55 protein-coding genes, 1 tRNA gene and 1 pseudogene (2 of these 57 cut by a window edge) are annotated in these 53,499 nt (G+C 67.2%); 30 read left to right on the forward strand and 27 right to left on the reverse strand.

The genetic code is table 11. The features are described from left to right. Positions 1 to 1,505 carry the 3' portion of a hybrid sensor histidine kinase/response regulator gene (locus LMJ29_RS02450; protein ID WP_229603716.1) on the forward strand. Its footprint begins 820 nt before the window's first position, so the window shows 1,505 of its 2,325 coding nt (coding positions 821-2,325); its start codon lies beyond the left edge, outside the window; its stop codon occupies positions 1,503 to 1,505. 97 nt (positions 1,506 to 1,602) lie between these two features. Here the strand turns inward: LMJ29_RS02450 and msrB are convergent, their stop codons facing one another. Further along, a complete protein-coding gene (msrB, locus tag LMJ29_RS02455; protein WP_229603718.1) occupies positions 1,603 to 2,010 on the reverse strand; it encodes a peptide-methionine (R)-S-oxide reductase MsrB in 408 nt (135 codons plus the stop codon). A 174-nt stretch (positions 2,011 to 2,184) separates the two neighbouring features. Between msrB and LMJ29_RS02460 the strand changes: the two genes are divergently transcribed. From LMJ29_RS02460 to LMJ29_RS02475, 4 genes are all read left to right on the forward strand, one after another. Then, complete coding sequence (locus LMJ29_RS02460) at positions 2,185 to 3,396, forward strand: pyridoxal phosphate-dependent aminotransferase (protein ID WP_229603720.1); 1,212 nt, start codon at positions 2,185 to 2,187, stop codon at positions 3,394 to 3,396. Between the two features lie 49 nt (positions 3,397 to 3,445). Further along, positions 3,446 to 3,898 carry a hypothetical protein gene (locus tag LMJ29_RS02465; protein WP_229603722.1) on the forward strand — a complete coding sequence of 151 codons (453 nt, stop codon included), beginning with the start codon at positions 3,446 to 3,448 and terminating at the stop codon, positions 3,896 to 3,898. A gap of 88 nt (positions 3,899 to 3,986) precedes the next feature. Next, a complete protein-coding gene (gene htpX, locus LMJ29_RS02470; protein ID WP_229603723.1) occupies positions 3,987 to 4,862 on the forward strand; it encodes a protease HtpX in 876 nt (291 codons plus the stop codon). Positions 4,863 to 4,961: 99 nt separating this feature from the next. Next, complete coding sequence (locus LMJ29_RS02475; protein ID WP_229603725.1) at positions 4,962 to 5,609, forward strand: DUF2959 domain-containing protein; 648 nt, start codon at positions 4,962 to 4,964, stop codon at positions 5,607 to 5,609. Positions 5,610 to 5,640: 31 nt separating this feature from the next. Here LMJ29_RS02475 and LMJ29_RS02480 read toward each other — a convergent pair whose 3' ends face one another. Continuing rightward, a complete protein-coding gene (locus tag LMJ29_RS02480; protein ID WP_229603726.1) occupies positions 5,641 to 6,297 on the reverse strand; it encodes a thiopurine S-methyltransferase in 657 nt (218 codons plus the stop codon). A 105-nt stretch (positions 6,298 to 6,402) separates the two neighbouring features. Here LMJ29_RS02480 and LMJ29_RS02485 point away from each other — a divergent pair, with 105 nt between their 5' ends. Then, positions 6,403 to 7,170 carry a DODA-type extradiol aromatic ring-opening family dioxygenase gene (locus LMJ29_RS02485; RefSeq protein ID WP_229603727.1) on the forward strand — a complete coding sequence of 256 codons (768 nt, stop codon included), beginning with the start codon at positions 6,403 to 6,405 and terminating at the stop codon, positions 7,168 to 7,170. 103 nt (positions 7,171 to 7,273) lie between these two features. Here the strand turns inward: LMJ29_RS02485 and LMJ29_RS02490 are convergent. Together LMJ29_RS02490 and LMJ29_RS02495 are read right to left on the reverse strand one after the other, a co-directional pair. Continuing rightward, positions 7,274 to 9,006 (reverse strand): annotated as a pseudogene (locus LMJ29_RS02490) (DEAD/DEAH box helicase). A 260-nt stretch (positions 9,007 to 9,266) separates the two neighbouring features. Then, positions 9,267 to 10,013, reverse strand: coding sequence for a spermidine synthase (locus tag LMJ29_RS02495; RefSeq protein ID WP_229603729.1), 747 nt, complete (start codon positions 10,011 to 10,013; stop codon positions 9,267 to 9,269). Between the two features lie 132 nt (positions 10,014 to 10,145). Between LMJ29_RS02495 and LMJ29_RS02500 the strand changes: the two genes are divergently transcribed. Both LMJ29_RS02500 and LMJ29_RS02505 read left to right on the forward strand, forming a co-directional pair. Continuing rightward, entirely contained in the window at positions 10,146 to 11,492 is a 1,347-nt protein-coding gene (locus tag LMJ29_RS02500; RefSeq protein WP_229603731.1) for a class II 3-deoxy-7-phosphoheptulonate synthase, read from the forward strand. A gap of 209 nt (positions 11,493 to 11,701) precedes the next feature. Further along, on the forward strand, positions 11,702 to 11,995 hold the full coding sequence (locus tag LMJ29_RS02505; RefSeq protein WP_229603733.1) for a DUF2790 domain-containing protein: 294 nt from the start codon (positions 11,702 to 11,704) through the stop codon (positions 11,993 to 11,995). Between the two features lie 149 nt (positions 11,996 to 12,144). On the opposite strand, the gene LMJ29_RS02510 is transcribed toward LMJ29_RS02505, so the two are convergent. Further along, the gene (locus LMJ29_RS02510) at positions 12,145 to 12,327 is read right to left on the reverse strand and encodes a DUF1127 domain-containing protein (RefSeq protein ID WP_229603875.1); all 183 of its coding nucleotides are present in this window, start codon (positions 12,325 to 12,327) and stop codon (positions 12,145 to 12,147) included. A gap of 136 nt (positions 12,328 to 12,463) precedes the next feature. Here LMJ29_RS02510 and LMJ29_RS02515 point away from each other — a divergent pair, with 136 nt between their 5' ends. Continuing rightward, positions 12,464 to 13,315: a LysR substrate-binding domain-containing protein gene (locus tag LMJ29_RS02515; protein ID WP_229603735.1), complete on the forward strand. Its 852-nt coding sequence runs from the start codon at positions 12,464 to 12,466 to the stop codon at positions 13,313 to 13,315. Here the strand turns inward: LMJ29_RS02515 and LMJ29_RS02520 are convergent. After that, entirely contained in the window at positions 13,305 to 14,060 is a 756-nt protein-coding gene (locus LMJ29_RS02520) for a sulfite exporter TauE/SafE family protein (protein WP_229603737.1), read from the reverse strand. The genes LMJ29_RS02515 and LMJ29_RS02520 overlap by 11 nt on opposite strands. A gap of 101 nt (positions 14,061 to 14,161) precedes the next feature. Between LMJ29_RS02520 and LMJ29_RS02525 the strand changes: the two genes are divergently transcribed. Continuing rightward, positions 14,162 to 15,115 carry a LysR family transcriptional regulator gene (locus tag LMJ29_RS02525; protein WP_229603739.1) on the forward strand — a complete coding sequence of 318 codons (954 nt, stop codon included), beginning with the start codon at positions 14,162 to 14,164 and terminating at the stop codon, positions 15,113 to 15,115. 58 nt (positions 15,116 to 15,173) lie between these two features. Here LMJ29_RS02525 and efp read toward each other — a convergent pair whose 3' ends face one another. Both efp and earP read right to left on the reverse strand, forming a co-directional pair. After that, the gene (gene efp, locus LMJ29_RS02530) at positions 15,174 to 15,749 is read right to left on the reverse strand and encodes an elongation factor P (protein WP_229603741.1); all 576 of its coding nucleotides are present in this window, start codon (positions 15,747 to 15,749) and stop codon (positions 15,174 to 15,176) included. Between the two features lie 46 nt (positions 15,750 to 15,795). Further along, positions 15,796 to 16,929 carry an elongation factor P maturation arginine rhamnosyltransferase EarP gene (earP, locus tag LMJ29_RS02535; RefSeq protein ID WP_229603743.1) on the reverse strand — a complete coding sequence of 378 codons (1,134 nt, stop codon included), beginning with the start codon at positions 16,927 to 16,929 and terminating at the stop codon, positions 15,796 to 15,798. Positions 16,930 to 17,089: 160 nt separating this feature from the next. Here earP and LMJ29_RS02540 point away from each other — a divergent pair. Further along, positions 17,090 to 17,179, forward strand: a tRNA-Ser gene (locus LMJ29_RS02540). 356 nt (positions 17,180 to 17,535) lie between these two features. After that, a complete protein-coding gene (locus LMJ29_RS02545) occupies positions 17,536 to 17,718 on the forward strand; it encodes an OprD family outer membrane porin (RefSeq protein ID WP_229603745.1) in 183 nt (60 codons plus the stop codon). Here the strand turns inward: LMJ29_RS02545 and LMJ29_RS02550 are convergent. The 8 genes from LMJ29_RS02550 to ssuD all read right to left on the reverse strand — a co-directional run bounded on the left by LMJ29_RS02550 (position 17,715) and on the right by ssuD (position 25,300). After that, a complete protein-coding gene (locus LMJ29_RS02550) occupies positions 17,715 to 18,212 on the reverse strand; it encodes an SRPBCC domain-containing protein (RefSeq protein ID WP_229603747.1) in 498 nt (165 codons plus the stop codon). The genes LMJ29_RS02545 and LMJ29_RS02550 overlap by 4 nt on opposite strands. Before the next feature lie 27 nt (positions 18,213 to 18,239). Continuing rightward, the gene (locus tag LMJ29_RS02555) at positions 18,240 to 18,899 is read right to left on the reverse strand and encodes an HAD hydrolase-like protein (RefSeq protein WP_229603749.1); all 660 of its coding nucleotides are present in this window, start codon (positions 18,897 to 18,899) and stop codon (positions 18,240 to 18,242) included. 147 nt (positions 18,900 to 19,046) lie between these two features. Further along, positions 19,047 to 20,123, reverse strand: coding sequence for a MerR family transcriptional regulator (locus LMJ29_RS02560; protein WP_229603750.1), 1,077 nt, complete (start codon positions 20,121 to 20,123; stop codon positions 19,047 to 19,049). Positions 20,124 to 20,240: 117 nt separating this feature from the next. Next, positions 20,241 to 20,438 (reverse strand): lipocalin family protein, encoded by a 198-nt coding sequence (locus LMJ29_RS21010; RefSeq protein ID WP_319942208.1) that lies wholly within the window; start codon positions 20,436 to 20,438, stop codon positions 20,241 to 20,243. Further along, the gene (locus tag LMJ29_RS21015; RefSeq protein ID WP_229603754.1) at positions 20,435 to 21,580 is read right to left on the reverse strand and encodes a phage head morphogenesis protein; all 1,146 of its coding nucleotides are present in this window, start codon (positions 21,578 to 21,580) and stop codon (positions 20,435 to 20,437) included. The genes LMJ29_RS21010 and LMJ29_RS21015 overlap by 4 nt, the downstream gene beginning before the upstream one ends. Positions 21,581 to 22,019: 439 nt before the next feature. Next, complete coding sequence (locus tag LMJ29_RS02575) at positions 22,020 to 23,210, reverse strand: trans-sulfuration enzyme family protein (protein WP_229603755.1); 1,191 nt, start codon at positions 23,208 to 23,210, stop codon at positions 22,020 to 22,022. A 105-nt stretch (positions 23,211 to 23,315) separates the two neighbouring features. Next, the gene (locus tag LMJ29_RS02580; protein WP_229603757.1) at positions 23,316 to 24,167 is read right to left on the reverse strand and encodes an amidohydrolase family protein; all 852 of its coding nucleotides are present in this window, start codon (positions 24,165 to 24,167) and stop codon (positions 23,316 to 23,318) included. Next, positions 24,164 to 25,300: an FMNH2-dependent alkanesulfonate monooxygenase gene (ssuD, locus tag LMJ29_RS02585; protein WP_229603758.1), complete on the reverse strand. Its 1,137-nt coding sequence runs from the start codon at positions 25,298 to 25,300 to the stop codon at positions 24,164 to 24,166. Before ssuD ends, LMJ29_RS02580 begins: the two co-directional genes overlap by 4 nt. Before the next feature lie 513 nt (positions 25,301 to 25,813). Between ssuD and LMJ29_RS02590 the strand changes: the two genes are divergently transcribed. The 4 genes from LMJ29_RS02590 to LMJ29_RS02605 all read left to right on the forward strand — a co-directional run bounded on the left by LMJ29_RS02590 (position 25,814) and on the right by LMJ29_RS02605 (position 30,127). Beyond that, positions 25,814 to 26,329, forward strand: coding sequence for a rhodanese-like domain-containing protein (locus tag LMJ29_RS02590; RefSeq protein WP_229603760.1), 516 nt, complete (start codon positions 25,814 to 25,816; stop codon positions 26,327 to 26,329). Positions 26,330 to 26,392: 63 nt separating this feature from the next. Continuing rightward, positions 26,393 to 27,331, forward strand: a complete 939-nt coding sequence (gene epsC, locus LMJ29_RS02595; protein ID WP_229603762.1) for a serine O-acetyltransferase EpsC — start codon at positions 26,393 to 26,395, stop codon at positions 27,329 to 27,331. A 53-nt stretch (positions 27,332 to 27,384) separates the two neighbouring features. Further along, positions 27,385 to 28,317, forward strand: a complete 933-nt coding sequence (locus LMJ29_RS02600; RefSeq protein WP_229603764.1) for a family 2A encapsulin nanocompartment shell protein — start codon at positions 27,385 to 27,387, stop codon at positions 28,315 to 28,317. Then, complete coding sequence (locus LMJ29_RS02605) at positions 28,292 to 30,127, forward strand: family 2A encapsulin nanocompartment cargo protein cysteine desulfurase (protein ID WP_229603766.1); 1,836 nt, start codon at positions 28,292 to 28,294, stop codon at positions 30,125 to 30,127. The genes LMJ29_RS02600 and LMJ29_RS02605 overlap by 26 nt, the downstream gene beginning before the upstream one ends. Before the next feature lie 60 nt (positions 30,128 to 30,187). Here LMJ29_RS02605 and LMJ29_RS02610 read toward each other — a convergent pair whose 3' ends face one another. Further along, positions 30,188 to 30,691: a Rha family transcriptional regulator gene (locus tag LMJ29_RS02610; RefSeq protein ID WP_229603768.1), complete on the reverse strand. Its 504-nt coding sequence runs from the start codon at positions 30,689 to 30,691 to the stop codon at positions 30,188 to 30,190. Positions 30,692 to 31,246: 555 nt separating this feature from the next. Between LMJ29_RS02610 and LMJ29_RS02615 the strand changes: the two genes are divergently transcribed. Together LMJ29_RS02615 and LMJ29_RS02620 are read left to right on the forward strand one after the other, a co-directional pair. Continuing rightward, complete coding sequence (locus LMJ29_RS02615) at positions 31,247 to 32,131, forward strand: type II toxin-antitoxin system RnlA family toxin (protein ID WP_229603770.1); 885 nt, start codon at positions 31,247 to 31,249, stop codon at positions 32,129 to 32,131. Beyond that, complete coding sequence (locus LMJ29_RS02620) at positions 32,128 to 32,499, forward strand: type II toxin-antitoxin system RnlB family antitoxin (protein ID WP_229603772.1); 372 nt, start codon at positions 32,128 to 32,130, stop codon at positions 32,497 to 32,499. The genes LMJ29_RS02615 and LMJ29_RS02620 overlap by 4 nt, the downstream gene beginning before the upstream one ends. A 195-nt stretch (positions 32,500 to 32,694) precedes the next feature. On the opposite strand, the gene LMJ29_RS02625 is transcribed toward LMJ29_RS02620, so the two are convergent. Next, a complete protein-coding gene (locus LMJ29_RS02625) occupies positions 32,695 to 33,699 on the reverse strand; it encodes a hypothetical protein (RefSeq protein ID WP_229603774.1) in 1,005 nt (334 codons plus the stop codon). A gap of 483 nt (positions 33,700 to 34,182) precedes the next feature. On the opposite strand from LMJ29_RS02625, the gene LMJ29_RS02630 reads away from it, so the two are divergent. The 5 genes from LMJ29_RS02630 (at position 34,183) to LMJ29_RS02650 (ending at position 38,578) form a co-directional block, all read left to right on the forward strand. Continuing rightward, positions 34,183 to 34,464 (forward strand): type II toxin-antitoxin system RelE/ParE family toxin, encoded by a 282-nt coding sequence (locus tag LMJ29_RS02630; RefSeq protein ID WP_090620123.1) that lies wholly within the window; start codon positions 34,183 to 34,185, stop codon positions 34,462 to 34,464. A 10-nt stretch (positions 34,465 to 34,474) separates the two neighbouring features. Beyond that, entirely contained in the window at positions 34,475 to 34,783 is a 309-nt protein-coding gene (locus tag LMJ29_RS02635) for a HigA family addiction module antitoxin (RefSeq protein WP_229603776.1), read from the forward strand. Between the two features lie 249 nt (positions 34,784 to 35,032). Continuing rightward, entirely contained in the window at positions 35,033 to 36,790 is a 1,758-nt protein-coding gene (locus LMJ29_RS02640) for a bifunctional alpha/beta hydrolase/class I SAM-dependent methyltransferase (RefSeq protein ID WP_229603778.1), read from the forward strand. Further along, complete coding sequence (locus tag LMJ29_RS02645) at positions 36,790 to 38,157, forward strand: phosphatase PAP2/dual specificity phosphatase family protein (RefSeq protein ID WP_229603780.1); 1,368 nt, start codon at positions 36,790 to 36,792, stop codon at positions 38,155 to 38,157. The genes LMJ29_RS02640 and LMJ29_RS02645 overlap by 1 nt, the downstream gene beginning before the upstream one ends. Further along, complete coding sequence (locus tag LMJ29_RS02650) at positions 38,147 to 38,578, forward strand: hypothetical protein (RefSeq protein ID WP_229603782.1); 432 nt, start codon at positions 38,147 to 38,149, stop codon at positions 38,576 to 38,578. Before LMJ29_RS02645 ends, LMJ29_RS02650 begins: the two co-directional genes overlap by 11 nt. Before the next feature lie 80 nt (positions 38,579 to 38,658). Here the strand turns inward: LMJ29_RS02650 and LMJ29_RS02655 are convergent, their stop codons facing one another. The 3 genes from LMJ29_RS02655 to LMJ29_RS02665 all read right to left on the reverse strand — a co-directional run bounded on the left by LMJ29_RS02655 (position 38,659) and on the right by LMJ29_RS02665 (position 40,388). Continuing rightward, on the reverse strand, positions 38,659 to 39,417 hold the full coding sequence (locus LMJ29_RS02655) for a class I SAM-dependent methyltransferase (RefSeq protein WP_229603784.1): 759 nt from the start codon (positions 39,415 to 39,417) through the stop codon (positions 38,659 to 38,661). Next, positions 39,414 to 39,899 (reverse strand): MarR family winged helix-turn-helix transcriptional regulator, encoded by a 486-nt coding sequence (locus LMJ29_RS02660; RefSeq protein ID WP_229603786.1) that lies wholly within the window; start codon positions 39,897 to 39,899, stop codon positions 39,414 to 39,416. Before LMJ29_RS02660 ends, LMJ29_RS02655 begins: the two co-directional genes overlap by 4 nt. 111 nt (positions 39,900 to 40,010) lie before the next feature. Next, positions 40,011 to 40,388, reverse strand: coding sequence for a hypothetical protein (locus tag LMJ29_RS02665; protein ID WP_229603787.1), 378 nt, complete (start codon positions 40,386 to 40,388; stop codon positions 40,011 to 40,013). Between the two features lie 555 nt (positions 40,389 to 40,943). Here LMJ29_RS02665 and msuE point away from each other — a divergent pair. The 6 genes from msuE to tauC all read left to right on the forward strand — a co-directional run bounded on the left by msuE (position 40,944) and on the right by tauC (position 46,748). Further along, positions 40,944 to 41,507: an FMN reductase gene (gene msuE, locus LMJ29_RS02670; protein WP_229603788.1), complete on the forward strand. Its 564-nt coding sequence runs from the start codon at positions 40,944 to 40,946 to the stop codon at positions 41,505 to 41,507. A gap of 75 nt (positions 41,508 to 41,582) precedes the next feature. Then, positions 41,583 to 42,770: an acyl-CoA dehydrogenase family protein gene (locus LMJ29_RS02675; RefSeq protein ID WP_229603790.1), complete on the forward strand. Its 1,188-nt coding sequence runs from the start codon at positions 41,583 to 41,585 to the stop codon at positions 42,768 to 42,770. A gap of 8 nt (positions 42,771 to 42,778) precedes the next feature. Further along, a complete protein-coding gene (locus LMJ29_RS02680; protein WP_229603791.1) occupies positions 42,779 to 43,882 on the forward strand; it encodes a sigma-54 interaction domain-containing protein in 1,104 nt (367 codons plus the stop codon). Positions 43,883 to 44,080: 198 nt separating this feature from the next. Continuing rightward, positions 44,081 to 45,061, forward strand: a complete 981-nt coding sequence (gene tauA, locus LMJ29_RS02685) for a taurine ABC transporter substrate-binding protein (protein ID WP_264758734.1) — start codon at positions 44,081 to 44,083, stop codon at positions 45,059 to 45,061. A gap of 74 nt (positions 45,062 to 45,135) precedes the next feature. Continuing rightward, the gene (tauB, locus tag LMJ29_RS02690) at positions 45,136 to 45,918 is read left to right on the forward strand and encodes a taurine ABC transporter ATP-binding subunit (protein ID WP_229603793.1); all 783 of its coding nucleotides are present in this window, start codon (positions 45,136 to 45,138) and stop codon (positions 45,916 to 45,918) included. Continuing rightward, positions 45,915 to 46,748 (forward strand): taurine ABC transporter permease TauC, encoded by an 834-nt coding sequence (gene tauC / locus LMJ29_RS02695; protein ID WP_229603794.1) that lies wholly within the window; start codon positions 45,915 to 45,917, stop codon positions 46,746 to 46,748. The genes tauB and tauC overlap by 4 nt, the downstream gene beginning before the upstream one ends. Positions 46,749 to 46,799: 51 nt before the next feature. On the opposite strand, the gene LMJ29_RS02700 is transcribed toward tauC, so the two are convergent. Further along, the gene (locus tag LMJ29_RS02700; RefSeq protein WP_229603796.1) at positions 46,800 to 47,399 is read right to left on the reverse strand and encodes an FMN-dependent NADH-azoreductase; all 600 of its coding nucleotides are present in this window, start codon (positions 47,397 to 47,399) and stop codon (positions 46,800 to 46,802) included. A gap of 53 nt (positions 47,400 to 47,452) precedes the next feature. Continuing rightward, on the reverse strand, positions 47,453 to 48,172 hold the full coding sequence (locus LMJ29_RS02705; protein WP_229603797.1) for a pirin family protein: 720 nt from the start codon (positions 48,170 to 48,172) through the stop codon (positions 47,453 to 47,455). Positions 48,173 to 48,294: 122 nt separating this feature from the next. Between LMJ29_RS02705 and LMJ29_RS02710 the strand changes: the two genes are divergently transcribed. Continuing rightward, positions 48,295 to 49,185 (forward strand): LysR family transcriptional regulator, encoded by an 891-nt coding sequence (locus LMJ29_RS02710; protein ID WP_229603799.1) that lies wholly within the window; start codon positions 48,295 to 48,297, stop codon positions 49,183 to 49,185. A 58-nt stretch (positions 49,186 to 49,243) separates the two neighbouring features. On the opposite strand, the gene LMJ29_RS02715 is transcribed toward LMJ29_RS02710, so the two are convergent. The 4 genes from LMJ29_RS02715 to LMJ29_RS02730 form a co-directional block, all read right to left on the reverse strand. After that, positions 49,244 to 50,569, reverse strand: a complete 1,326-nt coding sequence (locus LMJ29_RS02715) for an ABC transporter substrate-binding protein (RefSeq protein WP_229603801.1) — start codon at positions 50,567 to 50,569, stop codon at positions 49,244 to 49,246. A 78-nt stretch (positions 50,570 to 50,647) separates the two neighbouring features. Then, complete coding sequence (locus tag LMJ29_RS02720) at positions 50,648 to 51,715, reverse strand: branched-chain amino acid ABC transporter permease (protein WP_229603803.1); 1,068 nt, start codon at positions 51,713 to 51,715, stop codon at positions 50,648 to 50,650. Positions 51,716 to 51,871: 156 nt separating this feature from the next. Beyond that, a complete protein-coding gene (locus LMJ29_RS02725; protein WP_229603805.1) occupies positions 51,872 to 52,753 on the reverse strand; it encodes a branched-chain amino acid ABC transporter permease in 882 nt (293 codons plus the stop codon). A gap of 238 nt (positions 52,754 to 52,991) precedes the next feature. Then, a protein-coding gene (locus tag LMJ29_RS02730) for an ABC transporter ATP-binding protein (protein WP_229603807.1) crosses the window boundary here: on the reverse strand, positions 52,992 to 53,499 show its 3' portion. It continues 275 nt past the right edge of the window; 508 of the gene's 783 nt are visible here — the last part of the coding sequence; its start codon lies off the right edge, out of view; it ends in the stop codon at positions 52,992 to 52,994.

Below are 53,499 nucleotides of genomic sequence, written 5' to 3' on the forward strand. Positions count from 1 at the left end.
ATGCCAATCGCGAACTGCAGCAGGCCCAGCGGACCACCCTGGCGATGGCCCAGGCCCGCAGCCAGTTCCTCGCCAGCATGAGTCACGAGATCCGCACTCCGCTCAACGGCCTGCTCGGCATGCTCGCCCTGGCGCTGGACAATCCGCTGCCGCAGCAGGTGCGCCAGCAGCTGACCATCGCCCACGACTCGGGACGGACCCTGGTCGAGCTGCTCAACGGCGTCCTCGACCTGTCCAAGTTCGAGGCCGGCCAGCTCGAGCTGGAGCATACCCCCTTCGACCTCGCCAGCCTGGTCGAGGACACCGCCAGCCTGCTGTCGCAGAACGCCGCGCCCGGCGTCGAGCTGAGCTGCCTGATCGCCCCCGACCTGCCCGGCGAGGTGATCGGCGACCCCCTGCGGGTGCGCCAGATCGTCAGCAACCTGCTGTCCAATGCGCTCAAGTTCACCCGTCATGGCCGCGTCGACGTGCGCCTGATCGCCAACCCCGACGGCATCCTGCTGGAAGTGCGCGACACCGGCATCGGCATCGCCCGCGAAGCGCTGTCGCGGATCTTCCAGCCCTTCGCCCAAGCAGAAGCCGGGATCAGCCGCCAGTACGGCGGCACCGGCTTGGGCCTGACCCTGACCCGCCGCCTCTGCGAAGCCATGCACGGCACGCTCGAGGTGGAATCCCAGCCGGGCCTGGGCAGCCGTTTCAGCGTGCGTCTGCCACTGGCGACCCATGCCGCGGCCACCGCGCTACCGCCGCTGCAGGGCACGGTGGTGGCCCTGTGCTCGCGGCGCAGCGGCCTCAGCGAGCTGCTGGAAACCTGGCTACCGGCCTGGGGACTGGACTATCGCCGCCAGGATCCGGACGCCAGCCTGGCCGGCCTGAGCACCGACATCCTGATCTCCGACTGCCCGGACTGCCTGAGCCTGCTACGCGCGTCATACAGCGCGCCCATCCTGCTGGTCAGCGCCTACGGCGAGCTGCTGCCGGAAGACCAAGCGCTCAGGTTGCAACCGCTCGAACAGATGGCCCGGCCGCTGGCGCGCGCCGCCCTCTACCAGGCCCTGCAGCGCCATCTGAAACCGGCGACAATCCCCCAAGTCGAGCAGTCGCTGGCACCGGCGCCGAGCGAGCCGCGCATCCTGCTGGTCGAGGACAACCCGGTGAACCAGCTGGTGGTGAAGGGACTGCTCGGCCGTCTGGGGCTGACTGTGACCATCGCCCGGCATGGCGAGGAGGCGCTGAAAATCCTCCAGCAGCGCGATTTCGACTTGGTGCTGATGGACTGCAACCTGCCGCTGATGGATGGCTACGAAGCGACCCGGCAGATCCGCCGCGAACAGCGCTGGGCCGGGCTGCCGGTGATCGCCCTGACCGCCAACGTGCTGCCCGAGGAGCGCGAACGCTGCCAGCGCGCCGGGATGAACGACTACCTGAGCAAGCCCCTGCGCCGCGGGGAGCTGGAAGCCATGCTCGAGCGCTGGCTGCCGCCGCGAGGCGCCCGTCCGGCCTGAAGGAATGCCCGGCAGGGGCCGCGGCGCCGCAAGTGTTCACAAATCACTTTAACTGCAAGCCATCAACTCATATGAATCAATGGCTTGCAGAACGTTCTCAAGACTCTGCCTGATCTCGGGGCTTCAGGCGCAAGGCCACCGAATTGATGCAATAACGCAGCCCGGTCGGCGCCGGACCGTCGGGGAATACATGGCCCAGGTGGGCGTCGCAGCGCGCGCAGAGCACTTCGATGCGATGCATGCCGTGACTGACATCCTCCACCCGGCGCAGGGCGTCGGCGGAGACCGGCTGGAAGTAGCTGGGCCAACCGCTGCCGGAGTCGTACTTGGCATCCGAGTCGAACAGCGGCGCATCGCAGCAGGCGCAGTGGTAGGTACCGGGGGTGACGCAGTGGTAGTACTCGCCGGTGAAAGGCCGCTCGGTAGCCTTCAATCGACACACTTGGAACTGGCTTTCCGATAGCTCTTCGCGCCACTCCTCCAGCGGTTTCTCGACCTTGTCCATGTTATTCACCTCGCCCGGGAAAAAAGCCGGCCCCTTCCCTTTCGCAGGGCCCGGGGCAGTCGTATGATGCGTGGCTTTCAGTCTGTCACCCGCTCTCGAGCCTGCCAAGCCGCCCACCGGACGATTTGCGCCAGCGCCGGGACGGCGCTGGTTCGGTTAGATCGGGGTCCCCTCATGCAGGTCAGCAAATCCAACAAGCTCGCCAACGTCTGCTACGACATCCGCGGGCCGGTACTCAAGCACGCCAAGCGCCTCGAAGAGGAAGGCCATCGCATCCTCAAGCTGAACATCGGCAACCCCGCGCCGTTCGGCTTCGAGGCGCCGGAGGAGATCCTCCAGGACGTGATCCGCAACCTGCCCATCTCCCAGGGCTACAGCGACTCCAAGGGCCTGTTCAGCGCCCGCAAGGCGGTGATGCAGTACTGCCAGCAGAAGAACATCGAAGGCGTCACCATCGAGGACATCTACCTCGGCAACGGCGTCTCCGAGCTGATCGTCATGGCCCTGCAGGCGCTGCTCAACAACGGCGACGAGGTGCTGATCCCGGCACCGGACTACCCGCTGTGGACCGCCGCCACCAGCCTGGCCGGCGGCAAGGCGGTGCACTACCTGTGCGACGAGCAGTCGAACTGGTATCCGGACATCGACGACATCAAGTCCAAGATCTCCAGCAACACCAAGGCAATCCTGCTGATCAACCCGAACAACCCGACCGGCGCGGTGTATCCGAAGGAAGTGCTGGAGCAGATCGTCGAGGTCGCCCGCCAGCACAACCTGGTGATCTTCTCCGACGAGATCTACGACAAGATCCTCTACGACGGCGCCGAGCACATCTCCACCGCCTCGCTGGCCCCGGACGTGCTGTGCCTGACCTTCAACGGCCTGTCCAAGTCCTATCGCGTGGCCGGCTTCCGCTCCGGCTGGGTGATCATCTCCGGACCCAAGCACAAGGCGCAGAGCTACATCGAGGGTCTCGACATCCTCGCCAACATGCGCCTGTGCGCCAACGTACCGGCCCAGCACGCGATCCAGACCGCGCTGGGCGGCTACCAGAGCATCAACGACTTGGTCCTGCCGGGCGGCCGCCTGCTCGAGCAACGCAACCGCGCCTGGGAGCTGCTCAACGACATCCCCGGGGTCAGCTGCGTCAAACCGATGGGCGCACTCTACGCCTTCCCGAAGATCGACCCGAAGGTCTGCCCGATCCACAACGACGAGAAGTTCGTCCTCGACCTGCTGCTCTCCGAGAAGCTGCTGATCGTCCAGGGCACCGCCTTCAACTGGCCGTGGCCGGACCACTTCCGCGTGGTCACCTTGCCGCGCGTCGACGACCTCGAGCAGGCCATCGGCCGCATCGGCAACTTCCTCAAGGGCTATCGCCAGTAACACCTGCCGGCCAGCCGCCCCGACGCGGGCGGCTGGCGCGAGTCCCGCCATGGATCTGCAGATCGAACACTTCTACCAGGACGCCAGCCGCGCCCTGCTATTGCTTTACCGCGTGTTTCCGCGCAAGACCCCGCTGTACATCGACGAACTGATCGGCTTCCAGGAGCTCGACCAGTACGGCCTGCCCAGCCCCCGCCACCAGAGCTGCCTGGGCACCCTGCTGTGGCTCGGCGACGAAGGCTACCTGCGCCACGACGGTCCGCTGCACTACGAGGCGATCGACCAGGCGGTGCTCACCGAGAAGGCCTTCCTGCGCCTGACCACCCGCATCGCCGACCCGATACTCGAGGCGGCCGGCCTACCCCCCGATCAGCTGCGCGTTCGCAGCACCCTGGCCCGGCAGTTGCAGCATGCCATCGACAGCAGCGACGACGAGCAGCTCGCGCGCCTCGCCCGTCTGCTGTTCGCCCCGACCCAGAGCGTCCGCAGCGACACAGTTTGAAATAGCGCCACAATTGAATTGCCCCCGGCGCTCCCTTATATAGCCGCTCAGACTCATCGCGACTTTGCCGCAAGGAGACGGTTTCATCATGATGCGTATTGTGCTGTTCCTGGCCACCAACCTGGCCGTGTTGATCATCGCCAGTATCACCCTCAAGCTGCTCGGGGTGGACCGTTTCACCGGCCAGAACTACGGCAGCCTGCTGGTCTACTGCGCCATCTTCGGCTTCGCCGGCTCGCTGGTCTCGCTGTTCATCTCCAAGTGGATGGCGAAGATGAGTACCGGCACGGAAATCATCAGCCAGCCGCGCACCCGCCACGAGCAGTGGCTGCTGCAGACCGTCGAGCAGCTGTCGCGCGAGGCCGGCATCAAGATGCCCGAGGTCGGTATCTTCCCGGCCTACGAGGCCAACGCCTTCGCCACCGGCTGGAACCGCAACGATGCGCTGGTCGCCGTCAGCCAGGGCCTGCTCGAGCGCTTCTCGCCGGACGAGGTGCGCGCCGTGCTGGCCCACGAGATCGGCCACGTGGCCAACGGCGACATGGTGACCCTCAGCCTGATCCAGGGCGTGGTGAACACCTTCGTGATGTTCTTCGCGCGCATCTTCGGCACCTTCGTCGACAAGGTGGTGCTGAAGAACGAGGAAGGCAACGGCATCGGCTACTTCGTCGCGACCATCTTCGCCGAACTGGTGCTCGGCATCCTCGCCAGCATCATCGTCATGTGGTTCTCGCGCCGCCGCGAATACCGCGCCGACGAGGCCGGCGCCAACCTGGCCGGCACCGGCGCGATGATCAGCGCCCTGCAGCGCCTGCGCGCCGAACAGGGCGTACCGGTGCAGATGCCCGACAGCCTGACCGCCTTCGGCATCAACGGCGGCCTCAAGCATGGCCTGGCCGGCCTGCTGATGAGCCACCCGCCGCTGGAAGACCGCATCGAGGTCCTGATGCAGCGCGGCCGCTGATCGCCGGCCACAACGCATTCACACTGAGCTTGGGCGACGCGAGTCGCCCTTTTTTTGTCTGTAATATTCCTCTCCCGCCACGGATTTGCGAGACCCTCGATGCGCGCGCCCCTCTCCCTCGTCTTCGCCGCCCTGCTCCTGCTCACCGGCTGCCAGAGCGCCTACTACACCGCCATGGAAAAGGTCGGCGTGCACAAGCGCGACATCCTCGTCGACCGCGTGGAGGAGGCGCGCGACGCCCAGCAGGATGCCAAAGAACAGTTCCGCGACGCTCTCGAGCGCTACCGCAGCGTCGTGCAGGTCGACGGCGGCGAACTGGAGACGCGCTACGAGGCGCTGAACAGCGAGTACCTGGCCAGCGAGGAAAGTGCCAAGGCGGTGCGCCAGCGCATCAAGGCGGTGGAGGACGTGGCCGAGGCGCTGTTCGACGAGTGGGAGGCCGAGCTCGACCAATACAGCAACGCCAGTCTGCGCAGCGCCAGCGCCCGCGAACTGGCGCGCACCCGCCAGGACTACCGCAATCTGATCCAGCGCATGCAGGCGGCGGAGCGGCGTATCGCGCCGGTGCTCAGCGTGCTGCGCGACCAGGTGCTGTTCCTCAAGCACAACCTCAACGCCCGCGCCATCGGCGCGCTCAAGGGCGAGTACCGCACCCTGCAGGGCAACGTCGATCAACTGCTGCGCGACATGCAGCGCGCCATCGACGAGTCCGACGCCTTCGTGCGCCGCATGCAGAGCGGCAGCTGAAATCGACGGGGCCGCCTTCGCGGCCCCCGCCTCAGCGGCGCGTCAGCCGGTAGACGCGCTCGCGCAGCCAGCTCACCCCCAGGGCATGGAACCCGGCGTTGTCCGCCAGCACATCCTCGTCGGTCAGCAACTCGACCCGCCAATCCGCTCCATACAGCTCGCGCACCTCGGCGTCGCTCACCGCGAACGGCGGCCCCGGGCGCTGCTCCTGCAGATAGTCGAGGGTCACCAGCAGCCCCGCGCAATCGCCCGGCAGCAGAGCGGCCAGATGCGCGACGTAGCGGCGGCGCATCTCCGCCGGCAGGGCGATCAGCGCGGCGCGGTCGTAGTAGCCCCGGCATCGGGCCGTCTGCGCCGGGGTGACGGCGAAGAAATCGCCCAGCAACAGGGCGATGCCCTCGGCCTGGTGGCGACGCAGGGCGCCGTCGGCACCGACCGCCGCCGCCAGGCCCTGCTCGGCGAAGAATTCGTGCACCGCCTTCTCCGCCAGTTCCACGCCGAGCACCCGATGGCCGTGGGCCGCCAGCCAGGGCATGTCCAGACTCTTGCCGCACAACGGCACCAGCACCTCGCTGCCCGCCGCCAGGCCCAGCCCCGCCCAGTGGGCCGGCAGCGCCGGATGCACCTCGCTGCGATGAAAGCCGATCTCGTTGCGCGCCCAGCGCGCCTGCCAGAACTCCTCGTGCACGGTGACTCTCCTTCGGCTTGATTCGATATGTATGGTCGAAAACTTATACTGGATTTCGATCATTCGCCTGTCGAAGATAGCAACATCGCCATCCGGAGACACCCCATGCTGCCCAGCTTGTTCATTTCCCACGGCTCGCCGATGGTCGCCCTGGAGCCGGGCGACACCGGCCGCACCCTCGCCCGCCTGGCCCGCGAGCTGCCGCGCCCCAAAGCCATCGTGGTGGTCTCCGCGCACTGGGAAACCACCGACCTGCGCCTGACCTCGGCACCCCGCCAGCAGGCCTGGCACGACTTCTACGGCTTCCCGCCGGCGCTCTACGCGTTGAACTACGAACCGCCGGGCGACCCGCAGCTGGCCCTGGAGATCGTCGAGCTGCTGGAGGACGCCGGCCTGCCGGCGCACCTCGACCCCCAGCGCCCGCTCGATCATGGCGCCTGGGTGCCGCTGATGCTGATGTACCCCGCCGCCGACATCCCGGTGCTGCAGCTGTCGCTGCCCAGCCGACAGGGCCCGGCGCTGCAGACCCACATCGGCCGTCTGCTCGCCGACCTGCGCTCGCGCGGCATCCTGCTGATCGGCTCCGGCAGCATCACCCACAACCTGCGCGACCTGGACTGGCACGCCGGCCCGGAAGTGGTCGAGCCCTGGGCCAGCGAGTTCCGCGACTGGCTGGCCGGGCGCCTGGCCGCCGACGACGAGGCGGCCCTGCACGACTACCGCGCGCAGGCGCCCTGGGCGGTACGCAGCCATCCCAGCGACGAGCACCTGCTGCCGCTGTTCTTCGCCCGCGGCGCCGGCGGTGCGTTCGCCATCGAGCACGCAGGCTTCAGCAAGGCGACCCTCGCCATGGATATCTACCGCTTCGGCTGAGTCCCACCACCGGCGACGCGCCGGCCGCGGCCAGATTCTCCCGCGCCCCAAACGAAAACGCCCCGAACCAGTCGGGGCGTTTTCATTCAGCGCGGGGCGCGCCTCATTCTTCGTGGTAGCGACGCAGGCGCAGGGCCTTGCCGGCGACACGGGTTTCCTTGAGGCGACCGAGCAGGCGCTCGAGGCCCTCTTCCGGCAGTTCGACCAGGCTGAAGGTCTCGCGCACCTGGATGCGGCCGATGGCCTCGCGGGCCAGCTTGCCCTCGTTGATGATGGCGCCGAGCAGGTTCTTGGCGGCGACGCCATCGCGCTTGCCCAGCGCGGTACGGCAACGCACGCGGCCTTCGGCCAGCGGCTCCATCGGACGACGGGCACGCGGCTCGCCGCTGCGCTCGCCACGATCGCCACGCTCACCGCGTTCGGCGCGCTCGCCGGTCGGACGTTCGCGCAGCGGTGCCGGGGTCAGCGGCTGTTCGCGGCGCACACCTTCCAGATCCAGGGCCTGGCCCTGGGTCTGCTTGGCCAGCAGCGCGGCGGCCAGCGCCTCGGGGGTGCAGTCCAGGCGGCGGCACAGCTCGGCGCACACGGCGCCACGGGCGGCGTCGGCACCTTCCAGCAGCGGCTTGAGCGCATTGGCCAGACGCTGCAGGCGCGCCTCCAGCACGGTCTCGGCGTCCGGCAGCTTAATCTCGCCCACCTTCTGCCCGGTAACCCGCTCGATCACCTGCAGCATGCGACGCTCGCGCGGGGTGACCAGCAGCAGGGCGCGACCGGTACGACCGGCACGGCCGGTACGGCCGATACGGTGCACATAGGATTCCGGATCGTAGGGCATGTCGACGTTGAGCACGTGGGTGATGCGCGGCACGTCGAGACCACGGGCGGCGACGTCGGTGGCCACCACGATGTCCAGCGAGCCTTCCTTGAGCGACTCGATCACCCGCTCGCGCTGGGCCTGCGGCATGTCGCCGTTCAGCGCGCTGACGCGGTAGCCGTTGCGCTCGAGCAGCTCGGCGATGTCCAGGGTGGCCTGCTTGGTGCGCACGAAGGCGATCAGCGCGTCGAACTGCTCCACCTCGAGCAAGCGCAGCACCGAAACCGGCTTCTGGTCGGCGTGGACCATCAGGTGAGCCTGCTCGATGCGCTCGACGGTCTGGGTCTTGGCGGCGATCTTGACGTGCTTGGGCGACTTCAGGTGGCGCTCGGCGATGGCGCGGATCGAGGCCGGCAGGGTCGCGGAGAACAGCACGGTCTGGCGGCTTTCCGGCAGCGCCTCGAAGATCACCTCGATGTCTTCCATGAAGCCGAGCTTGAGCATCTCGTCGGCCTCGTCGAGCACCAGGCGCTCGACGCTGGTCAGCAGGTTCTCGTCGCGGCGCAGGTGGTCGCACAGGCGGCCGGGGGTGGCGACGACGATCTGCGCGCCCTGGCGCAGGGCCTTGAGCTGCGGGCCCATGGGCGCGCCGCCGTAGACGGCGACGACCTTCACGCCCGGCATCTGGGTGGAATAGGTTTCGCAGGCGGTGGCCACCTGCAGCGCCAGCTCGCGGGTCGGGGTGAGGATCAGCACCTGCGGCTCGCGGCGCGCCGGGTCGATGCGCGACAGCAGCGGCAGGGCGAAGGCGGCGGTCTTGCCGGTGCCGGTCTGCGCCTGGCCGATCATGTCGTGGCCGGCGAGGATCACCGGAATCGACTGCTCCTGGATGGGAGAGGGTTCCTCGTAGCCGACCGCGGCGATGGCCGACAGCACGGCGGGATGCAGATCAAGCGCGGCGAAGCCGCCAACGGTAGTCTCGGTCATGGGTATTTGCCTCGTGTACATCCGCAAAGACCCATAGCCAGTGCTGCGCCAGCCAAAAGCAAAACCCTGAGGGTTACCCTGGCAGCCTGGTCGGCGGGGATTTGCGAAATCGCGTGGAAAGGATAGTTCGTCAAGAGATGCCCGTGACGACGGGCGCACAGCAGCAGAAGCAGCGCTTCCAGGAAAAAGCGGGTCTGGAAAGGGGTGTTTCGAAGCTGGCGCGCAGTGTAACGCAAAATGTGTGCCGAGTCGCGTCTTTTTCCGCGTCGACCGCCTCGCCAGCGCCTGCGGCCGCTCAGCTGGCCGGGCGCAACACCTGCAGATAGGCGTCGAAGCCATAGCCGACGCGGCCCGCCAGTTCGCCGGCGCGCGCGCCGAGGCGAGCCGGGTCGAGCGTCTGCTCGGGGTCGGCCGGCACGTAGAGGATCACGTTGCCCTCGGGAACCGGACATTCCCAGTAGCAATGTCGGAATACCCCCCGCAACAGCGCGGCACCCAGCGGCTTGCCGTCGCTGGCGGTCCACTGGTTGATCACCAGCCAGCCACCCGGGCGCAGGCGCGCGCGACAGGCCTCGAGAAAACCCCAGGCGATGTGCGCCGAGGCCGGGCCGGCGTCGGTGTAGAGGTCGAGGAAGATCACGTCGGCCGGCGCGCAATCGCTCAGCAGCGCCCGGGCATCGCCGATGCGGATGGACAGCCGCGGGTCCTCGCCCAGGCCCATGAACTCGCGGGCCAGGCGCGGCACCGCCGGGCGCAGTTCGACCGCGTCCACCGCAGCGACCGGCAGATGCCGCAGGCAGGCCATGGTCAGGTTGCCGCCGCCCAGGCCGAGGAACAGCAGGCGCTCGGCGCGTTCGGGCAGCAATGCGCCGAGCAGCATGGCGCGGGTGTAGTCGTACTCCAGCCAGGCCGGATCGGGAACGTAGCTGCAGCTCTGCTCGACCTCGTCGCCGAACTCGAGGAAACGGTAGTCGCCGGACTGCACCACGCGGATCACCCCGTAGTCGTCGTGCACCTCGGCCAGTTGCTGGTAGTTGCCCATGTCGCTGTTCCCGGAAAAAACCCGCGCATGCTACCAGAGCGCCGGCGAATCGATGCAGCCGGGCTTTGCGGGCCAGCGGTCCCGGATCGGTTACCATAGCGCATCACTATCAGTCGCGAGCCGAGCCGTCCGATGAGCAACGCCTGGAACCCCGCCAGCTGGAGAAGCAAGCCGATCCAGCAGCAACCCGTCTATCCCGATGCCGAGCATCTGGCGCGCGTCGAGCAGACCCTGGCCGGCTATCCGCCGCTGGTGTTCGCCGGGGAGGCCCGCGAGCTGCGCCGGCAGTTCGCCGAGGTCACCCAGGGTCAGGCGTTCCTCCTCCAGGGCGGCGACTGCGCCGAAAGCTTCGTCGAATTCTCCGCCGCGAAGATCCGCGACACCTTCAAGGTGCTGCTGCAGATGGCCATCGCCATGACCTTCGCCGCCGGCTGCCCGGTGGTCAAGGTCGGTCGCATGGCCGGCCAGTTCGCCAAGCCGCGCTCGGCCGGCGAGGAGACCATCGGCGGCGTCACCCTGCCCGCCTACCGCGGCGACATCGTCAACGGCATCGGCTTCGACGCGCAGAGCCGCGTGCCGGATCCGGAGCGCCTGCTGCAGGCCTACCACCAGTCCACCGCCACCCTCAACCTGCTGCGCGCCTTCGCCCAGGGCGGCTTCGCCGACCTGCACCAGGTGCACCAGTGGAACCTCGACTTCATCGCCAACGGCGAGCTGACCGACAAGTACGGCCAGCTCGCCGACCGCATCGACGAGACCCTTGCGTTCATGCGCGCCTGCGGCCTGGAAAGTGCCCCGCAGCTGCGCGAGACCAGCTTCTTCACCGCCCACGAGGCGCTGCTGCTCAACTACGAGCAGGCCTTCGTGCGCCAGGACAGCCTGACCGGCGGCTGGTACGACTGCTCGGCGCACATGCTGTGGATCGGCGACCGCACCCGCCAGCTGGATGGCGCCCACGTCGAGTTCCTACGCGGCGTCGGCAACCCGATCGGCGTCAAGGTCGGCCCAAGCATGAACACCGAGGAGCTGCTGCGCCTGATCGACATCCTCAACCCGGACAACGACCCGGGCCGCCTCAACCTGATCGTGCGTATGGGCGCCGACAAGGTTGGCGAGCACCTGCCGCGACTGATCCGCGCGGTCGAGGGGGAGGGCCGCCTGGTGCTGTGGAGTTCCGACCCGATGCACGCCAACACCATCAAGGCCTCCAGCGGCTACAAGACCCGCGACTTCGTCCAGGTACTCGACGAGGTCAAGCGCTTCTTCCAGGTCCACCAGGCCGAGGGCAGCTACGCCGGCGGCATCCACATCGAGATGACCGGCCAGAACGTCACCGAGTGCATCGGCGGCACCCGCCCGGTCACCGAGGCCGGCCTGTCCGATCGCTACCACACCCACTGCGACCCGCGCCTGAACGCCGACCAGTCGCTGGAGCTGGCCTTCCTGATCGCCGATACCCTCAAGCAGGTGCGCCGCTAAGCGCCACCGTCGACGCCAGCCCGGCGTGCGTCGACGGATCGGCCGGCGGGGCGACCGTCCGTCCCGCCGCCGCCTATCCGGGCTTGGCGCTGGCACTCCGGCGCCTAAACTTTAAAGACAAGCACAAGCTCCAGTGCTTTGCTGCCGGCCTGTAGCCGGCCCTGACATCGAAGGGGGAGTGGTTGGATCATTCTGCGGAGGTGATCAACATGAAACTCTCTTACCTACTGCTGTCGCTGTGCCTGATCCCAGTGGCAAGCCAGGCCGCCGAGGAGATGGAGCCCCTGGTAATCACCCGGCCCAGCGCGGCGGCTGAGATGCCGGAAGCGGTGCCCTATCGCTATGGCATGCAGCTGGATATCGACAAGGTGATTTCCATCCACGAGCCGGATGAAATGACCTGCGAGGCGGTGACCGCGACCATGGTCTACGAGGACTCGAGCGAAACCCGTCGCGCCCTTTCCTACCTCAAGGTTCCCGCCAGCTGCAGCCGCTGGGGCTGACCGGCAACCCGCATTGCCCCCCAGGGATCGGTAGCGCAATGCGGGCCCCCGGCGCCGTTGAGTAGCGCGGCACCCGGGCACTTTCGCAGCCTCCGCGCAGGCTCCGAAAGCCAGCACTCCTGCATCTCGAACACGCCCGATGCCGTCCCTCAACGGTCATCCCAGAACGGCCGGTTGCTCTCCATCCAGATGTCGGCGCGGCCGTAGCCGATATCCTTGAGCGCCGCGTCGCTCAGGGCGGCCAACTGGCGGCGCTGGCGGGCCAGCTGACGCCAGCGGCCGATGCGCCGCCATGCCCGCCGCCACCAGGCCACGCGCTCCTCCTGTGCCATCCATGCCCCACTATCGACTTGCTTCGCATGCCCTTTCATCGCCTGATCCTCCCGCTGTGTGTGGATTCAGTCTCGATCCGGGCATAAGATCAATCCAACGAATAGTTGTTATGCAACGCATCTTGAGGATTGATGGATGAGCTATCCGAGCATCGACAGCGAGCTGCTGCGCACCTTCGTCGCCATCGCCGACAGCGGCGGCTTCACGCGCGCCGCCGAGGCGGTCAACCGCACCCAGTCGGCGGTGAGCATGCAGATGAAGCGCCTGGAGGAGGACGTGCTGCGCCGCGCGCTGTTCGAGCGCGACGGCCGTCAGGTGCGGTTGACCGCCGAGGGCCAGGTACTGCTCGGCTACGCGCGGCGCATCCTCAAGCTGCAGGGCGAACTGCTCTCCACCCTGCGCGAGCCGCACATGGTCGGCGCGGTGCGCATCGGCACGCCGGACGACTACGTGATGCGCTTCCTGCCGGGCATCCTCTCGCGCTTCGCGCAGAGCCACCCGCTGGTCCAGGTCGAGGTGCACTGCGAGCCGTCGACCCAGCTGCTGCAGCGCCAGGACCTCGACTTCAGCATCGTCACCCGCCAGCCGGGCAGCGAGATCGGCCAGCTGCTGCGCCAGGAGCGTTTCGTCTGGGCCGAGGCGCGCGGCTACAGCCCGCACGAGCAGACGCCGATGCCGCTGGCGATGTTCAACAGCGACTGCTTCTGCCGCGCCTGGGCGTGCAACGCCCTGGACGCCATCGGCCGCCCCTACCGGATCGCCTACACCAGCCCCAGCCTGTCGGCGATCATGGCGGTGGTCAGCGCAGGCCTCGCCGTCACCGCCCAGTTGCAAAGCATCATCACCCCGGACCTGCGCATCCTCGGCGAGGCCGAGGAGCTGCCGGCGCTGCCCGCCACCAGCATCGTGCTGCTGCGCCGGCCGGGCTCGGAGTCGCCCGTCACCGACACGCTCGCCGAACACATCGTCGAGGGCTTCAGGCTTTGACGCCGAGCAGCGCGGCGCACAGCAGCAGGAACAGGCTGAACAGCCCGCGCAGCAGCGGCTGCGGCAGGGCATGGGCCAGTTTCACCCCCCAGCCGATACTGAGCAGGCCGCCGATGGCCAGCGGGATGCCGGTCGCCCAGTCGACCTGGCCGTGAATGCCGTAGGTCGCCAGCGCCACCGCCGTGCTCGGCGCTGCCAGCGCCAGTGCCAGGCCCTGCGCCACCACCTGACTGACGCCGAACGCCAGGGTCAGCACCGGCGTGGCCACCACCGCGCCACCGACGCCGAACAGGCCGCCGACCAGCCCGGAGCCGCTGCCGAGCATGCCCAGCCAGGGCCAGGGACGGTTCAGGACAGGGCTGCCCGCCCCGGCGCGCAAGTACACCTGAGTCAGGTTCCAGGCCGCCAGCGCCAGCAGGAATGCGACGAAACCGCGGCGCATCGCCTCGGCATCCAGGCCCACCGCAATCCCGGCGCCCACCCAGGCGAGGCAGAACGAGGAAAAGCCGAGCAGCAGCGCATGCCGCCAATCGATGCGATTGCGCTGGTGGTAGCGACGCAGCGCGAGCAGCACGTTGGGCACTACCATCACCAGCGCGGTCCCTTGGGCCAGTTGCTGGTCGAGGCCGAATAGCAGGCCGAGAGCGGGAATCGCCAGCAGGCCGCCGCCGATGCCGAACAGACCACCGAGGGCGCCGAGCAGCAGGCCGAGGCCGATGTCGAGGAAAAACTGCAGCAGGGTCATGGCGCCTCCGGAAAAGATGGAGCCATGCTACGCAGGGGCTGCTGGGCGCGAAACGCAAAGCCATGCACAATGGCTGTGCTCATTTCGCAAAGCGAACACCCATGAACGCCGATCCCCTCACCAGCCAGCTCGACCTGTTCCTCGACGTGCTGGCCTGCGGCAGCTTCTCCGCCGCCGCCCGCCGTCACCAGCTCACCCCCTCGGCGGTGGCGCGGCGCATCGACGCGCTGGAACAATCGCTGGGCAGCACCCTGGTCCAGCGCAGCACCCACGCGGTAAAGGCCACCCCGGCGGGCCTGGCGTTCGCCGAGCGCGCCCGGCGCATCCTCGACGAACTGCGCCTGGCCCGCGCCGAAGCGGTGTCCTTGAGCAGCGCGCCGGAGGGGCTGATCCGCATCGACGCCCCGGCTCCTTTCGGCCGCCGCCACCTGGCGCCGGCCATCGCCGAGTTCCTGGTCGCCTATCCCGGTCTGGACGTGCAGCTGCGCCTGATCGACAGCTTCGTCGACCTGCAGGGCGAACACCTCGGCCAGGTCGACCTGGTGCTGCGCATCGGCCCGCTGGCCGACACGCGCCTGGTCGCCACACCGCTGGCGCCGATGCGGCGCGTCCTCTGCGCCAGCCCGGAGTATCTGAAGCGCCGCGGCACGCCCACCGATCCGCGCGAGCTCCCCGAGCACGACGGTCTCGACTGGGACGCCCTCGCCCCGCCCCATGCCTGGCGCTTCGAGATCGACGGACAGAGCCGGCTCATCCGCCCCGGCCGTCTGCGGATGACCGCCAACAATGCGGAAACCCTGCTGTTCGCCGCCCAGGCCGGGCTCGGCATCGCCCATCTGCCGACCTGGCTGATCAGCGACTACCTGCTACGCGGCGAACTGATACCACTGTTCTGCGAGGGCGGCCTGCCGAAGGCCGAGCCGAGCGGCATCTACGCCCTGCGCCTGCCGCAACCCGCCGCGTCGCGCACCCGCCTCCTGCTGGAGTTCCTCAAGAACCGCTTCGGCCCACTGCCGCCCTGGGACCTGGCGCTGCAGGCCAGCTTCGGCAAATAGGCGCGCAGAAACGCAAAAGCCCGGCGCTAGGCCGGGCTCTTGTATACACGCGTCAGACTCAGGCTTGCGGAGCCTGGGTACGGCCCTTGTAGGAGCCGTCGCGGGTGTCGATTTCGATCCAGTCGTCGATGTTGACGAAATCGGCCACTTTGACTTCGGTGCCGTTGCGCAGCTTGGCCGGCTTCATCACCTTGCCGCTGGTGTCGCCACGGGCAGCGGTCTCGGTGTAGGTGACCTGACGCACGATGGTGGTCGGCAGGTCGACGGAGATCACCTTGCCTTCGAAGAACACGGCTTCGCAGACGTCGGTCATGCCTTCTTCGATGAACGGCAGGACGCTTTCCAGATCTTCCGCACGCAGTTCATAGGAGTTGTACTCCGGATCCATGAACACGTAGTCCTCGCCGCTGATGTAGGACAGGGTCACTTCCTTGCGATCGAGGATGACCGGCTCCATCTTGTCGTCGGCCTTGTAAACGGTTTCGGTCTTGGAACCGTTGATCAGGTTGCGCAGCTTCATCTTGACGATGGCGCTGTTACGGCCGGACTTGGTGAATTCAGCTTTCTGAATCAGCCACGGCTGGCCGTCGATCAGGGCTACGCTGTTGGCCTTCATTTCTTGTGCGGTTTTCATGCGAAATATCCGGATGTGACTGGAGGTACAAGATCTAAGCCGCACATTATAGCGAACTCAGGTAAAACTGTTCCAGCGCCGCCGCAAGATCGGGTCGGGAGGCCTGCTCCGCGCACCAGAGTTCGGCATGCGCGCGCCACTCCGCCCAGTGCGGCTGCAGCGTCTGCCATGCCGCGCCCATCCCTGCCCCGGCATTCCACGCCTGCCACAGCTGTCGCACCGCCAGGGCCGCCGACGGCGACAGCCCCTGCAGGTAGAGCGCCAGAAACGCCTCCAGCTTCTCCCAGTGGGCATCCTCCTGTTGCTGATAGATGTGCCAGAGCAACGGCCGCCCGGCCCACTGCGCGCGCATGAAGGAATCCTCGCCGCGCACCGCGTTGAAGTCGCAGCACCACAAGAGGCGGTCGTAGTCGTCCTGGGACACGAACGGCAGCACCTGCACCTGCAGATTGCCGCGCCGGGCGACGAAGCCCGGTTGCAGTTCATTCGCCTCGCCCAGCCACCGGCGCAGATCGCCGAGAATCCGTCCGCGCGGCACCAGCAGACGGGTCGCCTGCGGATCGGCGGCCAGCGCATCCAGCCACTCGCCCAGGCCGGGATTCTCGTAGGCGAACAGCGAGATCAGCCGCTCCGCGCCCTGCACGGTGACGCCCAGGCCGGCGAGAAACGCCTGTCGCGCCGCCTCATCGGCCTGGAAGGCACGCCGCCGCGCCAGCAGGTCGCCCTCGCGCAGCACCCCGCCGGTACCGGCGACGAAGCCGGGAAAGAAGAAGTACTTCTGCAAGCCCTGCCCCTGCGGCGACGGCAGGCCATGGCAGCCGGCCACCCAGTCCTCGGCGCTGAGATACTCCAGGTTCAGCCACAAGGGCCGCTTCCCGGCGGCGCGCATGGCGGCGACCTGGGCTTCCGGCAGGGTGCAGCCGAAGGCTTCGATCACCACGTCGGGCTGCGGCTGCGGCTGCCAATCCTTCGCCCAGTGGCAGACCTCCACGCCGGCCACCTGTTGACGCGCCAAGCCGGCATCGGCCTGGGGACAGAGCGCGACGAAGGCGGCCGGCTCGTCGACCCACAGGCGCACCCGATGGCCATATTCGGCCGCCAGCTGACGCGCCAGCCGCCAGGTCACCCCGATGTCGCCATAGTTGTCCACCACGTTGCAGAAAATATCCCAGCTCGCCATTTGCCCCTCCCCCTCGGCCGGAGCGCAGTCTAGCAGCAACCCCCTCACCCCCAATTCCACCCTAAGCTAATGAAAAAATTGAAAAAACCTTTGCATTTCAAAAAGGCTTCGACTACATTGTGCGCCGTCGACAGGGCAACGCCCCAACGACGCGAAATATGGTGAGGTGTCCGAGCGGTTGAAGGAGCACGCCTGGAAAGTGTGTATACGGGAAACCGTATCGAGGGTTCGAATCCCTCCCTCACCGCCATATTTGATAGCAAAAGCCCCGCAATGCGGGGCTTTTGCGTTTCTGGGTATTTTGTTTCCACACTTGCTCGCACATCTGGACTGCGCGTGCCCCGCCCGCCAGACCACGATACGGCTATGGTGGAAAGGTAGGCATACGAAGCAATGTCCTGCTGGAAGGATCTGAACCTCCTCCCTCTCTCCTGGCTACCCAGCAGCTCCAGGCCACTACCAACAGCCCTGCATCGGGGCAGCCGGCAGATCGGGCTGATGGATCAAGAGCAGGCTCTTTGCTGCATCAGGCCCGGCATGGTTTGGTAAAGGCGCGCCGAGGGCTGGTCGGTCGGCGGCGATCCGCACAAGGACGCGGACTACGACGTGGCGAACCGCTCGGGCGACATCGGCGAGTGGGAACGCAACCTGCGCTTCGACTACGTGGTGCAGAGCGGCGCCCTCAAGGGCCTCGGCCTTGCCTGGCTGAATGCCTCGCTGCGCCGCGACGTGACCACCACCATCGACGAAAACCGGTTGATCGTCAGCTACAGCCTGCCGCCACTCTAACCCACCCCTTCGACGGCAGAGTCCTCTGCCGCCTGCCCTGCCTCAGGCTGCGTTCCAGCTGACGCCTCCGCGCGCGCCTTGAGGCTGTGGTTCATGGCATCGAAGCCTTGCCGCGTGTGGGTCAGCCTGCGGCGCAGCAGACCCACGAGCAGACCGCTGAAGGTTTCGGAATGCACCAGGCGCGTGGTTCCGTTGCCCCGTCGGAGCAGCTCGAAATGATGCTCGCCATCGAGCAGGCCCGGCACCAGCCAGTGGCCCCGCCAGCGCATCGACTGGTCAGGGGCGACCTCCATCAGCCTGGGCGCGAAGCACATGTCGCCTTGCCCGGGAGACTGGATGCGGATGCGCAGTCTTTGCCCCGCGGCCACCTCCCCCTCGATCTGGCGAATGAAGGGGTTCCATGCCGGGTAGGATGCGAAGTCGGTGAGCACTCGCCAGATCTGCGCCGGCGTGGCGTGGATGTCGATCTGCGTGTGCAAGTGCAACAAACCCATAGCGATAACTCCCCCTTCTGGCCTGAATCAAACCGTATTGCCGGCGATTCTTCTGAGATCAGGCACGCTGGCGAACTCTTCCTCAGGCGCCAGCCTGCCAAGGGCTTCCCGGGTGCCATAACCCCAGGCGACTGCACCAAATGCGAGGCATGCGGATTTGGCCGCCTCGTGGTCGGTCGGCTGGTCGCCGATATAGATGGCTGCCGTGGAGGCTATTCCGGCTCGGCGCAGAACTCGGCGCAGGCGCGAGGCCTTGCCGAAGATGGAGGCTCCACATTCGAAATGGCTGAAATGCCGGCAGCTCGCACCGAGAACGCGGGCGATGTTTTCATGGGCATTGGACGACACCAGCGCGACAACGATCCCGCGCTCGGTCAGGTATGAAAGTGTCGTGTCCACCTCGTCGAAGAGCGGGATCTCCTCTATCCGTTCCCGCATCAGCGCCATGAAGCCCTGCGCCACCATTGGCAGTTTCCAGGAGGCTATGCCGAGGTGGCTCATGAGCTCGCGAGGGCTGCGCCCTCTGAGCATTTCGACTTCCTCCCGATCAACCCGCTTGAACGAATATCTGTCGGCCAGCGTGTCGATGATCGACACGAAGAACGGGAAGGAGTCGGCAAGCGTGCCATCGAAGTCGAAGATGGCGAGTTCGTACCCTGGAGCCGGGCCTTTTTGCGGTTTTGTCACGATTGTCTCTATTACCTTGAGGATTGCCCTGTGCAAACGGTACAGCGACTGGCTGCGCCGACCTGCAGTGCAGCCTGCCGTGTTCAGACATGCGCAGGCTGCCGGCGCTGGCAGGTTCAGCGCAGCGCTATCGGAAGTTGCTCGCGGTCAGCTGGCGTGCGGCTGGGCGCAGCCCATCAGGGACGCCACGGCTTTTTCCAGGAAGGCCAGGCTGCGGGCTTCGAGCCAGGTTCCCTCGGCGAGGCTGGGCTCCTGCTGCATGGCCTGGCGGATCTTGCGATGGGTATCCGGATCGCTGCCGGCATATCCGTGCAGCATGGCCAGCCAGCGCCCGGCCAGACGCTGACCGTCCTCGCCATCCGGCTCGGCGCCGGCATCGATGGCGCAGCGCAAGTCGATCAGCAATTGCGGCCAGCCCTTCATCTCCCGCGCATAGTGCTGCCGCATGAAGGCGAACTCACCGGCCGAGAGGTAGCGGGCGAACACGGCCAGCTTGCTCTCGGCAAAGGCCTCCAGCAGGAATGCAACCACGCTCGGGGCGACGCCCAGTTGCTCCTGGAACAGCGGCTCGCTGGCGTGCATGGCGTCCAGTCTGGCCAACCAGTCGGGATTCGCAGCGGTGTCGCGCTCGAGAGTTCGCATCCAGCGGCGGGCGAATTGCTGCGCGGCCTCGCTGGCTGGCGACGCTCCCGCCGCGTAGAGGAGGTTGGCCTCGCGGGCCAGTTCGGCCCATTCCGCCCGCAGGGTATCGTCTGCCCGGTAGAACGGCAGGTTGGCGAGTTCGTCTTGGGTAAAGTACTGCTCGTACATGGACATCAGCTCCAGTGTTTTCAGCCAGTCGTCCAGCTCCGGCTCCTCGCCCTCCGTGAGCCGGGCCTTGAGTTGGCTCAGCCGGTAGCGCAGTTGGATCTGTTGCGCGAGCAGCCGATCGATGGCCTTGATCTGACTGTCGATGAGGGGGGCGAGAGCGAAGTCCGGACGGTCGAGAGCCGCGCCGATGTCTGCCAGCGTCATGCCGAGCCCGCGCAGCGCCTGGATCTGGTGCAGGCGGGCGATGTCCTCGCGGTTGTAGAGGCGGTAGCCGGCTTCGGTGCGGGCCGAAGGACGGAGCAGTCCGATGTCGTCATAGTGATGGAGGGTACGAACGGTCAAACCCGTGCGCCTGGCCAGTTCACCTACTCGCAGCAACATCTTCGAACTCCTGTTTCCTGGGGCGAGATCCATGCTGAGGCCTCACGTTGCGTGAGGATCAAGCCCCTGATCGTAACAGCAGGGGCAAGCCTGCCCAGAATCGGGCGACCGAGCGCAGCCGCCCCTCGGCGGCACGGCGGACGATGCCCGTCAGTCCTGCCGGGTGACTTCAAGCCTGCGGATGTCGAAGCCCTGATGCGAAGGCCTGGTCAGCAGGTTCCGGTAGTCATCGGCTGCGATAACGGGTGTCCTGGCCAGTATCCACAGATATTCTTTTTCCGGCTCGCTCACGGCAACCAGCTGGTAGTGCTCGTCACTGCATCCTCCCGGGCACGCGCCGAAAATCACCCCGCTCCCCGCTCGACCAGGCGCTGCACATCGGCATCGCGGGCCGCGGCCGCGGCGCTCAGACGGCGCAGGCTGGTCATGTACAGCGCGCCGGCCAGGGTGCGGGCCTTGATCACCACCGCTCCGCCGCCGGGCAGCGGGCGGACCAGGGTCACCCGGCCCTTGCGGTTCTCGAGCAGCACGCCCTCGTGCAGGGCAGGCTGGACCCGCGCCCAGTTGTCCGGGCTGAGGTCGGCACGCCCGCTGGTGGCGCCGAGCACCACCACCTGCGACTTGAGGCCGCCGACGGCCGGCGCGCTGTCGGCCAGCCAGGCCAGCGGAAAGACCCCGCGCGGCGAGCGCAGCCAGTCGCTCAGCACCTCGCCCATGCGCCGGACGGTGATGCGCGCCAGGCCCGGGTGGCGGCGGTCGGCCTTCTGCCGCCGGGAGAGCGGCAGCGGCTGCATGGGCCCGGCCGCCCCCGGGTTGTAGGCCCAGCCGGGCTCGATGCCCTTGGGTATCCGCACCACCTCGCCGGTGCGCGGGTTGAGGTACTCCTCGGTGCCTTCGTCCGGCGCGGTCTCGCTGACCACGCCTTGGGCGCGCAGGCGTTCGGCTTCGAGCTCGCTGACCGCGCGCACATGGCACTTGCAGGCCCAGCCGTTGGGCGGGAAGTGGGTTTGCCACCAGGGATGGTCGACCGGCAGCAGACAGCCGGCCCAGCGCAGGTGATCGAGCCGGTGCTCGCGGGACGCCCCCAGCTCGTACAGCAGGTAGGGATGGGTGGCCTTGGTGCGCTGGATGCGCTGCCACTGGCCCGCCGCATGAGCAGTGCGCAGGTTGATGGTGTAGATGGTGCTCAGCCGGCGCGGGCTGCCCAGCTGCACTTCCTGGATGACGCCCTCCACCGGGTCGAACAGCTCCTGCCGACCCCACCACCCCATGCGCTCCAGCAGCGGCTGCAGCTCGCCCCTGAACTCGGCGAAGCTCTGGCCCTCGGCCAGCGCCTTGTCCACCTGCGCGCGAATGCCTTCGAGAATGTCCAGGCGCATGGCCTTGGCCACGGTGAAAACGCTGGCGTGCTCCGCCTGCCACACGTCGTGGTAGTCGAAGCTGATCTTGTAGGCCTTGGCGCGAAACCAGTCGAGCGCTTCCCTGGACACCGGCCCGCTGGTCACGGGGTTACCCCGCCAGCGACATCGACCATACCGCAGGAGCGGAACACGGCGGGGCGGCCGTAGACGTCGAGGATTGGCGACTCGCTCATTACCAGAGCCCTCCCGCGCGCCCGCCGCGCGGCGAGGCGTCGTCACATGGTCGGGTTGGGGACGGTCCGGGGCACGGCTGCGTAGCCACGGGCCCCGACCTTCATGCGGCTGCCAGTATAAGCCCGTACGCCTGCCACCGGGCGCGCCTGTCGCCGCCCCGGCTGGCCGGCAGCCCCACATCGGCGCAGCAGCGGTCGCGCCCAGCGTGCCGGGCGGCAAGGCCGATGTTTCAGCTTACCGCCCAACCCAGGCAAATCCCCCGCCCTCGCCTTTCCGGCGGTTAGCGGGGAACGCTGCGCCTCAAGCGCGCAACGTCACGCTCACGCCAGGACTTTCACAGCTGCTCCAGCGCCTGCAGGAAGTCGGCGACGATGTCCGCCGCCTCCTCGATGCCCACCGAAACGCGCACGGTGCCGTCGTGGATGTCCAGGCTGGCCAGGGTTTCCGGCGCCAGCGCGCGGTGCGAGGTCTTGCCCGGGTGGCTGATGCTGGTCGCCACGCCGGCCAGCGAAGGCGCGAACGCCGCCAGCTGCAGGGTCTGGATCAGCCGGTCGACCTCGGCCAGCCCGCCCTTGAGGGTGAAGCTGAGCATCCCCGAATAGCCATTGGGGAACAGGCGACGGGCCAGCTCAAAGTCCGGGTGCGACGGCAGCCCCGGATAGTAGACGCGCGCCACCTTGGGATGGGCCTCGAGCGCCTCGGCCAGCGCCTGGGCGTTGCGCGAGTGGGCCTGCATGCGCAGGGCCAGGGTCTTGGCGCCGCGGAAGGTCAGCCAGGCCTCGAACGGGCTGGCGCTGCCGCCGGCGTTGATCTGGAAGCGCCGCGCCTGGGCCACCCATTCGGCGTCGCCGACCAGGATGCCGCCGGTGGCGTCGCTGTGCCCGTTGAGGTACTTGGTGGTGCTGTGCAGCACCAGGTCGGCGCCGTCGGCCAGCGGGCGGTACAGCGCCGGCGAGAGGAAGGTGTTGTCCACCACCAGCTTCAGACCGCGGCGCTTGGCCAGCGCCGCCAGCGCCGGGATGTCGCTGACCCGCACCAGCGGGTTGGACGCGGTTTCCGTATAGATCAGCCGGGTCTGCGGGGTGATCGCCGCCTCCACCGCGGCCAGGTCGCCGATGTCGACCAGCGTGGAGGCGATGCCGAAGCGGCCCAGCTCCTTCTCGATCAGGCTCTGCGTGGTGCCGTACAGCTCGCGGCTGGCGACCAGGTGGTCTCCGGCGCTCAGCACGCCCTGCAGCGCGGCGCTGATCGCCGCCATCCCCGAGGCGCAGAACAGCGCCGCCTCGCCGCCCTCCAGGTCCCGGAGCAGCGCCTCCAGCGCCGCCGGGTTGGGATTGCCGATGCGCGTGTACATGTAGTTGTCGGGATTGCCGGCGAGGAAATCGTCGACCTGCGCCAGCGAGTCGTAGACGAACACCGAGGTCTGGTAGATCGGCTGGCTCTTGGCGTGGGTGACCATGTGGCGGTCGACGTCGTTGCCGCTGTGCACGGCGCGGGTAGCGAGACCCTGGGAAGGCTTGGACATGCGCGAATTCCGGAGAGAAACAGGCGGACAGCATAGCGCCGCCAGCACCTGCGGCGGCAAGGGGATGGCGTCTGCCGCGCCCCGGCGCGGCAGACTGCGCAGGCCTCAGTCCGGCAGGCCGAACAGCCGCGCGGCGTTGCCGTAGAGCAGCTTGTCCATGACGCTTTCCTTGAAGCCGAGGGCGAGGAAATCGTCGATGGTCGGCCAGATCGGCCGGAACGGGTAGGACGAGCCGAACAGCAGCTGCTCGCCGAGGAAGCCGTTGGCCGCCTGCACGAAGGCCGCGCTGCCGGGCAGGAACAGGTACATGTCCGGCACGGCGAGGATGTTCTCGTAGCGGAAGGCGACGCCGAGCAGCTGGTCCACGTTCGGCCAGTAGCCGTGGTAGCAGACGATCTTGAGCGTCGGGAAGGCGCGGGCGATCTTCGCCAGCCGCCCCGGGTCGTTGAACGCCGGGTCGGGGGTGGTCGGCCCGCTCATCAAGAACAGCGGAATGCCGCGCGCCGCCAGGTGCTCGTAGATCGGCCAGTACAGCGGATCGTCCGGATGGCGTGCCGGCTCGGCAAAACCCGGCTCCAGGTCGATGCCGGCGAGGCCCAGCCGGTCGATGGCGCGGTCGATCTCGGCGATGGCGCCCTCCACGCCCTGCAGCGTCGGGTCGATGCCGGCGATGCCGAGCAGCTCCTCGTGACCGTGGACGATCTCGTGGATGAAGTCGTTGGGCAGGTGCTGGCCCGGCGTGTGGCGGCCGACCACCACCGCCTTGCTCAGCCCGGCCTCGCGCACCTCGGCGAGGAAGCCCTCGGCGGTCAGCGAGCGCTCGAAGTGGGCATCGTCGCCGCGGGTGCCGACTCGCCGGTTCAGCCAGCGTGCCGCCGTGTGGGCGGCGTTGCCTGGCGTCGCGCCGAAGAAGTCGTGCAGGTACGCCGGCCGGCAGCGCATGTCGATGACTCTCATGCGGCAGCTCCGTCCTTCTGGGTGGCGCGCACGTCGAAGGCGCCGCCGGTCACTTCCTCGTCGATGGTCACCGGCTTCTTGCCCGGCAGCAGCGGGAACACCAACTCGGCGAAGCGGATCGACTCCTCCAGGTGCGGGTAGCCGGACAGCACGAAGCTGTCGACGCCCAGGTCGACGTACTCCTGCAGGCGCGCCGCCACGGTCTGCGGATCGCCGACCAGCGCGGTGCCGGCCCCGCCGCGCACCAGGCCGACGCCGGCCCACAGGTTGGGGCTGACCTCCAGCTGGTCGCGGCGCCCGCCGTGCAGCGCGGCCATGCGGCGCTGGCCCTCGGAGTCCATCTTGGCGTAGTTGGCCTGCGCCTTGGCGATGGTCTCGTCGTCGAGGTGGCTGATCAGCTGCTCGGCGGCGGCCCAGGCTTCGGCATTGGTCTCGCGCACGATCACGTGCAGGCGCACGCCGAAGCGCACGGTGCGCCCGTACTTCTTCGCCCGCTCGCGCACGTCGGCGATCTTCTCGGCGACCGCCGCCGGCGGCTCGCCCCAGGTCAGGTAGGCGTCGACGTGCTTGGCCGCCAGCTCGTGGGCGGCCGGCGAGGAACCACCGAAGTACAGCGGCGGATAGGGTTTCTGCACCGGCGGGAAGAAGTTCTTCGCGCCCTTGACGGTGACGTGCTTGCCTTCGAAATCGACGGTATTGCCGGCCAGCAGGTCGCGCCACACGGTCAGCACCTCGTCGGCCGCTTCGTAGCGCTCGTCGTGGCCGAGGAACACGCCGTCGGCGGCCAGCTCGGTGGCATCGCCGCCGGGCACCACGTTGAGCAGCAGGCGGCCCTTGAGCGCCTGGTCGAGGGTGGCGGCCTGGCGCGCGGTAGCGGTCGGTCCGCTGACCGAGGTGCGCAGCGCCACCAGCAGCTTGATGCGGCTGGTCACCGGCACCAGGCTGGCTGCGGTCACCCAGGGGTCCAGGCAGCTGCTGCCGGTGGGGATCAGCAGGCCGTCGTAGCCCAGGCTTTCCGCGGTCACGGCGATCTGCCGCATGTATTCGTTGGTTGCCGGCCGGCCGGAGGAGGACTTGCCGAGATAGCGGGTGTCGCCGGAGGTGGGGAGGAACCAGAAGATGTCCAGGCTCATGAATGCTTGCCTCAAGTGTCGAACGGGATGGCCTTGGCGGTCGCGCTGGCGACCAGGGTCATCGCAAGGCGCACAGCGGTTGGCTGCTGGCGTGGTACGGGCGAGCGTTCTGTGCCGCTCTTGCTCCGAGCAGAGCAAGGCGCATACCAGCGCCGCAAAAGCCCCCATCGAGCAGGCAAAAGCCACGTTCATGCAGCCATCTTGGGCGCACAAGCAAAATCCAGGACTTTCCCCGTACAGCCTGGCGACACCGGGGAACTGGGCAAATCCGCGCAAACTGTTGATTCGCTGTTGCGCCGCCAACAGTTGCCGGACGAACACCTGCCGCGAGCCCGGCGACTGTCCGCAAGCCGGCCAGTAGCCGCGTGTTCATCTGCCATGGGCAGCCGCCTCATATTCCATAAAAGAATTAAAATAAAATTAATAATTATTTTTTAGGAATATACGTCAGCCCCTAGAGTGGCGGCATCCGGCCACCGCGCCACACCGACTAGCCCACTAGAGGACTCCGCCATGTCCGCCGCCGACGACCATTCCTCTCTCGACCCCCTCCCCGCCCTCGACCTGCCGGCCGCCCAGGTACTCGCTCCCGAGGAGCTGCTGGCGCGCGGTCGCCAGCGCGGCCAGCAGGCTCAGCTCGACTACACCGGCAGCCTGTACCCGACCGAGGCCTGGGCGCTGGTGGAACGCGGCGCGGCCCGGCTGATCGACGTACGCACCGCCGAGGAGCTCAAGTTCGTCGGCCGGGTGCCGGGCGCCCAGCACGTCGCCTGGCAGAGCGGGCCGGCGCTGATCAAGAACCCGCGCTTCCTGCGCGAGCTGGAGGCCAAGGGCGGCCGCGACCAGGTGCTGGTCCTGCTGTGCCGCAGCGGCAAGCGCTCGGCCGCCGCCGCCAGCGCCGCGGCCAAGGCCGGCTTCAGCCAGGTATTCAACGTGCTGGAGGGCTTCGAGGGCGACCTCGACGCCAACCAGCAGCGCGGCGACAGCGGCGGCTGGCGGCACCGCGGCCTGCCCTGGCTGCAGGACTGACGGACCAACGGGCGGCCGGCCGGCGTTTGCGGCGGGCCGCGGCACCTCGGAAGGAAACAATCGATGAATCAGCGTGTGACGCCGGCCGCCGCGAGCGGCTGGCAACTGGAGAATATCGTCCGCGATCTGCGCACCGCGCGCAGCGAATGGCGCACCGAGCATGGCCGCGCCCGCGAACCGGGCGGCCGCGAGCTGCCCTCGCGGCCGATCATGGGCGAGATCGTCGAGTCGCTGGCCGGCGCGCTGTTCCCCATGCGCCTGGGCCCGCCCGACCTGCGCCAGGAGAGCGAGGACTTCTACGTCGGCCACACCCTCGACGCCGCCCTCAACGCCCTACTGCAACAGGTCTGCCTGGAGCTGGCGCACGCCGCACGCCCCGGCACTCCGCCCGGCGCGCAGATCGAGCGCCAGGCGCGGCGCATCGTCCAGGACTTCGCCCTGACCCTGCCGGCACTGCGCCGCCTGCTCGACGGCGACGTGATGGCCGCCTACCGGGGCGACCCGGCGGCGCGCAGCGTCGACGAGGTGCTGCTGTGCTATCCGGGCGTCATCGCGGTGATCCACCACCGCATCGCCCATCACCTGTACAACGCCGGGCTGCCGCTGCTGGCGCGGATCATCGCCGAGCTGGCGCATTCGGCCACCGGCATCGACATCCATCCCGGCGCGCAGATCGGCCGCAGCTTCTTCATCGACCACGGCACCGGCGTGGTGATCGGCGAAACCGCGGTGATCGGCGAGCGGGTGCGCATCTACCAGGCGGTGACCCTGGGCGCCAAGCGCTTCGAATCCGACCAGACCGGCCAGCTGCTCAAGGGGCAGCCGCGCCATCCCATCGTTGAAGACGACGTGGTGATCTACGCCGGGGCCACCATCCTCGGGCGCATCACCATCGGCGCCGGTTCCACCATCGGTGGAAACGTCTGGCTGACGCGCAGCGTGCCCGCGGGCAGCAACGTCAGCCAGGCGAACCTGCAGAACCAGGTGGGCAACGTGGGGTAGTCGCGTGCGACGAACCCTCCGGCCCCACGACCCGAACTCATCTGGAGCTTTACATGGCTGATACCCAGGATGTACGCCTGGCGCTAGGCGACAGCGCCGCCCGCCAACTGGCCAACGCAACCAAGACCGTCCCGCAGCTTTCCACCATCACGCCGCGCTGGCTGGTCCACCTGCTGCAATGGAACCCGGTGGAAGCCGGCATCTTCCGCCTCAACCGGGTGAAGAACCCGCTCAACGTGCAGGTCGCCTGCTCGCAGCGCGACGAGGCGGTGCTGCCGCAGACCTTCGTCGACTACGAGGACCAGCCGCGCGAGTACTTCCTCAACGCGGTGACCACCATCCTCGACGTGCACACCCGCGTCTCCGACCTGTACAACAGCCCGCACGACCAGATCCGCGAGCAGCTGCGCCTGACCATCGAGACCATCAAGGAGCGTCAGGAAAACGAGCTGATCAACAACCCCGAGTACGGCCTGCTGGCCAGCGTCGACCCGACCCAGCGCATTTCCACGCTGACCGGCGCGCCGACCCCGGACGATATGGACGAACTGATCGCCAAGGTATGGAAGGAGCCGGCCTTCTTCCTCACCCACCCGCTGGCCATCGCCGCCTTCGGCCGCGAGTGCACCCGCCGCGGCGTGCCGCCGCCCACCGTCAGCCTGTTCGGCTCGCAGTTCCTCACCTGGCGCGGCCTGCCGCTGATCCCCTCGGACAAGGTGCCGGTCGACGAGAACGGCAAGACCAAGATCCTCCTGCTGCGCGTCGGCGAGCAGCGCCAGGGCGTGATCGGCCTGTATCAGCCGGGAGTGGCCGGCGAACAGAGCCCGGGGCTGTCGGTGCGCTTCATGGGCATCAACCGCAACGCCATCGCCTCCTACCTGATCTCGCTGTACTGCTCGCTGGCGGTGCTGACCGAGGATGCCCTGGCGGTGCTCGATGACGTGGAGGTCGGCAAGTACCATGACTATCCGGACACTTACAAGTAACCCCGCGGAGCTGCCCGGCGCCGAGGCGCCGGCCGGCCTGCCGGACGTCGGCACCCTGGCGCAGCTGGCCAACCAGTTCTTCGCCAGCCTGCCGGGCGAAGCGTTCGCCCGCCCCGCCCCGGCGTCCGAGCTGACGCTGGGCAATAGCCCGGCGCCCAGCCTGGCTGCTGTCGAACCGCCGGGGCCGGCAACCCCGCCCGCGGGCGGCTTCGACGGTTTCAATCTCGGCTCGCCCGAGGCCTACACCGCGGCGATCCCGCAGGTGGCGCCGTCCGCCGGAGGCCATGCGCCCTCGGCGGGTGGCGCGCCGGCCTCGGCGTACTACTTCGTCGGCGAGTCGCGCGAGCCGGGCAAAGCCGTGCCTGCCGCACCGGCACCCAGCGAAAGCCGCATCGACCCGCAGCCCTTCGCGATGCCGGGCGGCGATGCGCTGGGGCAGATCCTGCAGTCGATCGTCGGCCGGCGAGAACCCTCCGCCACGCCGGCCAGACCGCAGGCGCCGGCCAGCGCGGGGCAGTTCTACTTCCTCGATCAGGGGAATGTGCCGCGCCTGGAGACCCGCGCCGAGCAGCGCCCGCAGCTGCATAGCCACGCGGCCTTCGACGTGCAGGCGATCCGCCGCGACTTCCCGATCCTCGCCGAGCGGGTCGACGGCAAGCCGCTGGTCTGGTTCGACAACGCCGCCACCACGCAGAAGCCGACGGCGGTGATCGAACGCCTGAAGTACTTCTACGAGCACGAGAACTCCAACATCCACCGCGCCGCGCACGAACTGGCGGCGCGCGCCACCGACGCCTACGAGGGCGCGCGCAACACCGTGGCGCGCTTCATCGGCGCGCGCTCGGCGGAGGAGATCGTCTTCGTGCGCGGTGCCACCGAGGCGATCAACCTGGTGGCCAACACCTTCGGCCGCAAGTACATCGGCGCCGGCGACGAGATCATCGTTTCCCAGCTCGAACACCACGCCAACATCGTGCCCTGGCAGCAGCTGGCGGCCGAGGTGGGCGCGAAGATCCGCGTGATCCCGGTGGACGACTCGGGACAGATCATCCTCGAGGAGTACGCCAGGCTGCTGTGTGCGCGCACCAGGCTGGTGGCCATCACCCAGGTCTCCAACGCCCTGGGCACGGTGACCCCGGTGGCCGAGGTGATCGCCCTCGCCCACGGCGTCGGCGCGCGGGTGCTGGTCGACGGCGCGCAGTCGGTGTCGCACCTCAAGGTCGACGTGCGCGCGCTGGACGCGGACTTCTTCGTGTTCTCCGGGCACAAGATCTTCGGCCCCACCGGCATCGGCGTGGTCTATGGCAAGCGCGAACTGCTGGAGACCCTGCCGCCGTGGCAGGGCGGCGGCAACATGATCGCCGACGTGACCTTCGAGCGGACGCTGTACCAGCCGGCACCGGCGCGTTTCGAAGCCGGCACCGGCAACATCGCCGACGCGGTGGGCCTGGCGGCGGCGCTCGATTACGTCGAGCGCATCGGCCTGGACAACATCGCCCGCTACGAGCACGACCTGCTGGCCTACGCCACCCGCGGCCTGTCGAGCATCCCCGGCCTGCGCCTGGTCGGCACCGCGGCGCACAAGGCCAGCGTGGCGTCCTTCGTGCTGGAGGGCTACCGCACCGAACAAGTCGGCGCGGCCCTCAACCGCGAAGGCATCGCCGTACGCTCCGGCCACCACTGCGCGCAGCCGATCCTGCGCCGCTTCGGCCTGGAAGCCACCGTGCGGCCATCGCTTGCGTTCTACAACACCTGCGAGGAGGTTGATCTGCTGGTTGAAACGGTCAGGCGGTTGGCGAATCGGCGCTGAGGCGTTGCATAAAAGCAAAAGCCCCCGGTCGGGAGACTAGGGGCTTTTTTGTTGGAGTGCTTACGATCCGTCGTGGACGTTGGCGAGGGTTGACCAGAAGCGGAGGTGGAGGGGGAAAATAAATCTGTCCCCATTTCCGCGGGGACGATGCGGAACGGGCGGTCGTTGTAGGTGAGGTGGATCTGCTTGGCGGGCTCGCTCGGGCCGTCGACCGCGCCCGGATTCGCCGCGGCGCCGTTCAGCGCGCTTCATCTCGTTGACGCCGTTGCTATACACCTCTTTCCACTTCGCCGCTTCCCTGCCGGTGAAGCCCATGCAGAGGAAGGTGAAGCCATCTCGGGTCAGGCGGTACTGGGTGAGCTTCCGTCCGGTCGAGTCGGTGTATTCACCCAACGCAAAATTGCGTTCAGTGAACTCTGCCGAGCAGTCCAGCTTGCTGATCGCTCGAATCACATCGGCGTGGCGCTTACCGAAATGGGCAGAGACATCGAGGTTGGTGGTGGTCGGCTGACCGTCAACCAGTTCGACAAGGATGGGGGTTGAAGCGGGTGCGATGGCTTTCATGGGGTGGATCTCCTGTGAGGTAGGAGGCTCCGCGCCCGAGGCCAATGGGGCGGACGGAGCCGTGCAGGTTGGCCTACGGGCTCACAGGGGCCGACCACCCTTGCGGGTGCCCACACGACTCCACCCATAACGCAGGCGTTGCCATGCTGCGGGCGCAAAAAAACCGCTCAAAAGCGGCGACTGCGTCTGCCTGTGAATTTCCGGGAGGCCAATCCCAGGTCGCTGGATTGACAGCGACCAATGGAGCCCAATTGGGATATGGATAAGGTGTCAAGCCCAGCTTCATGTACCATTATTCGATAGAAAAAGTGGTAGAGTGTAGGGTAAGTCTTCTTATTAATAGCAGCTCACTATCAATACTTATCTTATAATTTATTTTTGCAATGGACGCTTAACACTGTGGCAAAACCAAAAAACCCGTATGGCTCTTTGTTGATTAATCTTGACGCAGTCACTGCGTGCGTTGAAAGGAATGGGGCAGAAAGCTCTATTCTTAAAAAGAATAACGACAAAGAGTTTCTTTTGAGTTTTGCTTATAACGGGACCCCTTTCTTGATGAAGATCTTTCCCGTCAAGGGGGGCGCCTATGCTCTAGGGAAAGCATCACCCACAAAATATGATCCTGAAGTTTATGAGTTTTTTGCCGAAAAAATAAGCTGCGAGTGCACCACCGCTCAATCTGGAAGCCTTAACTATTCGATCCCAAAACTTGGGAGAAAGCCCCTTGAAGAATTGATTGCTTTTCTTCAAGAGGAAGGAGCAGAGATAGAGGGGAATGAAACCAATGGCGCTTATGACCTATATAGGCTACTTGGCCCCAAAGGTGACCGCCTTACCATAAAAATCTACAAAAACGATACCGTGCAGTTCCAAGGCAAGCACTTGCACCTAGCAACACTCCTCATCGACTACTTGGTTTCTGTTCTATCACTGGAAGATGCACTTAACAAGCAAATTGAAATTTACAGTGTCCCTCTAACGATCTCCCAAGTGAAAGAGGATCTTGAGGCAAGGATACCTGTGTCGCACACAATTATTAGCGACGCGGTAAGGGCCAGCTTGAGCTCAGCATTAGCAATGACAAAGATCACTCTCCCACTAGAGGATCACTCAGCAGTTGCATTTCCTGCTTTAAGGGCTCTTGAGGGGTTCTTGAAGGACATCCTTGTACGTGGCGGACTATCACCGAAAGTTGATGCAACCTTCGGTGATTACGTGCGCGATGGCCGCATGGGCGGGGACTACGCCAAGCATGTAGGCAACACTATCGAGAGCATATTTAATAATCTCTATTGTTTCTATCATGCAAACAGGCATCGCCTATTTCATATGGACGCACCAAGCACCACTTCTAGGCTATTAAACTTCAGCGACTCTGTCGCCATAGTCAACAGAGTCCTTGAACTCATAGAGTCCTCCTGCCTGAGGCTGACGAAGTGAAGAGCTACCTGATAGAGCCATTGACTGCTTGCGCTGACCCTGACATTTCAGCATGCGTCCTTGCTGCGGACTACCACAGTCCATTTGACTACCTTAGATTCATTGGAGAAGAGTTAAGCCGCGAAAACATAAAGGGCTCTGTCCTGTTCGACATGCTTCTGGCCAACGGATCCAAGCGGAATCGTTACTACTTGGCATATTTCAATGGAGCTTCTTTTACTTCTCCCCAAGAGAAGGCTCCGGATTATTACTATGAAAAATTCAGCTCTATCTCTGCAAACATCCTAAAAAATCACATCACCGAAATTGATGACACCTTACTAACAAGAGCGATGAAGTTTGCCGTGAGACGCGGAATACCTTTGTAGCGCGTAGGGCAGACAACTGTGCAGCATTACCTACCCTACGCGGCTGACCGCCATACCTCTAGAAGCCCGCCATGTCGTCAAGCCTTCTTACCCTCAGCGGCATACCCTGCACGCCACAACATCCGTCAGCCTCACAGGGCGAAACTCCATAGCTCAGACAGTGGGCAAGCCGCCATGCGAGTTGCCCACCCCCACTTAACCTCTACCCCCATTAAAACCGATGGAAACCAGACCGCCCTCAATAGCAGCAAGGTAAGCTAGGCATACCGAATCAAGGCTTGTTGGATTCTCGACCTCGTCGACTCCATTCGAATAAAGGTCAGCCTTCCAGACACCATCAACTAGCACCCCGACATCAACATCACCCCTAAAACCTTTATCAATAACAAGATGCCTTCGTTCCAAGTCAGGCATTTTGAATGGAAGCGCTGCAGTCCCTAGATGGGCCTTGGCTGCAGCACCCAAAGCGATCTCAAGTCGACGCGCATTGGGATCGTAGCTATCTGGTCGATATATTGAGCAAGTAACTCTCGGAGAGACAACAGAGAGGATAACTTTAGCAAGTGCCGACTTGACCTGTGAAATTGCCTGCCGATCATCCCTTTGGTGAGAATAATCGTAGATGAACATCTCCCCACCCCACCGCCCATCGATAACCGCACCACGAAGAGTTTGCAAGCCGTTTTGGTAACGACTGACATAATGTCCTTCAGTTACACGGTAAGAAATACCCGAATCAACACGAAATGGCTCATGAATATTCGCATATTCAAAGACGGGGAGAATGAAAGGCAAGTTCCCTTGAACTGGATATTCGCCGCCCCTCACCTCAACTGAGACGTGGTACGAAACATCCGAATACCGATGCGGTTGCTGGCGACCACCAGGCCCACTTGGCCACTTTTCGATCTCAATGCTAATGCTAATCCCATCTACCAACGACCCTACACTTATTGCCTTATCCAACCCTTCAAGCTCAGCGAGGCGGGCAACGAACGCCATGTAGTTGAATGGGATACCTGAACTGCTCGCGGGCATTTTCAACCCCGCAACTAGGGATGCATATGTTTTTTTTCCGAAGCCCCGTGCCAACGCCTCATTAAGCTTCGAGCGTGACAACGGAAATAGCGCCAATGCGGCTGTATGAATCTGACGAGCGAAAGCATCAAATTCAGATTGAGTTTTGTGCAGAAAATGCATTCTGAAATTCTCCATATTCCATCCGCCGGTCTGCCGATTACTCGCGGCCAGAAAGAGAGATTTCAGGCTTGCGATAAAAGAGGGGGGATCTTGCGTCACGGTATAGTGCGGCAGCAGCTAAGGTAGTGAACCCGGCCTAAAACCTTGAAACCAACCTAGCAAGCGCCCTCTAAAAAAGCAACCGTAATGTCTAAACCCCAACAAATCAGCTAGGCAACAGTACAACCCTGCCCACCCGACGGACCCTCCACTTTCCAGCCGCCCCCGTCAGGCCACCCCACCCACCAACACTCGCCAAGCCACCCTATCCGCCTCCCGCAACCGCCTCTCCAGCCCCTCCTGCACGGCCCTGTGCAGCTCCGCCACCTGCGCGCGGTACGTCCGCTCGCTGATCGCCGCAGCAGCGAGCTGGGCCGGGCAACCGGGTGCCTTTCGGCTGGCTACCATTGCTCGTTAGTAACGCGCGGCGTTACCCTGCCTGCCATGGCGATCAATTCATTCAAGTGCCGCGATACCGAAAGCCTGTTCGACGGTGATCGCGTGCGACGTTTCGTGAACATCGAGGCCGTCGCCATGCGCAAGCTGGCGATGCTGAACCGTGCCGGGCGCCTGGACGATCTGCGGGTGCCGCCCGGCAACCGGCTGGAGGCACTCAAGGGCGACCGGCTCGGGCAATACAGCATCCGCATCAACGACCAGTGGCGGGTGTGCTTCCGCTGGTCGGATGCCGGCGCAGACGATGTTGAAATCGTGGACTACCACTGAGGAGGTGAGCATGCGCGCAGTAGCCTACCCACATCCGGGCGAGATTCTGCTCGAAGAGTTCCTCAAGCCGATGGGGATCACCCAGTACCGGCTGGCCAAGGAGATCGGCGTGCCGCAGCGGCGTATCGGCGAGATCGTGGCCGGCAAACGTGCCGTGACCGCCGACACCGGTCTGCGCCTGGCGCGCTTCTTCGGCATGTCGGAAGACTTCTGGATCGGCCTGCAGTCGGACTACGATCGTGAGATGACCAAGGACGCCATCGCCGCGACGCTGGCGAAGATCCGCCCATGGGCCGAGACGCATCCGGTCCATACATGAAACGGCGCGGGTAATAGGCGTTCGAGCGTTTCCAGGCAGGCCAAGGCTTCGCCGGCGCCCTGCCCCGCACCTCCTCACTCCGCCATTCCAGGCGGCCAGCATCGCCATCCCTACCACCACAGAGCCACGCGCTCCGGCACCCGTTGCACCGCAAGCACCACTGGTTGGCCGTTTGCACACTCCCTCGACCAAACTCGACGAAGATTGCGATAGCCTCTCTCCAGCATCATCACGATAGGGATATCGAAAATGCGTGAGCACCAGAAGCACAGCTTCACCACCCACGACGGCGTCGCGCTGAGCTACCGCCACTGGCCTGCCGCTGACAACAGCGTGCAGAAGCCGCGGCAGGCAGTGGTGATGTTTCATCGCGGCCACGAGCACTCCGGGCGCATGGCTCATCTGGTCGACGAGCTGGACCTGCCCGGCGTCGACTTCTTCGCCTGGGACGCCCGCGGCCATGGCGAGTCGCCGGGTGCGCGCGGCGACAGTCCGAGCTTCGGCACCAGCGTGCGCGATGTGCAGACCTTCATCGACCACCTCGGCGCCAGCCATGGCATCGCCGAGGAGGACATGGCGGTGCTGGCGCAGAGCGTCGGCGCGGTGATCGCGGCGACCTGGGTGCACGACTACGCGCCGAAGATCCGCGCTCTGGTGCTCGCCTCGCCGGCGTTCAAGGTCAAGCTCTACGTGCCGTTCGCCCGCCCGGGCCTCAAGCTGCTGCGCGCCTGGCGCGGCAATTTCTTCGTCGATAGCTACGTGAAGGCGAAATTCCTCAGCCACGACCCGGCGCGCATCGCCAGCTTCGACAGCGACCCGCTGATCGCCAAGGCCATCTCGGTGAACATGCTGCTCGGCCTGTACGACGCCGCCGAGCGGGTGGTGGCCGATGCCCAGGCCATCCAGGTGCCGACCCAGTTGCTGATCTCCGGCGCGGATTTCGTCGTGCACCGGAAGCCGCAGGAGCGCTTCTTCGCCCGGCTGGGCAGCGTGCGCAAGGAGAAGCACGTGCTGCCCGGCTTCTTCCACGACACCCTCGGCGAGCGCGACCGCCACCTGGCGGTGCGGCGCGCGCGGCGCTTCATCGTCGAGAACTTCGCCCAACAGGCGACGCGCCCGTCGCTGCTGGGCGCCGACCGCCTCGGCGCGACCTGCGCGGAGGCCGAGGCGTTGGCCGCGCCGCTGCCGGCCAATTCCCCGCGCGAGCTGTACTGGCGGGCCACCCGCGCCGGCCTGAAGATCGGCGCGGGCCTGTCCGAGGGGGTGAAGCTCGGCCACGCCACCGGCTTCGACTCGGGCAGCACCCTGGACTACGTGTACCGCAACCAGCCCTCCGGCAGCACGGCGCTGGGCAAGCTGGTCGACCGCGCCTACCTGGAGTCCATCGGCTGGCGCGGCATCCGCCAGCGCAAGCTGCACGCCGAGGAGCTGCTGCGCCTGGCAATGGCGAAGCTGCGCGAGCAGGGCCGCGCCGTGCGCATCGTCGACATAGCCGCCGGCCACGGCCGCTACATCCTCGAAGCACTGCAGGGCGTCGCGCCGCTGCCCGAAGCCATCCTGCTGCGCGACTACAGCGACATCAACGTGCGCGACGGTCAGGCGCTGATCGAGTCGCTGGGCCTCGGCGCCGTCGCCCGCTTCGCCAAGGGCGACGCCTTCGACCGCGCCGATCTGGCCGCCCTCGACCCGCGCCCCAGCCTCGCGGTGGTCTCGGGGCTCTATGAGCTGTTCAGCGACAACGCCATGGTCGGCGGCTCGCTGGCCGGGCTGGCCGAGGCCGTCGAGCCGGGCGGCTATCTGGTCTACACCGGGCAGCCCTGGCATCCGCAGCTGGAGATGATCGCCCGCGCGCTGACCAGCCACCGCGAGGGGCAGCCCTGGGTGATGCGCCGCCGCAGCCAGGCGGAGATGGATCAGTTGGTGGAAGCCGCCGGTTTCCGCAAGCTGACCCAGCGCATCGACGAGTGGGGCATCTTCACCGTGAGCCTGGCGCAGAAGGTGGAATGATGGCCGCCTCGTCGCCGGTGACGCGCCAGCCGGGGCTGTGGAGACGGGCGCTGGCCTGGCTGCTATTGCTCGGCCCGTTCTTTTTCGCCAGCTACGGGCTGGCGACCTGGGTCAGCGCGCAACGCAGCGACGTCGGCAGCCTGGTGTTCGCCTGGGAGGTGCACATGCCCTTCTGGGCCTGGACCATCGTGCCCTACTGGTCCATCGACCTGCTCTACGGCCTCTCGCTGCTGGTCTGCAGCACGCGGCGGGAGCTGGACGGCCATGCCCGCCGGCTGCTTACCGCGCAGGTCGTTGCGGTCGGCTGCTTCCTGCTGTTCCCGCTGCGCTTCACCTTCCCGCGCCCGGAAATCGACGGGCTGTTCGGCCTGTTGTTCGAGCTGCTCGGCGCCTTCGACAAGCCGTTCAACCAGGCGCCGTCGCTGCACATCGCCCTGCTGGTGATCCTCTGGGTCTGCTTCGCCCGGCATGTGCGCGGCGCCTGGCGCTGGCTGCTGCACGGCTGGTTCGCGCTGATCGGGCTGTCGGTGCTGACCACCTGGCAGCACCACTTCATCGACCTGCCCAGCGGCGCGCTGCTCGGCTGGCTGTGCGTCTGGCTGTGGCCGCTCGACCGCCCGGGCCCGCTGAGCACGTGGCAGCCGGCGCGCGACGCGCGGCGCCGCTCGCTGGCGCTGGGCTACGCGCTGGGTGCGGCGCTCTGCGCCCTACCCGCCTTCGCCCTCGGCGGCGCCTGGCTGTGGCTGTTGTGGCCGGCGGTGTCGCTGCTGCTGGTGGCGCTCAACTACGCCCTGCTCGGCGCGGCGGGTTTCCAGAAGGGTGCCGATGGTCGGCTGAGCAGCGCCGCGCTCTGGCTGCTGGCGCCGTATCTGGCCGCCGCCTGGCTCAATTCGCGGCTCTGGACCCGCCGCCGACCCGAGCCTGACGCGGTGGTCGAAGGCATCTGGCTGGGCCGGATTCCCTCCGCCCGGGAGCTTGCCCGCGGCCCCTTCACCGGGGTGATCGACCTGTGTGCCGAGCTGCCCCTGGCGCCCGGCCTGTGCAACTACCGCAGCCTGCCGCAGCTCGATCTGGTGGCGCCGAGCGCCGCGCAATGCCTGGCCGCGGCCGAGGCGATCGAGTCGGCGCGGCGGCGCGGGCCCATCCTGGTCTGCTGCGCGCTGGGCTATTCGCGCAGCGCCACCGCCGTCGCCGCCTGGCTGCTGCACAGCGGCCGCGCACGGGATGTGGACTCCGCCATCGAGCAGATCCGCCGAGCCCGCCCGCAGGTCATGCTTGGCGCGCAGCAGCGTCTGGCCCTGGCGCAACTCGCCGGATCGCTTCGCCGCACACTGTCGGAAGGTACGGAGGCCGAGCATGCCGGCTGAAGCGCAGGTCATGGCCGCCCTGCTGCGCCAGGGCCGCATCCTCGACGGCCTGTCCGGGGCACTGCTAGTGGCGGGGGTCGTCTTCGGGTTCGGCCAGTTGCTAGTGGAACACGCAGATCCGCTGCTGGCCGCCATCTGCCTGGCGCTGGTGCTGGTCGGTCTGGTGCAGAAATACCTGGCGCTGCGGGTCGCCTTCGACGCCGAGCTGTTCGCCCGGCTGGAGACGCTCGGCCTCGACGAGCTGGACGCCGGCTTGCTCGGCCTCGGCCTGCTGCCGCCGCAGCGGGCCGGACGGCCGCTGGCCGAACGCTGCCGTGGCGCCCTGCGCCTGCTCAAACGCCAGGCGCTGTGCGTGGCCACCCAAGGGCTGTTGGCACTGGGCGGCATACTGCATGCCCTGCTGGCGGCGCTGGCGGGCTAAGGCCGCCCCCTCTCTGGGACGCCGCAGTCAGCGTCTGCTAGGGCACAGGCCGCCGAATAACGTGACGCAGGCTGGCTTGCTCAGACGCGTCCAATCCTCATGTTGATGGGCCAGGAAATGGCCTGCCTGTTCGCCGGATCGCCCCAGAGGGCGGCGATGTCGTCGGCGAAGCGCTGCAGGATGTCCTCCCGCCCCGCCTCGCGTGCCCGGCGCACGGCCGACCAGGTGGCGATATAGCCGAGAAACTCCGCCAGATCCCAGTCGAGGCGGATCGCCATGGCCGGTGGGTCGAGCGGCGCGAACGGGAAGTCGAGGGTGGCGTAGCCGCTGTCCACCAGTCGCCGCTCGGCCGGCCAGTAGGGGCCGATCTCCTGCCAGTAGAACTGCTGGAAGCGGGCGTCCAGGGCATCGTCCAGGCGCAGCACGCCGTAGCTGATCAGCGCCAGCACGGCGCCGGGCCGGGCGATGCGCCGCACCTCGGCGTAGAAGGCCGGCAGATCGAACCAGTGCGCGGCCTGCGCAGCGGTGATAAGGCTCGCGCTGCGGTCCGCCAGCGGCATCCGCTCCGCGGGCGCGCAGCGATAGTCGAGATTGGCCCGGGGCGTGGCGTGCGCCACCTGATCGGCGCTCGGGTCCAGCCCGACGACGGCCCTGAAATGCTCCGCCAGTTGCCCGGTGAGCTGGCCGTTGCCGCAGCCGACATCCACGGCGAGGGCGGCATCGGGCGCCACCGAGGCCAGGTAGGCGGCAAGTTCGGCGGGATATTCCGGGCGGAAGCGGGCGTAGGCCTCACCGCCCTGATCGAACCAGTTTTTCAACCCGCCGGGGGTGCCGCTCATTGCTCGACTCCTTCCTGCCGACCGTTCTTGATGTGCGTCAGGCGCTGCGCGAAACCTTGCCGCTCCAGCGCTTTCGCCGCGTCCTCGAGGGCGCGGCGCAGCGGATGGCCGATCTCCTCCTCGAGTTCCTCGATCGCCGCGAAGGTCGCGCGCCAGTGCTCGTTCAGCGTGGCCAGCAGCTCCTCGCCCTGGGGGGTGAGGCGAATACTGTTCTTGCGCCCATCCTCGACGCGATGGCGGGAAATCACCCCGTCGCTCTCCATGTGGCCCACCGTCTGGCTGATGGCGCCCTGGGTCAGGCGGGTGCGCGCGGTGATCTCGGTGACCGTCCTGGCACCCGCCTGGATGGCCCGCAGCACCGGCGTATAGCGCGCCCGATACTGCAGGTCCATCTGTCGGTAGTGCTCCTCGGCGCCCTGCTCCACCAGCTCCAGGACGTAACGGAGCAGCTCGCCCAGGCCGGGTTCGTTTCTCTGCTTCATGACTGCGACCTTCGCTTGCCGATGGCAACTACATTAGAGCTAATGCAAGTTGCCGGCAATTGCCCTCCGACGCGCTGCCGCAAGGTGGCCTGAGCCACGCCTACCCTGTCTTCAGACGATCCGGCAGGGAATCCACGCATCCTCGTCGACGCCGTACACCGCGCACAGGCGGTGGTAGCCGTCGGCGATCACCAGCCGGCCGTTGGCCTCGTCGCGCACCAGCAGCAGCGGCGACAGCGGCTTGCCGTCGCGGATCCGGTGGCGGTCCTTGTCGATGTGGGAGTTGCTGACGCCGAGCAGCGACAGCTGCGAGGCGCGGAAGATGTCCTTGGCCTTGAAGCGCTCCGGGGGCGCCGCGCGCAGGGCGGCGACCAGCTCGGCGCTGCGCGCCGCGGGGTACAGCAGGCTCAGGTACGACTGCGCGGCCGGGTAGTCGTGCTCCTGCGGCGCGTCCAGCCAGGCAATCGGCGGCGGGGTCTTGCTGGACATGATCGGGCTCCGGGAGTGGACGGCGCCGGCGTGCTCCGGCGGCGCGACTGGTTCCCAGATCATAGCCCCGGACCGCACTGGCCCCTGCCCTGCCTCCACTCCCACCCCCCAACCGCGACTGTCCACCCGGCAACATGTGGCGCTGCCAACAGCGCCTAAATAAATAACCAAAAAGTATTTAATTAAATTCTTTTAGATCATTTAGATTGAATAGACCGGACCACCGGACCCGCACGACCGTCTAGATCGCGCCCGTGGCCCGTCCTCCATTCGCCACGCGCCGACCCGATCCGTCGCCCGAGGTGGACCATGCCGCACAGCCCGATTTCACGTCGCCCTCTTCGCCCCGCCGCCCTCCGCGCGGGCCGGCCGCGTGCTGCGCGGCCAACAGTCCGCGTACTGTTCGCCCAGCAACAGTCGATCAACAGCAGCGCTGCCAAGCCAACAGCGAGCCGGCGCCAGAACGCCGTAATTACCTGATTTCACAGCATTTATTTCCTGGCACGGGGTTTGCCATATCCCCGTACCTCATCCTGAGCCACAAGGAATCCGCACATGAGCACTCCCCTCAAAGTCGTCGCCGTCACCGGCAGCACCTTCCGTCCCTCGCGCACCCTGGTGCTGACCGAGGCGCTGGTCGCCGAGCTCGGCCATCACCTGCCGATCGACAGCCGCATCATCGAGCTGGGCGACATCGTCCGGCCGCTGGGTGGCGCGCTGTCGCGCAAGGAACTGCCGGAGACCGTCGAGCACGAGTTGCGCGCCATCGAGTCGGCCGACCTGCTGATCGTCGCCGCGCCGGTCTACCGCGGCTCCTATCCGGGCCAGTTCAAACACCTGTTCGACCTGATCGGCCAGGACGCGCTGGTCGGCACCCCGGTGCTGCTCGCCGCCACCGGCGGCAGCGACCGCCACGCGCTGGTGATCGACCACCAGCTGCGCCCGCTGTTCAGCTTCTTCCAGTCGGTCACCCTGCCGATCGGCGTGTACGCCTCCGAAGCCGACTTCAGCAACTACCAGATCAGCAGCGAGCCGCTGAAGGAGCGCGTGCGCCTGGCCATCGCCAGCGCCCTGCCGCTGCTCGGCACCGCGAGCCGCGACCTGCGCAAGATCGCCTGAAGCCAGCCGTAGCGACCAGCACCTGCGCCGGGGCGGCTGCCGCGCCCCGCGCCCTTTCCCCCGGAGGAACAGCGAGTGACCGCCATCCACAACCACAAAGTGCTGCCACCCCTGCACCTGGCCCGCAAGCTGGCGGCCGAGTTCGCCGAGAACGCCGTCGAGCGCGACCAGCGCGGCGGCACTCCCAAGGCCCAGCGCGACGCGCTGCGCGACAGCGGTCTGCTGGCCCTGAGCATCCCGCGCCAGTACGGCGGCCAGGGCGCCGGCTGGAGCGAGACCTTCGAGGTCGTCCGCGAGTTCGCCCGCGTCGACAGCTCCATCGCCCACGTCTACGGCTTCCAGCACCTGATGCTGGCCACAGTGCGCCTGTTCTCCCGCCCGGACCAGTGGCAGCCGTGGTTCGAGCACACCGCGCGCAACAACTGGTTCTGGGGCAACGCCCTCAACCCGCTGGACACCCGCACCCTGTCGAAGAAGCGCGACGGCTGGCGCGAGTTCTCCGGGCGCAAGAGCTTCTGCTCGGGCTCGGCCGACTCGGAAATGCTGATCGCCTCGGCGCTCGACGAAACGACCAGCGGCAAGCTGCTGATCGCCGCCATTCCCAGCAGCCGCACCGGCATCACCCTGCACGGCGACTGGGAAAACATGGGCCAGCGGCAGACCGACAGCGGCAGCGTCAGCTTCGAGCGCGTGCGCGTCGAGGAGAACGAGCTGCTGCTCGAACCCGGCCCGCTGAGCACGCCGTTCGCCTGCCTGCGCCCGCTGATCGCCCAGCTCACCTTCGCCAACCTGTTCCTCGGCATCGCCGAGGGCGCCTTCGCCGAGGCGCGCCACTACACGCTCAAGGAGAGCCGGCCGTGGTTCAAGTCCGGCGTCGAGCACCCCGGCGAGGACCCCTACGTGCTGCGCCACTACGGCGAGTTCTGGGTCGGCCTGGAAGGCGTGCGTCTGTTGGTCGAGCGCGCCAACGCCCAGCTCGACGAGGCCTGGCGCAAGGAGCACCACCTCGGCGCCGAGGAACGCGGCCGCCTGGCGGTCGCGGTGGCCAGTGCCAAGGTCGCCGCCAGCCGGGTCGGCCTCGACCTCACCAGCCGCCTGTTCGAAGTCACCGGCGCGCGCGCGACCCACGCCGCCCTGCGCCTGGACCGCTACTGGCGCAACCTGCGCACCCAGACCCTGCACGACCCGGTGGACTACAAGCTCCGCGAACTGGGCGACTGGGCGCTGAACGCCGCGCTGCCCACTCCCACCTTCTATTCGTAGCGACTGCCATGGAACTGTTGACCCTCCCGCACTCCCCCGCCCTCGCCACCTCGATCCGCGCCACCGCGCAGGTATTCGAGGATGCCAAGTCGCAAGCCCTGCTCGCCCACCTGCAGCAGGTCGCACCCAGCGACGCCAGCGTGCTGATCATCGGCGAAACCGGTACCGGCAAGGAGCTGGTCGCCCGCCACCTGCACAATCTCAGCGCCCGTCGCGGCGGGCCGTTCGTCGCGGTGAACTGCGGCGCCTTCTCGGAAACCCTGGTGGAAGCCGAGCTGTTCGGCCACGAGAAGGGCGCCTTCACCGGCGCCCTGAGCGCCAAGGCCGGCTGGTTCGAGGAGGCCAACGGCGGCACCCTGTTCCTCGACGAGATCGGCGATCTGCCGATGCCGATCCAGGTCAAGCTGCTGCGCGTGCTGCAGGAGCGCGAGGTGGTGCGCCTCGGTTCGCGCAAGAGCATCCCGATCAACGTGCGGGTGCTGGCGGCGACCAACGTGCAGCTGGAGAAGGCGATCAACGCCGGGCACTTCCGCGAGGACCTCTACTACCGGCTCAACGTGGTCAGCCTCAACCTCAGCCCGCTGCGCGACCGCCCCGGCGACGTGCTGCCGCTGGCCCGCCACTTCATCGGCGAGTACAGCCGGCGCCTGGGCTACAGCGGCGTGCGCCTGGGCGCCGACGCCGAGGAGAAGCTGCTCGGCTACGGCTGGCCGGGCAACATCCGCGAGCTGGAGAACGTCATCCACCACACCCTGCTGCTGTGCCGCGAGCAGCTGATCCGCGCCGATGACCTGCACCTCTCCAACCTGCGCATCGAACGCCAGGCCGAGGCCGCGCAGGTAGCGGACGAGTCGGCCGACGCGCTGCTGCAGCGCGCCTTCCTCAAGCTGTTCGAGGAACAGAGCGGCGCCCTGCACGAGAAGGTCGAGGAGTCGCTGCTGCGCGCCGCCTACCGCTTCTGCCACTACAACCAGGTGCACACCGCCAACCTGCTCGGCCTCAGCCGCAACGTCACCCGCGCGCAGCTGATCAAGTTCGGCGAGCTGGTGGTCAACCGCCGCCGCCCGGCCGCTGCGGCGGGGAGCGGCAAGGTGGTCAGCCTGTCGATCTGAGCGGAGCGGCGCGCGCCGGCGTGCCGGGCCGTGGCTACTGATGGCGACGCTTCTAAATCAATAATAAAAAATTATTTAATTTTAAATTTTTAGAACCATATTCTTTATCGAACCGGACCACCGGACGTGCAGTTCTCACCCAGTCCCGTGATTCGGCCTCCCCGTACAACGGCCGGCCGCCTGTCGAGGAGTATCGTCATGATCCATTCCCTGTTCCCCCGCCGCCTGCTCGCGGCGCTGACCTTCGGCGGCCTGGCCCTGGGCGCCAATGCCGCCGACTTCACCGTGGCCTACCAGACCAGCGTCGACCCGGCCAAGGTGGCCCAGGCCGACGGCGCCTACGAGAAGGCCAGCAACTCCACCATCGAGTGGCGCAAGTTCGACGGCGGCGCCGAGGTGATCACCGCGGTCGCCTCGGGCGACGTGCAGATCGGCTACGTCGGCTCCAGCCCGCTGGCCGCGGCGGCCAGCCGGCAGCTGCCGGTGCAGACCTTCCTGATCGCCGCCCAGCTGGGTGCCGCCGAGGCGCTGGTGGCGCGCGACGGCGCGGGCATCGCCAAGCCGGCGGACCTGATCGGCAAGAAGGTCGCCGTGCCCTTCGTCTCCACCGGCCACTACAGCCTGCTGGCGGCGCTCAAGCACTGGCAGATCGACCCGGCCAAGGTGCAGATCCTCAACCTGGCGCCGCCGGCGATCATCTCCGCCTGGCAGCGCGGCGACATCGACGCCACCTACGTGTGGGACCCGGCCCTCGGCGTGGCCAAGGCCAACGGCAAGGTGCTGATCACCTCGGGCGAACTGGGCGAGCTGGGCGCACCGACCTTCGACGCCTGGATCGTGCGCAAGGACTTCGCCGAGAAGCACCCCGAAGCGGTGCGCGCCTTCGCCAAGGTCACCCTCGACGCCTACGCCGCCTACCGCAAGGACCCGCAGGCCTGGCTGGCCGACGCCGACAACATCGCCAAGCTGGTCAAGCTCAGCGGCGCCAAGGCCGAGGACATCCCGCTGCTGCTGCAGGGCAACGTTTTCCCGCTGGCCGCCGACCAGGTCACCGCCCTGGGTGCGCCGACCGTGCAGGCGGTGACCGAAACCGCCCGCTTCCTCAAGGAGCAGGGCAAGGTCGACGCCGTGCTGCCCGACTACGCCCCCTACGTCAGCAACCGGTTCGTCGCCAACTGAGGCTCTTCGCCAACCGAGCCACCGGGGCGGGCCGCGCCCGCCCCGGACTTGTTCCTCCCGCAGCGAGAACCGCCATGGCCCTACTGCAACTGGAGCGCATCAGCGCACAGTACCCGGGCGCAAGCCAGCCGGTACTGACCGACATATCCCTGAGCCTGGGTCCCGACCAGCTGCTGGTCGCCCTCGGCCCTTCCGGCAGCGGCAAGACCAGCCTGCTCAACCTGATCGCCGGCTTCGTGGCGCCCAGCGGCGGACGCCTGACCCTCGACGGCCGGGCCATCGCCGGCCCTTCGGCCGAGCGCGGCGTAGTGTTCCAGGACGACGCCCTGCTGCCCTGGCAGAACGTGCTGGACAACGTCGCCTTCGGCCTGCGCCTGGCCGGCACGCCGCGCAGCCAACGGGAAGCGCGCGCCCGCGAGCTGCTCGCCCTGGTGGACCTGGCCGGCTTCGAGCAACGGCGTATCTGGGAGCTTTCCGGCGGGCAGAAGCAGCGCGTGGGTCTGGCCCGCGCGCTGGCCGCCGACCCGCGCGTGCTGCTGATGGACGAGCCGTTCGGCGCGCTCGATGCGTTCACCCGCGAACAGATGCAGGAGCTGCTCCTGCAGGTCTGGCGGCGCACCGCCAAGCCGGTGTTCCTGATCACCCACGACATCGAGGAAGCGGTGTTCCTGGCCAGCGACCTGCTGCTGCTCGAACCCGACCCCGGCCGCATCGGCGAGCGTCTGCAACTCGACTTCGGCCGCCGCTACGCCGCCGGGGAAAGCGCGCGGGCGATCAAGTCGGACCCGCGCTTCATCGAAACCCGCGAGCACGTGCTGGCCCGGGTGTTCGCCCAACGTCAGAGGAAACCCGCATGAGCAGCCTCGAAGTGTCCCTGCCGGCAGCCGCCGGCCAGCGCGCGCAGCTCCGCCCGCGCCAGCCGCTCAGCCTGTTCGCCATCGGCAGCCTGAGCCTGGCCGGCCTGCTGACCCTGTGGTGGGCGGTGACCACCACAGGGCTGATCGAACCGCTATTTTTGCCCAGCCCGCAGGCCGTGCTGCAGCGCGCCTGGCGCCTGCTCGGCGAAGGCTACATGGGCGCCAGCCTGTGGCAGCACCTGGCCGCCAGCCTCGGGCGCATCGGTGTGGCCCTGCTGTTCGCGGTGGCGACCGCCGTGCCGCTGGGCATCGCCATCGGCCGCAACCGCGTGGTGCGCGGCCTGTTCGATCCGCTGATCGAGTTCTACCGGCCGATTCCGCCGCTGGCCTACCTGCCGCTGATCGTCATCTGGTGCGGCATCGGCGAGCTGTCCAAGGTGCTGCTGATCTATCTCGCGATCTTCGCGCCGATCGTCATCGCCACCGCCACCGGCGTGCGCACGGTCGATCCGGCCCGCCTGCGCGCCGCCCAGTCGCTCGGCGCCAGCCAGGCGCAGCTGATCCGCCACGTGATCCTGCCCAGCGCCCTGCCGGACATCCTCACCGGCATCCGCATCGGCCTGGGCGTCGGCTGGTCGACCCTGGTCGCCGCCGAGCTGATCGCCGCCACCCACGGCCTGGGCTTCATGGTGCAGTCGGCCGCGCAGTTCCTGGTCACCGACGTGGTGATCGTCGGCATCCTGGTCATCGCCCTGATCGCCTTCGCCCTCGAACTCGGCCTGCGCGCCCTGCAGCGCAAACTGGTGCCCTGGCACGGCCGCGGCCACTGATCCGGACGCAGAAAAGCGCCCGCAAGCGGGCGCTTTTTCGACTCGGATCGATCAGGCGATCAGCTCGCCGATACGGGTTTCGGCGGCGGCGAAGGCCTTGTCGGCACCCTCGGCGCCCATCGCCAGGCCTTCGGCGTAGACGAACTCGACGTCGGTCATGCCGAGGAACGCCAGCACGCTCTTCAGGTAGGGCACCTGGGAGTCGGCCGGGGTGTCGCGGTACAGGCCGCCGCGCGCCAGGGCGACGTAAACCTTCTTGCCCTTGAGCAGGCCTTCCGGGCCGTTGGCGGTGTAGCGGAAGGTCACCCCGGCGCGGGCGATGGCGTCGATCCAGGTCTTCAGCTGCACCGGCACGCCGAAGTTGTACATCGGCACGCCGAGCACGATCACATCCACCGCCTGCACCTGGGCGATCAGCGCGTCGTCGAGGGCCACGCGGGCCGCCTGCTCGGCGCTGCGCTGCTCGGCCGGGGTGAACAGCGCGCCCAGCGCGGCCTCGTCGAGCACCGGGTGCGGGTCGCGGGCCAGGTCGCGCAGTTCGACCACCGCGTCCGGGTTCTGCGCCTGCAGGCGGGCGGTGATGGCGTCGGCCAGGCGGGTGGAGTTGGCACCGCTGGAGCGGGCGCTGGCGTTGATCTGCAGAATGTTCATGGTCGTTTCCTTGTGTGATTCGAGGCGATGATTCGGGGTAATGGTCGGGCGATTCAGTACAGCGGCAATTCGGTGGGACGCAGGTCGAACAGCAGCACCTCGGCATCTTCGCCGGCGCTGAAGTCGATCTCGCGAACGTTGCGCAGGCGGGCGCCGTCGCCGGCCTGCATGCGCTGGCCATTGACGGTCAGCGCGCCGCGCGCCACGTGGACGTAGGCGTAGCGGTTGTCCGCCAGCTCGAAGCGCTGGGCCTCGGCGCCGTCGAACAGGCCGGCGTAGACACGCGCATCCTGGTGGACCGACAGCGAACCTTCGGCGCCGTCCGGCGAGAGGATCAGGCGCAGCCGGCCGCGCTTCTCGGCGGCGGCGAAGTACTGCTGCTGGTAGCGCGGCTCGACGCCCTTGCGATTGGGCACGATCCAGATCTGCAGGAAGTGCACCGGCTCCTCGCGGGAGGCGTTGTACTCGCTGTGCCGCACGCCGGTGCCGGCGCTCATCAGCTGCACGTCGCCGGGACGGATCACCGAGCCGGTGCCCATCGAGTCCTTGTGCTCCAGCGCGCCTTCGAGCACGTAGGAGAAGATCTCCATGTCGCGGTGGCCATGGGTGTCGAAGCCGCGGCCCTGGCGCACGCGGTCGTCGTTGATCACCAGCAGGTCGGAAAAGCCGGTCTGCTGCGGGTCGTAGTAGCTGCCAAAGGAAAAGCTGTGCTGCGAATGGAGCCAGCCGAAATTGGCGAGACCGCGCTCGGCGGCAGGTCTGATTTCCAACATGTTGGTTCTCCGGCGTCTGGCTGCGACAGGGGCTGTGCAGCGGCGATGGAGAAACTTTACCCGTGTGCACTGATGCCAAATAGAGGACAATCACGAACACTCTGTTGACTTCAGGAGCAACAATGAACCGTCTGGATGCCATGGGCCTGTTCGTGCGGGTCGCCGAACTGGGCAGCTTCTCGGCCGCCGCCAACCAGCTGGGCGTGGCGCGTTCGGTGGTCACCCGGCAGATCGCCGCGCTGGAGGAGCACCTGGGCATCAAGCTGATGGTGCGCAGCACCCGGCGGCTGTCGCTGACCTCGGCGGGCAGCGCCTACCTGGACAAGTGCCGGGTGATTCTCGAACTGGTGGAAGAAGCCGAAGCCGGGGTGATGGAGGAGCGCCTGACGCCGAGCGGGCCGCTGCGCGTCAGCCTGCCGCTGAGCTTCGGCCTGCGCCGCCTGGTGCCGCTGCTGCTGGAGTTCTCGCAGACCTACCCGCAAATCAATCTGGCGATGGACTTCAGCGACCGACAACTGAACCTGATCGAGGAAGGCATCGACCTGTCGATCCGCATCACCGCCCAGCTCAATCCCGGGGAGATCGTGCGCAAGCTCGGCAACTGCCGGCTGCTCTGCGTCGTCGCGCCGGCCTATCTGGCCCGCCACGGCCGGCCGCAGCATCCCGGCGAACTCGACCGGTACGCGTGCCTGGGCTATTCGCCGCAGGCCAACAACCGCCCGTGGACCTTCCAGGTGGACGGCCAGCTGCAGTCCTTCTATCTGCCCTTGCGCCTGCAGGCCAACAACGGCGACGCGCTGGCCGAGGCGGCCGCGCAGGGGCTGGGCATCGCCGTGCAGCCGGACTTCATCGTCGCCGACCTGCTCGCGGCGGGGAAACTCGAGACCTTGCTGGAGGCCTTCGAACCGCCGGCGCTCGGCATCTACGCGGTGCTGCCCAGCAACCGCTACCTGCCGCAGCGCGTGCGCGTGCTGATCGAGTTCCTGTCCAGCCGGCTGGCCAGCGCCGCCTGAAGAAACGCGCACGGCCAAACCGGGACGCTTGCGCCCCGGCTAGGCCGTGCCCCTTGGATCAGGCTTCCTTGGCGCAGTCGCGCGGGGTGATGCCCTTCTCGGCGGCGTACTTGTGCGAGGACGCCTCGATGATCGGCCGCAGCAGGGCGCGGTCGGCCTGCACCCAGTCGCTGATCAGGTTCCACTTCTCGCCGTCCCACTGCTGGAAGCGCACCGCGCCGCCGCCCTCATGGTCGGAGCAGGACAGCTTGAGCGGCTGCACCAAGCCCTTGGCGCCGAGCGCGGCGAGGCGCGCGTCGTCCAGCTTGAGGTTCTCGAAGCCCCAGCGCACCTGCTCGCCGGTCAACGGCTGCTTGCCGAACTTCTCCTGGGCGATGCGTACCGCCTCGACGTTGAGGATGCCGTTGACCACGCCGAGGTTGTAGTAGACGGTGCCGAAGCGCTTGGGATCGGCGAGATCGCCCTGGCCCTTGTCGACCACTTCCTGCTTGATGCCCTGCAGCACCGGGAAGGCGGTGCCGGACGGGTGGGTGGTGATGGCGATGAAGCCCTTGGCCGCGGCGCCGGCCGGTGCGGCGTCTTCCTCGGAGTTGCTCCAGATGTTGCCGATGATCCGGTTGGCCGGGAAACCGACCTTCTGCGCGGTCTTCAGCGCCACCGGGTTCATCACCCCCCAGCCGCGCAGGATCACCCAGTCGGGCTTGTCGCGGCGGATGTTCAGCCACTGCGACTGCTGCTCGTTGCCCGGGTGCGGCACCTCCACCAGGCTTAGCGCGAAGCCGTACTTGTCGGCCAGGGTCTTCAGTACCTCGTTGGTTTCCTTGCCGTAGGGCGAGCCGTGGTAGAGGGTGACGATCTTCTGGCCCTTGAGCTTGTCAAGGCCGCCGGCCTGCTGGCCGATGTAGTTGATGATCGCCGACACCTCGGAATACGGGTTGAGCTGCAGCGGGAAGGCGTAGGGGAACACGCTGCCGTCGGTGGAGTCGGTGCGGCCGTGGTTGATGGTGATCAGCGGCAGCTTGTCGGCGGTGGAGCGGTCCAGGGTGGCGTAGGCGATGCCCACCGACAGCGGGTTGGTGGCCGCCGCCGGCGCGCCGTTGACGCCGCCCTTGAGGCGCTCGTAGCACTCGACGCCCTTCTCCACCACGTACTCGGTCTCGCACTCGCTCCAGGTCAGCTTGACGCCGTTGACCCCGCCGTTGGCGTTGACGTACTTGAGGTAGTCGATGAAACCGCCGAAGAAGCCGGTGCCGCCGGCCGCGTAGGGGCCGACCCGGTAGCTCTGCAACGGGAAGTACTGCTCGCCCTCGGCGTGCGCGGTGAGGGCCGTGGTGCCCAGGCTGATGGCCAGCGCCAGACTGCTGACGAAACTGCGTTTGAACATCGTGATTATCCTTGTCGAAGTGTGAGGAGTCGGGGCCGGACCGGCGTCCGGTAGTGCTTGGGATAGGGAAAACTCGGTTCAGTAGCGCAGCGGCCACAGCCGGGCGCGTTCGCGCAGGCGCCGCCACAGGCGGGCGAGCCCCTCCGGCTCCTTGATCAGGAAGGCGATGATCAGCGCGCCGAAGACGATCTTCTGCAGGTTCTCCAGCTGCCCGGCGTCGATCAGCCCGGCCGGCAGCAGGCCGGCGAGGTTGGAGAGCAGCAGCGGGAACAGCACGATGAAGGCGGCGCCGAGGAAGTTGCCGAGGATGCTGCCCAGGCCGCCGATGATCACGATGAACAGCACCTGGAACGAGCGGTTGAGATCGAAGCCGTGCGGCTCGACGGTGCCCAGGTAGGTGAACGCCCAGAGCGCGCCGGCGATGCCGAGGAAGAAGCCGCTGAGGGCGAAGGCCAGCAGCTTGGTCTTGAGCAGCGGGATGCCGATCACCGCGGCGGCGGTGTCCATGTCGCGCACCGCCATCCAGTTGCGGCCCAGCTCGCTGCGCACCAGGTTGTGGCCGAGCCAGAACAGCGCCGCCACCACGCCGAGGGTCAGCAGGTAGCGCCCGGCCGGCGAGCCGAAGTCGGCGCCGAGGATTTCCAGCTTCGGCGCCGTGATGACGCCGGACGGGTTGTCGTTGGAGAACCAGGAGAACTTGGTCAGCGCCCACTGCACGAAGAACTGCGCCGCCAGGGTCGAGACGATCAGGTAGAAACCCTTGATGCGCAGGCTGGGCAGGCCGAACAGCAGCGCCACCAGCGCGGCGACCACCCCGCCGAGCAGGAAGCTGGCCAACAGCGGCAGGCCCGCCACGCGCAGCTCGAAGTTGTAGGCGGCGAAGGCGCCCACCGCCATGAACGCCGCCGAACCCAGCGACAGCTGGCCGGCGTAGCCGGTCAACAGGTTCAGGCCCAGCCCGGCCAGCGACAGCACCAGGAAGGGAATCAGGATGGCGCTGAACCAGTAGTCGTTGCCGAGAAACGGCACCGCGCCGAAGGCGAAGGCCAGCAGCAGGGCCAGGCCCAGGCGGTCCTGGCGCAGGCGGAACAGGCGGCGGTCGTCGGCGTAGCGGGTGCTGAACTGGCCGGCTTCTTGATAGAGCATGAATTCGTCTCCGTAGAGTCCGCTCACGAGCGTCGCGAGCGAAGGTCAGGCAAGGCGGAATCGGCCGAAAAAGCGCAGTTTACGAGTGGGTAAATGAGCATTTTGAGGGCGATTCCAACGCAGCATTACCGAGCGCAGCAGCTCGTGGGCGGGCTCTTACACGCGCTCGATGGCGCGCTCGCCAAACAGCCCGGCCGGACGCACCAGCAGGAACAGCATGGCCAGCACATAGGGGAACCAGTTCTCGATGCCGCCGCCGACGAAGGGGCCGAGGTAGACCTCGGCGAGCTTCTCCGCGGCGCCGACGATCAGCCCGCCGGCGATGGCCCCGCCGATCGAGGTGAAGCCGCCGATGATCAGCACCGGCAGCGCCTTGAGCACCACCAGGGAGAGCGAGAACTGCACGCCGAGCCGCGCGCCCCACAACAGGCCGGCGACCAGGCCGACGAAGCCGGCCACCGCCCACACCACCGCCCAGATGCGCTGCAGGCGGATGCCCACCGCGAGCGCGGCCAGCGGATCGTCGGCCACCGCGCGCAGCGACAGGCCGATGCGGGTCTTGTTGAACAGCAGGGCGAGCAGCGCGACCAGCGCGGCGGCGGTGCCGGCGGCGAACAGGTCGAACTGCGAGAGCAACATGCCGCCGACCTCCAGCGGCTCGTCGCTGATGCCCAGCTCCAGGCCGTGCACCTGGGCGCCCCACAGCGCCTGGGCGAAGCCTTCGATCATGTACGACAGGCCCAAGGTGGCCATGAACAGGGTGATCGGCGAGAGGTTGACCAGCGGGCGCAGCACCGCGCGCTCGATCAACAGCGCCAGCGCGACCATCGTCGTCAGGGTGATCAGGAAGGCCAACCAGAACGGCACGCCGCGCTCCAGCAGGCTGACGAAGGTCAGCGCGGCGAACAGCACCATCGCGCCCTGGGCGAAATTGAACACGCCCGACGCCTTGTAGATCAGCACGAAGCCGATGGCGACCAGCGAGTACATCACCCCCGCCAGCAGCCCGCCGATCAGCACCTCGAAGAAGAATTCCATGTTGCGATTCCTGTTGCAGACATAAGGCGTCGCCGTCCGCCAATGCGGCGGCGCGGCCCGTAGGAGCCAGCTCGCTGGCGATGCTTTTGTGCGCCGATGGATCGCCAGTCGTAGGGTGGGAAACTCGCGCAGCGATTTCCCACGGGGTGGCCATCCACGCGGTGGCCTTCCAACAGCTGACCATTCACCACCGGTGGGCAAGGCTGCGCCGTTGCCCACCCTACCCACCACCTCGTCCCTAGTGCCGCGTGCCCAGGTAGGCGGCGATCACCTCGGGATCGCGGCGCACCTCTCCCGGCGGGCCGTCGCCGATCTTGCGACCGTAGTCGAGCACCACCACGTGGTCGGAGATGCCCATCACCACGCCGATGTCGTGTTCGATCAGCACCACCGTGGTGCCGTACTCGCGGTTGACCTCGACGATGAAGCGGCTCATCTCCGCCTTCTCCTCGGCGTTCATCCCCGCCATCGGCTCGTCGAGCAGCAACAGGCGCGGCTCGGCGGCCAGCGCGCGGGCCAGCTCGACGCGCTTCTGCAGGCCGTACGGCAGCCGGCCGACGATGGCGTCGCGCCACGGCTGGATGCGCAGGAACTCGATCACCCGCTCGGCCGCGGCGCGCTGGCGGTCGTCCTCGCCGGCCGCGCGACCGACGCGCAGCGCCTGCTCGATCCAGCTGCTGCGGCGCTTGAGGTTGCGCCCGGTGAGCACGTTGTCGAGCACGCTCATGCCCTTGAACAGCGCGATG

The sequence above is a fragment of the Pseudomonas oryzagri genome (assembly GCF_020831405.1).
Classification (GTDB): domain Bacteria; phylum Pseudomonadota; class Gammaproteobacteria; order Pseudomonadales; family Pseudomonadaceae; genus Geopseudomonas; species Geopseudomonas oryzagri.

What these genes read in the sequence shown, in the direction of transcription:
- efp (WP_229603741.1), bottom strand. Translation starts at nt 15,749, where the DNA reads ATGAAAACCGCACAAGAAATGAAGGCCAACAGCGTAGCCCTGATCGAC.
- LMJ29_RS02610 (WP_229603768.1), bottom strand. Translation starts at nt 30,691, where the DNA reads ATGAAAGCCATCGCACCCGCTTCAACCCCCATCCTTGTCGAACTGGTT.
- tauC (WP_229603794.1), top strand. Translation starts at nt 45,915, where the DNA reads ATGAGCAGCCTCGAAGTGTCCCTGCCGGCAGCCGCCGGCCAGCGCGCG.
- earP (WP_229603743.1), bottom strand. Translation starts at nt 16,929, where the DNA reads ATGGCGAGCTGGGATATTTTCTGCAACGTGGTGGACAACTATGGCGAC.
- LMJ29_RS02580 (WP_229603757.1), bottom strand. Translation starts at nt 24,167, where the DNA reads ATGAGAGTCATCGACATGCGCTGCCGGCCGGCGTACCTGCACGACTTC.
- LMJ29_RS02640 (WP_229603778.1), top strand. Translation starts at nt 35,033, where the DNA reads ATGCGTGAGCACCAGAAGCACAGCTTCACCACCCACGACGGCGTCGCG.
- LMJ29_RS02615 (WP_229603770.1), top strand. Translation starts at nt 31,247, where the DNA reads ATGAAGATCTTTCCCGTCAAGGGGGGCGCCTATGCTCTAGGGAAAGCA.
- LMJ29_RS02515 (WP_229603735.1), top strand. Translation starts at nt 12,464, where the DNA reads ATGAGCTATCCGAGCATCGACAGCGAGCTGCTGCGCACCTTCGTCGCC.
- LMJ29_RS02465 (WP_229603722.1), top strand. Translation starts at nt 3,446, where the DNA reads ATGGATCTGCAGATCGAACACTTCTACCAGGACGCCAGCCGCGCCCTG.
- LMJ29_RS02715 (WP_229603801.1), bottom strand. Translation starts at nt 50,569, where the DNA reads ATGTTCAAACGCAGTTTCGTCAGCAGTCTGGCGCTGGCCATCAGCCTG.
- tauB (WP_229603793.1), top strand. Translation starts at nt 45,136, where the DNA reads ATGGCCCTACTGCAACTGGAGCGCATCAGCGCACAGTACCCGGGCGCA.
- LMJ29_RS02635 (WP_229603776.1), top strand. Translation starts at nt 34,475, where the DNA reads ATGCGCGCAGTAGCCTACCCACATCCGGGCGAGATTCTGCTCGAAGAG.
- LMJ29_RS02485 (WP_229603727.1), top strand. Translation starts at nt 6,403, where the DNA reads ATGCTGCCCAGCTTGTTCATTTCCCACGGCTCGCCGATGGTCGCCCTG.
- LMJ29_RS02510 (WP_229603875.1), bottom strand. Translation starts at nt 12,327, where the DNA reads ATGGCACAGGAGGAGCGCGTGGCCTGGTGGCGGCGGGCATGGCGGCGC.
- LMJ29_RS02630 (WP_090620123.1), top strand. Translation starts at nt 34,183, where the DNA reads ATGGCGATCAATTCATTCAAGTGCCGCGATACCGAAAGCCTGTTCGAC.
- LMJ29_RS02500 (WP_229603731.1), top strand. Translation starts at nt 10,146, where the DNA reads ATGAGCAACGCCTGGAACCCCGCCAGCTGGAGAAGCAAGCCGATCCAG.
- htpX (WP_229603723.1), top strand. Translation starts at nt 3,987, where the DNA reads ATGATGCGTATTGTGCTGTTCCTGGCCACCAACCTGGCCGTGTTGATC.
- LMJ29_RS02505 (WP_229603733.1), top strand. Translation starts at nt 11,702, where the DNA reads ATGAAACTCTCTTACCTACTGCTGTCGCTGTGCCTGATCCCAGTGGCA.
- LMJ29_RS02550 (WP_229603747.1), bottom strand. Translation starts at nt 18,212, where the DNA reads ATGGGTTTGTTGCACTTGCACACGCAGATCGACATCCACGCCACGCCG.
- LMJ29_RS02475 (WP_229603725.1), top strand. Translation starts at nt 4,962, where the DNA reads ATGCGCGCGCCCCTCTCCCTCGTCTTCGCCGCCCTGCTCCTGCTCACC.
- msuE (WP_229603788.1), top strand. Translation starts at nt 40,944, where the DNA reads ATGAGCACTCCCCTCAAAGTCGTCGCCGTCACCGGCAGCACCTTCCGT.
- LMJ29_RS02625 (WP_229603774.1), bottom strand. Translation starts at nt 33,699, where the DNA reads ATGCATTTTCTGCACAAAACTCAATCTGAATTTGATGCTTTCGCTCGT.
- LMJ29_RS02655 (WP_229603784.1), bottom strand. Translation starts at nt 39,417, where the DNA reads ATGAGCGGCACCCCCGGCGGGTTGAAAAACTGGTTCGATCAGGGCGGT.
- LMJ29_RS02660 (WP_229603786.1), bottom strand. Translation starts at nt 39,899, where the DNA reads ATGAAGCAGAGAAACGAACCCGGCCTGGGCGAGCTGCTCCGTTACGTC.
- LMJ29_RS02705 (WP_229603797.1), bottom strand. Translation starts at nt 48,172, where the DNA reads ATGTTGGAAATCAGACCTGCCGCCGAGCGCGGTCTCGCCAATTTCGGC.
- LMJ29_RS02590 (WP_229603760.1), top strand. Translation starts at nt 25,814, where the DNA reads ATGTCCGCCGCCGACGACCATTCCTCTCTCGACCCCCTCCCCGCCCTC.
- LMJ29_RS02560 (WP_229603750.1), bottom strand. Translation starts at nt 20,123, where the DNA reads ATGGATCTCGCCCCAGGAAACAGGAGTTCGAAGATGTTGCTGCGAGTA.
- LMJ29_RS02520 (WP_229603737.1), bottom strand. Translation starts at nt 14,060, where the DNA reads ATGACCCTGCTGCAGTTTTTCCTCGACATCGGCCTCGGCCTGCTGCTC.
- LMJ29_RS02460 (WP_229603720.1), top strand. Translation starts at nt 2,185, where the DNA reads ATGCAGGTCAGCAAATCCAACAAGCTCGCCAACGTCTGCTACGACATC.
- LMJ29_RS02710 (WP_229603799.1), top strand. Translation starts at nt 48,295, where the DNA reads ATGAACCGTCTGGATGCCATGGGCCTGTTCGTGCGGGTCGCCGAACTG.
- LMJ29_RS02700 (WP_229603796.1), bottom strand. Translation starts at nt 47,399, where the DNA reads ATGAACATTCTGCAGATCAACGCCAGCGCCCGCTCCAGCGGTGCCAAC.
- ssuD (WP_229603758.1), bottom strand. Translation starts at nt 25,300, where the DNA reads ATGAGCCTGGACATCTTCTGGTTCCTCCCCACCTCCGGCGACACCCGC.
- tauA (WP_264758734.1), top strand. Translation starts at nt 44,081, where the DNA reads ATGATCCATTCCCTGTTCCCCCGCCGCCTGCTCGCGGCGCTGACCTTC.
- LMJ29_RS02665 (WP_229603787.1), bottom strand. Translation starts at nt 40,388, where the DNA reads ATGTCCAGCAAGACCCCGCCGCCGATTGCCTGGCTGGACGCGCCGCAG.
- LMJ29_RS02600 (WP_229603764.1), top strand. Translation starts at nt 27,385, where the DNA reads ATGGCTGATACCCAGGATGTACGCCTGGCGCTAGGCGACAGCGCCGCC.
- LMJ29_RS02575 (WP_229603755.1), bottom strand. Translation starts at nt 23,210, where the DNA reads ATGTCCAAGCCTTCCCAGGGTCTCGCTACCCGCGCCGTGCACAGCGGC.
- LMJ29_RS02720 (WP_229603803.1), bottom strand. Translation starts at nt 51,715, where the DNA reads ATGCTCTATCAAGAAGCCGGCCAGTTCAGCACCCGCTACGCCGACGAC.
- msrB (WP_229603718.1), bottom strand. Translation starts at nt 2,010, where the DNA reads ATGGACAAGGTCGAGAAACCGCTGGAGGAGTGGCGCGAAGAGCTATCG.
- LMJ29_RS02495 (WP_229603729.1), bottom strand. Translation starts at nt 10,013, where the DNA reads ATGGGCAACTACCAGCAACTGGCCGAGGTGCACGACGACTACGGGGTG.
- LMJ29_RS02605 (WP_229603766.1), top strand. Translation starts at nt 28,292, where the DNA reads ATGACTATCCGGACACTTACAAGTAACCCCGCGGAGCTGCCCGGCGCC.
- LMJ29_RS02645 (WP_229603780.1), top strand. Translation starts at nt 36,790, where the DNA reads ATGGCCGCCTCGTCGCCGGTGACGCGCCAGCCGGGGCTGTGGAGACGG.
- LMJ29_RS02725 (WP_229603805.1), bottom strand. Translation starts at nt 52,753, where the DNA reads ATGGAATTCTTCTTCGAGGTGCTGATCGGCGGGCTGCTGGCGGGGGTG.
- LMJ29_RS02525 (WP_229603739.1), top strand. Translation starts at nt 14,162, where the DNA reads ATGAACGCCGATCCCCTCACCAGCCAGCTCGACCTGTTCCTCGACGTG.
- LMJ29_RS02650 (WP_229603782.1), top strand. Translation starts at nt 38,147, where the DNA reads ATGCCGGCTGAAGCGCAGGTCATGGCCGCCCTGCTGCGCCAGGGCCGC.
- LMJ29_RS02680 (WP_229603791.1), top strand. Translation starts at nt 42,779, where the DNA reads ATGGAACTGTTGACCCTCCCGCACTCCCCCGCCCTCGCCACCTCGATC.
- epsC (WP_229603762.1), top strand. Translation starts at nt 26,393, where the DNA reads ATGAATCAGCGTGTGACGCCGGCCGCCGCGAGCGGCTGGCAACTGGAG.